The organism is Schaalia sp. lx-100, from assembly GCF_021083625.1.
GTDB lineage: Bacteria > Actinomycetota > Actinomycetes > Actinomycetales > Actinomycetaceae > Pauljensenia.
The window spans coordinates 1-57,671 of sequence record NZ_JAJNRP010000004.1; the positions used below are offsets into that span (position 1 = coordinate 1).

The 57,671-nt window shown below is 49.9% G+C and carries 42 protein-coding genes and 3 tRNA genes (1 of these 45 running past the window's edge); 23 read left to right on the forward strand and 22 right to left on the reverse strand.

Annotated elements, in window-relative coordinates; translation table 11 throughout:
* The 5 genes from LRP54_RS04100 to LRP54_RS04120 all read left to right on the forward strand — a co-directional run.
* On the forward strand, positions 1 to 1,196 hold a 1,196-nt coding region (locus tag LRP54_RS04100), incomplete at its 5' end, for an MSCRAMM family protein (protein WP_231235104.1).
* A gap of 399 nt (positions 1,197 to 1,595) precedes the next feature.
* Positions 1,596 to 2,603: a DNA-methyltransferase gene (locus LRP54_RS04105; protein WP_231235105.1), complete on the forward strand. Its 1,008-nt coding sequence runs from the start codon at positions 1,596 to 1,598 to the stop codon at positions 2,601 to 2,603.
* A gap of 48 nt (positions 2,604 to 2,651) precedes the next feature.
* Positions 2,652 to 3,815: a hypothetical protein gene (locus LRP54_RS04110; protein WP_231235107.1), complete on the forward strand. Its 1,164-nt coding sequence runs from the start codon at positions 2,652 to 2,654 to the stop codon at positions 3,813 to 3,815.
* A gap of 587 nt (positions 3,816 to 4,402) precedes the next feature.
* The gene (locus tag LRP54_RS04115; RefSeq protein ID WP_231235109.1) at positions 4,403 to 5,083 is read left to right on the forward strand and encodes an ATP-binding cassette domain-containing protein; all 681 of its coding nucleotides are present in this window, start codon (positions 4,403 to 4,405) and stop codon (positions 5,081 to 5,083) included.
* Between the two features lie 238 nt (positions 5,084 to 5,321).
* On the forward strand, positions 5,322 to 5,804 hold the full coding sequence (locus LRP54_RS04120; RefSeq protein WP_231235110.1) for a hypothetical protein: 483 nt from the start codon (positions 5,322 to 5,324) through the stop codon (positions 5,802 to 5,804).
* A 260-nt stretch (positions 5,805 to 6,064) separates the two neighbouring features.
* On the opposite strand, the gene LRP54_RS04125 is transcribed toward LRP54_RS04120, so the two are convergent.
* From LRP54_RS04125 to LRP54_RS04135, 3 genes are all read right to left on the reverse strand, one after another.
* Positions 6,065 to 6,138, reverse strand: a tRNA-Pro gene (locus LRP54_RS04125).
* 98 nt (positions 6,139 to 6,236) lie between these two features.
* Positions 6,237 to 7,367 (reverse strand): metallophosphoesterase, encoded by a 1,131-nt coding sequence (locus LRP54_RS04130; RefSeq protein ID WP_231235112.1) that lies wholly within the window; start codon positions 7,365 to 7,367, stop codon positions 6,237 to 6,239.
* A gap of 4 nt (positions 7,368 to 7,371) precedes the next feature.
* Complete coding sequence (locus LRP54_RS04135) at positions 7,372 to 9,504, reverse strand: transglycosylase domain-containing protein (protein WP_231235114.1); 2,133 nt, start codon at positions 9,502 to 9,504, stop codon at positions 7,372 to 7,374.
* 153 nt (positions 9,505 to 9,657) lie between these two features.
* On the opposite strand from LRP54_RS04135, the gene LRP54_RS04140 reads away from it, so the two are divergent.
* A complete protein-coding gene (locus LRP54_RS04140; RefSeq protein ID WP_231203848.1) occupies positions 9,658 to 9,993 on the forward strand; it encodes a WhiB family transcriptional regulator in 336 nt (111 codons plus the stop codon).
* Positions 9,994 to 10,042: 49 nt separating this feature from the next.
* Positions 10,043 to 10,207, forward strand: a complete 165-nt coding sequence (locus tag LRP54_RS04145; protein WP_231203849.1) for a DUF4177 domain-containing protein — start codon at positions 10,043 to 10,045, stop codon at positions 10,205 to 10,207.
* Positions 10,208 to 10,324: 117 nt separating this feature from the next.
* Here the strand turns inward: LRP54_RS04145 and LRP54_RS04150 are convergent, their stop codons facing one another.
* From LRP54_RS04150 to LRP54_RS04160, 3 genes are all read right to left on the reverse strand, one after another.
* Positions 10,325 to 11,008, reverse strand: coding sequence for a Crp/Fnr family transcriptional regulator (locus LRP54_RS04150; protein WP_231203851.1), 684 nt, complete (start codon positions 11,006 to 11,008; stop codon positions 10,325 to 10,327).
* Positions 11,009 to 11,161: 153 nt separating this feature from the next.
* Positions 11,162 to 12,607, reverse strand: coding sequence for a Yip1 family protein (locus LRP54_RS04155; protein ID WP_231235116.1), 1,446 nt, complete (start codon positions 12,605 to 12,607; stop codon positions 11,162 to 11,164).
* A gap of 98 nt (positions 12,608 to 12,705) precedes the next feature.
* On the reverse strand, positions 12,706 to 13,686 hold the full coding sequence (locus LRP54_RS04160) for a hypothetical protein (RefSeq protein WP_231235118.1): 981 nt from the start codon (positions 13,684 to 13,686) through the stop codon (positions 12,706 to 12,708).
* A 413-nt stretch (positions 13,687 to 14,099) separates the two neighbouring features.
* Between LRP54_RS04160 and LRP54_RS04165 the strand changes: the two genes are divergently transcribed.
* From LRP54_RS04165 to LRP54_RS04195, 7 genes are all read left to right on the forward strand, one after another.
* Positions 14,100 to 14,936: a hypothetical protein gene (locus LRP54_RS04165; protein ID WP_231235119.1), complete on the forward strand. Its 837-nt coding sequence runs from the start codon at positions 14,100 to 14,102 to the stop codon at positions 14,934 to 14,936.
* 182 nt (positions 14,937 to 15,118) lie between these two features.
* Positions 15,119 to 16,291, forward strand: coding sequence for a hypothetical protein (locus LRP54_RS04170; RefSeq protein WP_231235121.1), 1,173 nt, complete (start codon positions 15,119 to 15,121; stop codon positions 16,289 to 16,291).
* Entirely contained in the window at positions 16,288 to 17,607 is a 1,320-nt protein-coding gene (locus LRP54_RS04175; RefSeq protein ID WP_231203862.1) for a TadA family conjugal transfer-associated ATPase, read from the forward strand. The genes LRP54_RS04170 and LRP54_RS04175 overlap by 4 nt, the downstream gene beginning before the upstream one ends.
* 78 nt (positions 17,608 to 17,685) lie before the next feature.
* The gene (locus tag LRP54_RS04180; protein ID WP_231235123.1) at positions 17,686 to 19,053 is read left to right on the forward strand and encodes a hypothetical protein; all 1,368 of its coding nucleotides are present in this window, start codon (positions 17,686 to 17,688) and stop codon (positions 19,051 to 19,053) included.
* 179 nt (positions 19,054 to 19,232) lie between these two features.
* The gene (locus LRP54_RS04185; protein ID WP_231203866.1) at positions 19,233 to 19,427 is read left to right on the forward strand and encodes a DUF4244 domain-containing protein; all 195 of its coding nucleotides are present in this window, start codon (positions 19,233 to 19,235) and stop codon (positions 19,425 to 19,427) included.
* Positions 19,428 to 19,472: 45 nt separating this feature from the next.
* Complete coding sequence (locus LRP54_RS04190) at positions 19,473 to 19,844, forward strand: hypothetical protein (RefSeq protein ID WP_231203868.1); 372 nt, start codon at positions 19,473 to 19,475, stop codon at positions 19,842 to 19,844.
* A complete protein-coding gene (locus LRP54_RS04195; protein ID WP_231235125.1) occupies positions 19,841 to 20,311 on the forward strand; it encodes an Rv3654c family TadE-like protein in 471 nt (156 codons plus the stop codon). The genes LRP54_RS04190 and LRP54_RS04195 overlap by 4 nt, the downstream gene beginning before the upstream one ends.
* A gap of 65 nt (positions 20,312 to 20,376) precedes the next feature.
* On the opposite strand, the gene LRP54_RS04200 is transcribed toward LRP54_RS04195, so the two are convergent.
* The 3 genes from LRP54_RS04200 to LRP54_RS04210 are packed head-to-tail and all read right to left on the reverse strand — an operon-like array spanning position 20,377 to position 23,889.
* Positions 20,377 to 22,947, reverse strand: coding sequence for a DEAD/DEAH box helicase (locus LRP54_RS04200; protein ID WP_231235126.1), 2,571 nt, complete (start codon positions 22,945 to 22,947; stop codon positions 20,377 to 20,379).
* Positions 22,940 to 23,443, reverse strand: coding sequence for a YbjN domain-containing protein (locus LRP54_RS04205; protein ID WP_231235127.1), 504 nt, complete (start codon positions 23,441 to 23,443; stop codon positions 22,940 to 22,942). Before LRP54_RS04205 ends, LRP54_RS04200 begins: the two co-directional genes overlap by 8 nt.
* Positions 23,440 to 23,889, reverse strand: coding sequence for a YbjN domain-containing protein (locus LRP54_RS04210; RefSeq protein ID WP_231203876.1), 450 nt, complete (start codon positions 23,887 to 23,889; stop codon positions 23,440 to 23,442). Before LRP54_RS04210 ends, LRP54_RS04205 begins: the two co-directional genes overlap by 4 nt.
* A gap of 342 nt (positions 23,890 to 24,231) precedes the next feature.
* On the opposite strand from LRP54_RS04210, the gene LRP54_RS08470 reads away from it, so the two are divergent.
* A complete protein-coding gene (locus LRP54_RS08470; RefSeq protein ID WP_231203878.1) occupies positions 24,232 to 25,200 on the forward strand; it encodes a phosphatase PAP2 family protein in 969 nt (322 codons plus the stop codon).
* Here the strand turns inward: LRP54_RS08470 and LRP54_RS04220 are convergent.
* Positions 25,174 to 25,347, reverse strand: a complete 174-nt coding sequence (locus LRP54_RS04220; RefSeq protein ID WP_231203880.1) for a hypothetical protein — start codon at positions 25,345 to 25,347, stop codon at positions 25,174 to 25,176. The two genes, LRP54_RS08470 and LRP54_RS04220, sit on opposite strands and share 27 nt — an antisense overlap.
* A gap of 159 nt (positions 25,348 to 25,506) precedes the next feature.
* Between LRP54_RS04220 and LRP54_RS04225 the strand changes: the two genes are divergently transcribed.
* Together LRP54_RS04225 and LRP54_RS04230 are read left to right on the forward strand one after the other, a co-directional pair.
* Positions 25,507 to 27,429: a ribonucleoside triphosphate reductase gene (locus LRP54_RS04225; RefSeq protein WP_231235228.1), complete on the forward strand. Its 1,923-nt coding sequence runs from the start codon at positions 25,507 to 25,509 to the stop codon at positions 27,427 to 27,429.
* A complete protein-coding gene (locus LRP54_RS04230) occupies positions 27,419 to 28,285 on the forward strand; it encodes an anaerobic ribonucleoside-triphosphate reductase activating protein (protein WP_269212741.1) in 867 nt (288 codons plus the stop codon). Before LRP54_RS04225 ends, LRP54_RS04230 begins: the two co-directional genes overlap by 11 nt.
* A gap of 211 nt (positions 28,286 to 28,496) precedes the next feature.
* On the opposite strand, the gene LRP54_RS04235 is transcribed toward LRP54_RS04230, so the two are convergent.
* Positions 28,497 to 29,639, reverse strand: coding sequence for an acyl-CoA dehydrogenase family protein (locus LRP54_RS04235; RefSeq protein ID WP_231203881.1), 1,143 nt, complete (start codon positions 29,637 to 29,639; stop codon positions 28,497 to 28,499).
* A gap of 167 nt (positions 29,640 to 29,806) precedes the next feature.
* Here LRP54_RS04235 and LRP54_RS04240 point away from each other — a divergent pair, with 167 nt between their 5' ends.
* Positions 29,807 to 30,553, forward strand: coding sequence for a LytR C-terminal domain-containing protein (locus LRP54_RS04240; protein WP_231203883.1), 747 nt, complete (start codon positions 29,807 to 29,809; stop codon positions 30,551 to 30,553).
* A gap of 207 nt (positions 30,554 to 30,760) precedes the next feature.
* On the opposite strand, the gene LRP54_RS04245 is transcribed toward LRP54_RS04240, so the two are convergent.
* From LRP54_RS04245 to LRP54_RS04255, 3 genes are all read right to left on the reverse strand, one after another.
* Positions 30,761 to 30,845, reverse strand: a tRNA-Ser gene (locus LRP54_RS04245).
* Positions 30,846 to 31,222: 377 nt separating this feature from the next.
* Complete coding sequence (locus LRP54_RS04250; RefSeq protein WP_231203885.1) at positions 31,223 to 31,960, reverse strand: glutamine amidotransferase-related protein; 738 nt, start codon at positions 31,958 to 31,960, stop codon at positions 31,223 to 31,225.
* A 63-nt stretch (positions 31,961 to 32,023) separates the two neighbouring features.
* A complete protein-coding gene (locus LRP54_RS04255) occupies positions 32,024 to 32,512 on the reverse strand; it encodes a hypothetical protein (protein WP_231203887.1) in 489 nt (162 codons plus the stop codon).
* Between the two features lie 376 nt (positions 32,513 to 32,888).
* Between LRP54_RS04255 and LRP54_RS04260 the strand changes: the two genes are divergently transcribed.
* The 3 genes from LRP54_RS04260 (at position 32,889) to LRP54_RS04270 (ending at position 47,244) form a co-directional block, all read left to right on the forward strand.
* Positions 32,889 to 34,250, forward strand: coding sequence for a uracil-xanthine permease family protein (locus LRP54_RS04260; RefSeq protein ID WP_231203889.1), 1,362 nt, complete (start codon positions 32,889 to 32,891; stop codon positions 34,248 to 34,250).
* A gap of 412 nt (positions 34,251 to 34,662) precedes the next feature.
* Positions 34,663 to 40,746 carry an RCC1 domain-containing protein gene (locus tag LRP54_RS04265; protein ID WP_231203890.1) on the forward strand — a complete coding sequence of 2,028 codons (6,084 nt, stop codon included), beginning with the start codon at positions 34,663 to 34,665 and terminating at the stop codon, positions 40,744 to 40,746.
* 432 nt (positions 40,747 to 41,178) lie between these two features.
* Positions 41,179 to 47,244: an RCC1 domain-containing protein gene (locus LRP54_RS04270; protein WP_231235128.1), complete on the forward strand. Its 6,066-nt coding sequence runs from the start codon at positions 41,179 to 41,181 to the stop codon at positions 47,242 to 47,244.
* A gap of 42 nt (positions 47,245 to 47,286) precedes the next feature.
* Here LRP54_RS04270 and LRP54_RS04275 read toward each other — a convergent pair whose 3' ends face one another.
* From LRP54_RS04275 to LRP54_RS04285, 3 genes are all read right to left on the reverse strand, one after another.
* Positions 47,287 to 47,910 (reverse strand): 3'-5' exonuclease, encoded by a 624-nt coding sequence (locus LRP54_RS04275; RefSeq protein WP_231203894.1) that lies wholly within the window; start codon positions 47,908 to 47,910, stop codon positions 47,287 to 47,289.
* Positions 47,907 to 49,799, reverse strand: a complete 1,893-nt coding sequence (locus LRP54_RS04280) for a BCCT family transporter (protein ID WP_231235129.1) — start codon at positions 49,797 to 49,799, stop codon at positions 47,907 to 47,909. The genes LRP54_RS04275 and LRP54_RS04280 overlap by 4 nt, the downstream gene beginning before the upstream one ends.
* Positions 49,800 to 50,017: 218 nt before the next feature.
* Positions 50,018 to 50,107: transfer RNA gene (locus tag LRP54_RS04285), tRNA-Ser, on the reverse strand.
* Positions 50,108 to 50,279: 172 nt separating this feature from the next.
* Between LRP54_RS04285 and LRP54_RS04290 the strand changes: the two genes are divergently transcribed.
* Positions 50,280 to 50,639 (forward strand): sterol carrier family protein, encoded by a 360-nt coding sequence (locus LRP54_RS04290; protein ID WP_231203898.1) that lies wholly within the window; start codon positions 50,280 to 50,282, stop codon positions 50,637 to 50,639.
* Between the two features lie 192 nt (positions 50,640 to 50,831).
* On the opposite strand, the gene LRP54_RS04295 is transcribed toward LRP54_RS04290, so the two are convergent.
* Positions 50,832 to 51,095: a DUF4235 domain-containing protein gene (locus LRP54_RS04295; RefSeq protein WP_231235130.1), complete on the reverse strand. Its 264-nt coding sequence runs from the start codon at positions 51,093 to 51,095 to the stop codon at positions 50,832 to 50,834.
* A gap of 298 nt (positions 51,096 to 51,393) precedes the next feature.
* On the opposite strand from LRP54_RS04295, the gene LRP54_RS04300 reads away from it, so the two are divergent.
* Positions 51,394 to 52,587 (forward strand): substrate-binding domain-containing protein, encoded by a 1,194-nt coding sequence (locus LRP54_RS04300; protein ID WP_231235131.1) that lies wholly within the window; start codon positions 51,394 to 51,396, stop codon positions 52,585 to 52,587.
* 148 nt (positions 52,588 to 52,735) lie between these two features.
* Here the strand turns inward: LRP54_RS04300 and LRP54_RS04305 are convergent, their stop codons facing one another.
* From LRP54_RS04305 to LRP54_RS08475, 4 genes are all read right to left on the reverse strand, one after another.
* Positions 52,736 to 54,055: a DUF4921 family protein gene (locus tag LRP54_RS04305; RefSeq protein WP_231235132.1), complete on the reverse strand. Its 1,320-nt coding sequence runs from the start codon at positions 54,053 to 54,055 to the stop codon at positions 52,736 to 52,738.
* Between the two features lie 181 nt (positions 54,056 to 54,236).
* Positions 54,237 to 55,085 carry an aldo/keto reductase gene (locus LRP54_RS04310; protein WP_231235133.1) on the reverse strand — a complete coding sequence of 283 codons (849 nt, stop codon included), beginning with the start codon at positions 55,083 to 55,085 and terminating at the stop codon, positions 54,237 to 54,239.
* 115 nt (positions 55,086 to 55,200) lie between these two features.
* Positions 55,201 to 57,027: an ABC transporter ATP-binding protein gene (locus LRP54_RS04315; protein WP_231235134.1), complete on the reverse strand. Its 1,827-nt coding sequence runs from the start codon at positions 57,025 to 57,027 to the stop codon at positions 55,201 to 55,203.
* Positions 57,027 to 57,671, reverse strand: partial view of an ABC transporter ATP-binding protein gene (locus LRP54_RS08475; RefSeq protein ID WP_231235135.1) — the end only. It continues 1,161 nt past the right edge of the window; only the last 645 of its 1,806 coding nucleotides appear in the window; its start codon lies off the right edge, out of view; it ends in the stop codon at positions 57,027 to 57,029. The genes LRP54_RS04315 and LRP54_RS08475 overlap by 1 nt, the downstream gene beginning before the upstream one ends.

Consider the following 57,671-nt stretch of genomic DNA (forward strand, 5'->3'; position numbering starts at 1 on the left):
TTTCAGTTGGTAAGGTAGCTAATCAGTTGATCCGCGGCAGTATCACGCTGACCAAGGTGGACGCTGAAACGCGTGCTCGGCTTGCTGGCGCGGTCTTTGAGCTTGTGGATGCTCAAGGCGGCGTGGTTGATGAGCAAACCAGCAGGACTGATGGTGTGGTCTCGTTTGAGGGCGTGCCGTACGGTGAGTATGTGGTGCGTGAAAAGAGCGCGCCTGCATCGTTCTTGCCCAGTAGTGTGACACTGAAGGCGAGTATTACTCGTAATGAGCAGGTTGTTGCTTTGGGCGAGTATGTGAATACCGCGATGCGTGGCAGTATTTGGGTGCATAAGATTGACGCTGAAACAGGCCAGCCTTTACAAGGCGTGAAGTTTGGTGTGTATCAGCAGCCAGAAAACATGAACCTTCCTGCCCGTAGCACAGATAACGCGGGTGAGCAGCCACAAAATGGCGCCCACACAACAAACCCCGCCGACACAAACCCCGCGGCCAACACAAACCCTGCTGTTGAGGGCGCGATGAACGCTCCTGCGGGCAACACAAGCCCTGCTGCGGGCAACACGACTCCTGCTGCGGGTGAGGCAAGCCCTGCGGGGGGCGAGCTTGTTGCTGTGGGTGTGTCTGATGTGAATGGTGATGTGGTTTTTGCTGGTTTGCGTATGGGATCGTATGTGGTGCGTGAGCTGGTTGCTGCGCCCGGGTACAATCGTGCTTCCAGCCTGACGCGTATGGCGGTTCTTCAAAAAGACGGGCAGGTTGTGCAGGTAGAAGACGTGGAAAATACTCCGATACGTGCTGATATTGTCCTGCGTAAACAAGACAAGGCGGGTCATGGTCTTGCTGGCGCTGTTTTTGAAGCTGTCCATCAAGAAAGCGGGCAAACGCTGAGCGCGACCAGCGGCTCGGATGGTCTTGTGCGTTTTTCTGCTGCCCTGTACGGGCAGTGGGTGGTGCGTGAGGTTCACGCCCCGCATGGCTACCTGTTAAACCAAGAAACACGCACAGTCAACGTGAGCGAGCAGGGCGTGACAGTAGATGCCGGCGTGATAGTCAATGAGCCTGTCCCGGTCAAGATCGGTAAGAGCGCCCTGGCTATGACCGGCGCTATGCCGCTCATCTGGGTACTAGCCGCAAGCACAGCACTAGCCGGCCTGACACTCATAACCACCACCCGCACACGACGCACACGCTCGTAACATACGCAAGAGCACTAAGGCCTCACAGGGCCTAAGTGCCATGCAAAAGTAGAGGGTGTTCTTCTCAACCACAAACGAGAAGAACACCCTCCTGCTTTTTACTTCGCACACACGACACCCACGCATACACCCACTGTCCGCGTGGTGGCTGGGCGACCCAGACAAGCTCTGGCTATCGCCCACACATACCCACCGTCCAACGCCTAGTGACCCTCCACCACCTACTGTCCTTTACCTCCTCTAAGCTCACCCCATGCACAGTGTTCACCAGCTCTAGGATTAGCCTCACGTATCAAAAACGTAGGTTTTACAATAATCAAACTGTGAATGTGTGAGAGGACAGCTTGACTGACGTGCGACGAATTATTAATACCCCAACAGTGAATTAAGATGAATTGCATGAGTATTTCCCGAGCGCTTGAAACGGTTCAGCATGATTCTTCTGACAGGCCGACACCGAAACAACGATCAACGCGCAACCGCACTCTCACCATTTCACCCTCCGAAGAAATAGCATTACAGCAGACACTGATACACGTCAATGCCCCAATGTCTTTCGATGATGTCTGTAATCAGACAATTCACGGTGACACTTTTGAGACTCTCCCACATCTGCCGCGCGAATCAGTCGATTTACTCATCGTTGATCCACCGTACAATCTTTCAAAAGATTTCCACGGCACCGCTTTTAAGGCCCGATCAAATGAAGAATATGAGCTATTCACACGAAGATGGATTGAACTTTGTATTCCACTACTCAAACCAGAGGCATCAATTTACGTTTGTTGTGACTGGAATAGCAGCCTAATTATCGGAAAAGTATTGTCTGAATATTTCCACGTAAGAAACCGAATAACATGGCAAAGAGAAAAAGGGCGCGGAGCAAATTCAAACTGGAAAAATGCGCTGGAAGATATCTGGTACGCGACGGTTCACAAGAAAAAATATGTATTCAATCTTGACAGCGTTATGATGCGGCGAAAAGTAATTGCCCCCTACACAGTCGATGGGAAACCGAAAGACTGGGAGCAGACCCCAGAGGGAAACTTTAGAAATACTCGGCCCTCTAATTTCTGGGATGACATTACGATTCCTTTTTGGAGTATGCCTGAGAACACAGATCACCCGACACAAAAACCCGAGAAGCTCATTGCGAAACTCATTCTCGCAAGTAGTGATCCTGAGGCAGTTATTCTTGATCCTTTCTTAGGTTCTGGAACAACATCAGTGGTTGCAAAGAAATTAGGGCGAAGGTTTATCGGCATCGAATGGAACCCCACATATTGCGTTTGGGCAGCTAAAAGGCTTGAATTAGCTTCGACTGACACCAGTATTCAAGGCTATGCAGATGGGGTGTTCTGGGAAAGAAACATGCTTCAAAGACAAAGACGTGAATCATTCACATAAGATTTCTTGCTCTGCAACTGTGCAAGAAAAACTGTTTTAGGTGGGGAAATGAGACTCTTTAACAGTGAACTTATTAATTCGCTTATAAGCACAATCAATGCGGTTCCTGTCGGTCAAGATAAGCGCGTTTTAACGGCGATAGTGACGGGCCAGTTCAATCTGGTGAAAGACCGATCAATCTACTATTGTGACGATTTCGCAATAAGGTTTTCCAGTGCTGCAGGTAAGAGCTTTTCAAATACTGTTCTTTCGCTTTCTTCCCTCTTAAAGTTCGACGACCGGCCTTGCTTTGTTGCGATAGTACGTTCAGACGCAGTGGAACTCAGACTGATAAATTCCACTTTTTTACAGAAAGTAAGCCATTCTTCTCGGCAACTTCGGGAAGATAATATTCGAGGCTCTTTCAATGGGTCCGATATCTTGCTTGAACTTGATGGAGTTGTGAATCATCCAGATAATTTTGCTGTCTTATACGCAATGCATCAAGCATTTACTCAAAGTGAAAATATTGAACGACTTGTAGAAGCGACAAATGGAATAACGTCAAGCCGACGCAAGTTTATGCCTTCAACAGAGCAAGAGGCGAATATTCTTCACGCGCCAGAACGTACCGTGAGTTTTGTTCATTCTGAGTTCTTTGAGGTACTTGAATCAGATTTGAATAATCGAACTGCGAGAGTTGCTGGTGCGATTGCGATTGCCTCATTAATTGAAAATGTGAATTTGAGGGGGCGGATTGTCGAGGAATTAGTAACTTCGGATGATCCACAGCTCATTCAAGCCATAACCCATGACCTGAATAAGGGCAAGATTCTTACTCTCAATACTAATCAGGATCTAGGTGATTACGTTCGATTTTTTGATGGCTACAATACGGCGACCGACATTAAAACAAAAGTACTATTCCTGCAAAGCGCTCCGAAAGCATTCAATATCGATAAATTACTCAAGTTTTTAGCCATGCCTGAGAGCGTGTACTTGTTCTTTTTGATTGGAATAGGCGAACAAGGAAAAATAAAAACGAGGTTAGTCTCTATTTTTCAGTCCGATCTGTTACCAGAGTTAAGAGTTCAACACCATTGGGCGGGAAGAAATTCCCGTGGAGTCACACAAGTATCAGGTGTAACACTCGATAAAATCCTAGACAGTGCAAGTATTGAAATATCGGTAGGCGATTCAATTGCTGCTTTGAAGAATTGGCTAGAACTTTAGCAGCTCTTTGGTGGGGAATTTCGCCGCCACATCTTGCGCTGCGAGAAAACCCTCGGAAAAGCCGGGACTGCTTGTGAGGAGAAGGTAACGGTCGGGGTGACAGGATTTGAACCTGCGTATCTGCTTGGGCTAGATATTGTTGCTATCATGAATTATGAGGGTCTGATCTGATGTCAATTAAAATGGTCAGATTTAAGTAGCATGTGATCCTGTTTGAGATCAGAAAGAAGATCTCAGTCAGAAATTATAATATTTTATTTTTATTCTGTTAGAATAAAACTGTCTTGACTTGACTGCATGGTTGCAGTGTACCTGCGCTGAGCATAATGGGAAGGAAACGGTGTTTTCTGGCGAGCATCTGATATTAATGCATCATTAGAATTTGCTGTGATTACCTTAGCGGCGAATGCTATGCCAGCCTTAAGTTCTGACGGCTTTCGCGTACTATTAGCTTTACGAAAGACGAATGAATTTCGTAAGCATATGCAAAATCCACGGTGGATCCAGATTGTTCGCATACTGAGTTGGATACTAGTTGTGACGTATAGCGTATACATGGTGCTGTCGTTATATGTGGAGGTTCATGCATGACTGAAGTATTGGGCGCCTCGGGTCTTGTGGTGCGGCGTGGCTCTTTTTCGCTGACACCGATCTCTTTCTCCTTAGATGAAAACAGCGGCATTGTAGGACTATTCGGCCAAAACGGTGCAGGTAAAACAACGTTACTACGAGCTTTGGCAGGGTTAGCTCCTATAACGTCGGGTACGGTACGACGGCGGCACACTCAAGCGCGACGACCGGTATTTCTTCCGGATTCCCCGTACCTGTACGGGTTTTTACGTGTCCAGGAATGTGTTGATCTCATGGCACGGTATTTTTCTGACTTTTCTCGCCAGCGCGCTATCACCCTTATCGATGAGCTTGAGCTGGACAAACGTAAACCTGTGAATGCGCTGTCTAAAGGTATGGGTGAACAATTATCCATTGCCCTCATGCTGGCCCGTGATAATGATGTCTATCTCTTTGATGAACCACTGGCTGCGGTTGACCCAGTCACACGCGATGTGCTTGTACAAATCATTTGGGCAAATATACCGCCCAATGCTGTTGCACTGCTGAGCACTCATCTTATTTTTGGACTTCAGGATCTATTTGATTCCTACATGGTTATCCATGATGGTGCTCTCGTGCGCACTGAACAAATTAGCACTGCTCACGAGCGTGAGAATCTTGAAAGCATCGTGAAGGAGGCGATTCTTGGTGGTTGAATGGGGTGTAGAATTCCGAAAACATACGGCGTTTATAGTGACAACCTTACTTCTCACGGCTATCGCGCTACTCATGCACTTGTGTATTCATGGGTCAATTGCAGGAATCATATGGATTTTCGCCGTCATCTTGCTCTCAAGCGCTTGGGCTATATACGCCTGTGGTCACGTATTTTCCTATGTAACCCGTGGCAGTGACATGCTGTTGCATCTGTCAACTCAGAAGTCTCTAAAGAAAATGCTCCTCAAGACTATGCCCTTGGTAACCGGTTTTGCGCTGGTTGGTGTTGGCACAATATCTGGTTACCTGTGGGGATCTGAACGCGACACCTACCTTAGCCTTTCCCAAATCTTAGGTGCCTTAGGTTTGAAAGTCCTTTCCGTAGCAGCGCTCATTGCTTGGAGTTGGATACTGGCACGATGTGTCAGACCTATCCGTTCCTTTGCTGCTCAGCTCACTCTCTATGGCTTAGGGTGGATTGTTTCCATCACAGTACTTTGTATAGCCCTTATTATCGCCGCAAATACAAGTATGGATTCTTGGTTCATTGGGGTGAGTGACAATTACAGTGGCTTACCGCTATACGTCACCGCTATCCCTGTCCTTATCGACAAAGCTCCATCAATCGCCACAGCAACAACAATTGGCCTTAACGTTGCTGTTGTTCTTATTTCCCTAATAATCGAGGCCGTACACGACCGCAGATTTTATAACAGCTAGTATGCTGTGTGAGATATGTTCTGTGCTACCTGCTAGGTAAGGACATTACTTTTAGTCTGTAAGCATGAGTTTTTGTGCGAGTAATCAATGTGACAAATTTGTGTGAGAGGTAAACCCCGCCCAAACCCGAAGAGCCATATATCTAAAATGTGAATGGCTGTGTCGATACTTCACGCCTAAAAGTCACGAAGCCTACTAAATTCCAAAAAGGCGAAAAACCCTCGGAAAAACCGGGATTACTTCTGAGGAGAAGGTAACGGTCGGGGTGACAGGATTTGAACCTGCGGCCTCTTCGTCCCGAACGAAGCGCGCTACCAAGCTGCGCCACACCCCGTGCAACTCCACGAGTATAACCAGCTTGAGAACAGTCACCAAATACGACGACTCTTTCTGGCATGACGGATTCGTCACACACCCTATTTGTGCCCCTATTTACTGAGGACAAATCCGTAACAACGAGGCTTCTGGGCGCGTAGCAATCCGGAAAGGAACAAAAGGTGAAGTTCCTAAACCGGCTGACACATGTAACAGTGAACGTGCTTTCGGTGACACCCACTCATGAAGCCCTTTAGCCCACTGGCGCGGCACATCACAATTCGTCACCAATGCTCCCACGCCGGGTAAACCAAACTGGCCCCCATGCGTGTGCCCAGCCAGGATCAAGTCAGCACCCATATCAGTGAAAGCATCAAGGACCCGACGATACGGAGCATGAGCCACAGCAACACGGAAAACATCATCCCTATGCCACTCCTTGGGAGCAAGTGGAATCTGGTCACGATTCATATGAGGATCATCAACCCCAATCAAAGCAACCCGTTGCGCCCCAGAATAAGCCGCATAACGAGTAACACTATCCTCGTGAGCCTGCCAAGGTCGGGACTCAACACCTGCAAACGTATGATGATTTGCGGACGTCGCGCAGTTTTCAGTGCCACCATGCATTTGAGACGATAGGCCCCTAGGAGTTTCTGGTGAAAATACCTGCGCCACCGGCGGCCTACCCCCCTTATCAGCATCTAAACGAAGAACGCATAATGCAGACGCATTTGATAAATCATGCCAACCCGCATCAGTGAATGCGTGAACCAAATCCTGCCACGGCAAATCAGGTGTGCGGCCAGGAGCATCACATGTACGCGCATCAGAACGCAGATAACGTGACCAGCTCTTACGGCGCGCAGAAAAATAATCGTTCGAACCCAACACGAAAGCACCCGGCAGATCAAAAAACGGCCTGTGAGCAGCAAAAGCCAGTTCTAACCCCTGCGCAGAGCCAAAATTATCGCCGGTTGAAATCACCAGATCCACATTTTCACGCTCCGCCACAGCCTCAAGGAAATGCGCAAGAAAATCCTGCCCAGGATACATATGCAAATCCGATATGTGGAGTAACGTAAAAGGCCGTATCCCACGATAAGCCGGCACAGGAACGTCATAGCGACGAAGAACAGGGAAACGCCGCTCACACGCGCCCCAAGCCAACGACCCAGCGGCTAAAGCAGCCCCAGTGAACACAGTTCCTGCGGCATAACGTGCGACACGCGGTAAAGCGCGCCTCACAGACTCACTCCGCGTCACCATCATCATCTGAGGACGAACTTTCGTCAGAATCTTCAGACTTTTCCTTAGGCTGAGGTACCGGTGTCCCAATATAAACATTCGGCAGAGGCGTTCCCTGAGTACCTGCCAAAGACTTACTCATATACGGTGCCCAAATATCCGGACCTGCCAAAGAATCACCATAAAGCTCTTTATGGTACTTACCATTGACCGTCACACCAAGATTCGGTGTCGATGACGCTTTCGCATGTCCAACCCAAACGGAAGCAGACAAGTCAGGCGTGTAGCCAGTCATCCACGTATTCGCGCTGTCATCAGATGTCCCTGTTTTTCCAGCATAGCCCCGGCCATCAGCAATACGAATAGAGTAATACTGGCTAGTTGCCTTATTCAGAACGGTCGTAACTTTACGGGCAACCTCTGCGGGAATCACTTCCTTACAATCCGGTTGGAACTCTTTGAGCACATTCTCAGCGCTATCTTTAACAGAAGTCATTGCCTGAGGAACACAATACTTTCCGTTATTTCCTAACGCTGCGAAACCTGCTGCCATTTGCAGAGGAGACACGGTAGCAGCACCGATGATATTAGCGGGGTAGGGCGGAATGGTCTGCCCATTTTCTGTGATTCCCAGATCAGCGGCGGTCTGGAAAATCTGACAGAAATCCACACGCGACGCCATATTCACAAAAGCCTGGTTACCTGAGATCCCGACGGCGCGAATGGAATCCATCTGACCTAATTTGAGGCTGCCGAAAAGGTCATTCACTTTGTAATCATCGGTTTGAATAGGCTGTCCGTTACAACGGAAAGAACCATTCGGATAGTTGATGTCATTTCGGCCAACCAGTTCATAAGCATTGTGGCCTTCTTTGAACCATTGCAACAGTGTGAAAACTTTGAATGTAGAGCCTAACTGGAAATGCCCATTTGCAGCATAATTATTTGTCGTCTGAGCATCTTCGATGCCATAGGACGTATTTTGTGCCATAGCAACTATTTGACCCGTCGCAGGAACAACAGAAGCCAAAGCCGCATCCAACCCGGAAGGATCATCGTCAGGGACAGCAGTATTTACAGCCTCATCAGCATAGGATTGCTTATTCGGATCAAGAGTTGTGTAAATACTTAAACCACCTGTTTTTAAGAGGTGTTCACGTGCCGCCGTATTTTCACCAAAAGATTCATCAGCCAGGAACTGTTGTACAGCGTAGGTGCAAAAATACGACGCAGAATCACTGGCCCCTGCGCAACCCTCACGTAAAACCGTTGGATTAAGCTGATCTGCCACAGGGGTTTCAATAAATTGATCGTATTCTTCACGACCAATCAGTTCCTCTGTGAAAAGCACACCAAGGACCGTGTCACGACGCTCCTGTGCAGCTTCCGGGTAACGTAAAGGATCATATGTGACAGGCGATTGAACAAGGCCTGCCAGCAAAGCGGCCTCATTCCAATCCAATTCGGAAGCTGACTTTGAGAAATAACGTTGCGCCGCCGCTTCAATACCGTAAGTGATGGGACCAAAAGGCGCGATATTCAAATACCCGGTAAGGATTTCGTCTTTCGACATACGCTTTTCCAGAGCAATCGCGTACTTCATTTCACGCAATTTTCGTTCCGGTGTTTGTTCAGTTGCGGTCGAAATCAGCTCAACATCACCTTCAAGGTAACCGCGTTCTTGTAGGCTATTTCGGACAAACTGCTGGGTAATAGTTGACGCACCCTGAGTGGCACTGCCGATAAGGTTCTTGGCAATTGCTCGACCAATACCGGTCGCATCCACACCATGATGCTCATAGAAACGACGATCTTCAATGGCGACAATAGCTTTTTTCATCGTGTCGGCAATCTGATCAGAGGGCACAACAATTCGTTGCTTGTCGTAGAAACGCGCTAGGACATTACCGGCAGAGTCATACATGATGGACCCCTGAGCCGGTGTCACCATGTGTAAATCACCGGGAAGGTCATCAATGATCGACGGAATAGTTTTTGCAACCACTGCTGCTGAACCGGCAGCAGGAACCAGTAAACCTGCTCCAAGAACCCCTAAAAGTACTGAGATTCCAAGGAAAGTCAAGAGCAACGTCACGAGTTGCAGCGGTGTGACTGAGCGTGTACCAGAGTTCGCCATAATCTAAGGATACGTGGCATGAGGATTAATGCATCTTGTGATGGATATTTGTGTGTGTCACATCCAAAATGGGATGAGTTTGATGAAAATGGTCGAAAGTGTGTAAGGTCGCAGATGAAAGGTCAAAGGTGACCATCGCAAGGAGTCAAAATCATGCCGATACATACGGACGATCAAAGCTGGGTATCACGAGCCTTATGCGCACAGTACGAGCCTGACACTCTTTTCGTACAAGGAGCAAGCCAAAGACAAGTGCGCTTGCGGTGCATGGAATGTGAAGTGCGCTTAGAGTGCTTAGCTGATGCTTTACAGTCAGAGGCAAACTACGGAGTGTGGGGCGGATTAACGGAACGCGAACGCCGAGCAATCCTGCGACACTACTCTGACATTACAAACTGGGCCGAATGGATCAACGAATCAGACGACCCGTTAGCTGAAGAAATTCGTTCACCACAAGTCCCACGAGTTTTAGCGCATGTGAGGCACTAGGGTCTGTGTCACGTGGTGTCAGACCTGTCAGGCGCGTAGGATTCGTACTATGACTACTTGGGAATACGCAACCATTCCGTTGCTGACACACGCAACGAAAGCGATTTTAGATCAGTGGGGGGCTGATGGCTGGGAACTCGTTCAAGTGGTTCCAGGACCTACAGGCTCAGAAAACCTTGTCGCTTACCTGAAACGTCCCACAGGCGAAAAATAACATGATGTGACGATTCACTGTAGAGACAGTTTCACTGCATAAAGGGTGGTTCCAACGTGTAAGCGTTGAAACCACCCTTTATATATGCTCTGTATGAAGTTTTTAAGAGAAACTTCGTCAGCGTGCGCGACGAGCCAGACGGTCAACATCCAACAGTGTGACCGCGCGGCCTTCTAAACGAATCCACCCGCGAGAAACAAAGTCTGCAAGAGACTTATTCACGGTTTCACGTGAAGCGCCCACAAGCTGAGCAAGTTCTTCCTGAGTGAGATCGTGAGGTACATGCACGCCCTTATCAGTGGGGTTACCAAAACGGTCAGCAAGATCAAGTAATGCTTTAGCAACACGGCCAGGAACGTCAGAAAATACCAAATCAGACAAGGATTCATTGGTACGACGTAGACGCTGAGCCAATGCGCGGAGCATGTGCTTCGCTAAAGCAGGGTTCGTGTCAAGAATCTCCATGAGATCTTCGTGTTCAAGGAACAGCAAAGAAGCTGGTGACACTGCAGTAGCAGTTGTTGAACGCGGCCCCGGATCAAAAAGGGTGAGTTCACCGATGATTTCGCCTGGACCAAGTACGGCCAGCAAAGATTCACGTCCGTCAGAAGAAGTGTGACCGAGTTTTACTTTCCCTTCGGTCACAATGTACAGGCGATCACCAAGCTCGCCTTCGTCAAAAAGGGTTTCACCACGACGCAAAGTGGTATGACCCATTTTTTGCTGAAGTGAAACTTGTTGTGTCTCGTCCAAGCGTCCAAATAGAGGAACTTGACTGATAAAGTTTCCGTCGCCAATCATCTGTGGCTGATCTCCGTTCTAGTGGTCGGATCTGTGGAAACAAAGCCCACAGAAAGCGGAATAAACATGTGCCCTAGGACACTTTACATTGCATATGTAGTACTTGTCTGTACAAGTCGCCTTTTTCCTTGAATTTTCCTCAAGAAAATTTTATTACCGTACACCCGCAGCTTTTGCGGCCTTACGACGAGCACGAGCAGTGAAATAGGCGCCCGTCGGATTCAAAAGTGCCACTTCAGCGCGCAAAGCTTCCTCTTGACGACCAATACGACGAGCACGATGGGCCACAAAACCCACAATCACAAGCGCAAGACCATACAGCAAAATACGGCCCGAATAACCTGAGGCTTGCACATGATGAACGAAATTCGCTCCAATCACATGAGTGCCCGACAGCCAAGCGAAAAAGCCCGCAGTATGAGCATGAACAACACCCGGAACAATCACCCACGGCACGCCTAAAAGAATAAGCAAAATACCGCTCACCCATGCGCCTAACGAGGAACGCAAAGTCAAAACCAAAATGACAATGCCAAAGACAATGCTGATACCTAATTCGCCTAACGCAAGAAGATTCAAATTTCCTGTCACCGCTGGCCCCGCAGGATCAATAGCCATGCGCGCCCCCGCATCAGCAGCAAAGAACCACGTCAATGGAGCCAAGAAGAACATGAGAATCAAAGACAACCAGTGAGCGCCCGTACGTGAAGGCATCTCAGGAATGAGAGAAGCCCCCTCAAAAAGCGCGTTATCTAAGTTTTCCGGTGTTGTTTGCGGGACAAGGCGCTCAGAATCAGATTCACGAGGACGCCAAGAAGTCGCTTCCGCAGCATCTGGTGCCGGACTGGTTGGGGTGACAAGAGAGCGACGCTGTACCAGAGTGTCCTCAACCTCATGAATCTCTGGAACGCTGCCAGAATCCGGTGAACGGCGTTGCAGGACATCTTTCACATCGTCAAGGTCCCGCGAATAATCAGAGATTTCCTTACGTTCAACTGGCGCTGATGTGACGGGTGAAGCCATCACAGGAATCGTTGTCGTGTGAACCTCTGGTGAATCTTCAGAAGCAGTGGATGCCTGAGGCTCTGAAAAGTCGGGCGTAGACGTAGAATCCGGTGTCGATACAACAGGCGTAGAATCTGCAGCCAATGAAACAGGCATACTCTGAGAGGAACCCTCATGTACTGCGTCTTCAGGCAAGGAAGCCACGTGCGTTGAAGTATGCGTATCCTGCTGGTCGCGTTGAGCAGTAAAGGTATCCGTATGGGTTGGTTCATCACGCTGAGCAACAGGATCAGTATTCTCACCCTGATGGCTCACAGGTTCTGAATCCAACACGACAGCGGCAGGAGAGCCGATAATATCTTGAGTATCGCCTATTGAATTTTCTAAAGAAACTTCTTCCCCCGTTAAAACAGCATCACGGTCACGTACCGAAGCCCACATGGACTCAGATAATGCAGCGCCAGATTCTTCTGTTTGCGGCAAATCAGGTGCGGAAATATCCTGTTCAACGGCAGAATCTGTCGTTTCAATTTCTTCTTTACCATTACGAGGTGTTTCCTCGTGTGGCAGTACATCGTCTTGACGATCAGACATAAAGCCTCCTTATACACTACCCAGACCACACACTAGCTGTATCCGCCGTAAAATCAGTGTACAAAGAACGGCTTGCCGCAGAATTTTGTGTCAAAACACTAAAGCGCCTCGGCCGCATTCAGATAATCAACATATTCAGCAGGTGCGTCAGCCCCTTTTGAGGTTTTCGCATTTTCCATGAAAGAACGTAAATGCGTGATACGCGCCCAGTGAACTCCAAGTGTTGTTGTTCCCAGAACAAAACCAAGCGAAGCAATAATGGGAGCCACATGCCCATGAGTATTCAGCCCTAAATAACCGGGGGTTACCACATTTCCTGTGAGCGTGGACCATAAAGGCTCCAGAAAATACGCAGGAATGACAAGTAAAACCCATGCGCATATTTGTGGGCCGCCTAAAGACCACCGGCTCATTAACGCCACAGCGCCTAAACATGCGGCTGCTATCAGAGCCTCAATTGAGGAATAAAGCGTGATATGAGTGATGTCAAAGAAATGACCAGAAGCTAAAGGAGCAGTATCTAACGGTGTGATCTCAATAAGCAGCATCGTGGCAAGAATGGTGAGAGGAACAACGGCTATAGCAACTGCAATCCGTTTTTTCTGTCGATTATGACGATACTTTCCTTGATGATTCGACGCTATCCCTAAATGTGCGGCGTATGTGTGGTGGATAGAATAGGCGGCGCATGCAGAACCGAAAAGGATAGCTGTTACGGCTATCGGCTGAAAATTCCATGTCACTGCCGCAGAAAGTTCCGTACTTGTGACTGAAAAAGATAAAAATTTAGGGAAATACAGCAGGTTTGTGAGTTGAGCAATTCCGATAGGGATTGACCAGAATGCGGAAACAAAAAGACCGGCGGATGATTTATCACAGTTGAAAGCAATGAGGACAAAAATCAGTGCAGCAAGCCCCATGCCGAGCATACCTTCCACAGAGGCTAAAGGAAGCCCTACTGCAGTGCGCGTATAAATGTCAGCCATTGACACATTCATGATGATGAGCGCGAGGGGTGCGAATATGAAGGCAAATACGCCTGAACGGAATGTCAATGAGTTGAGGTCGATACGCCGCATACCTTAAGTGTGGCACTGACCTGGGAGTATTGCTATATAGCTGCCAGCAAAATAACGACGAGGTATATGAATGTTTGATTATTCACATGCTCTGATAATGAAACCTACGCAATAAATTGCGCAATAAATAATGAATCATGGCGAAACTCTGAGGTGCGTGTGGCGCGACTGGTACTGCGTGTAGGTCAGGCGGTACTACGCGCACGTGTCTGGTATTAGTGTCTGATATGCGTAGAGGATCCGGGTCCTGCTGAGCGCGCCTTCTGAGCGCACCCTGAGGCCGATTGAGCGTATGTTGTGTGTACATATTGGCCTTGTCGAGCTTTACTGAGCGCATCCGAAAGCGAAAACATGCTCACCAGGTGTGTGAATGCATATCGCCATGTACACGAGAATCAGATTATGGTGGGGCTGTGACAATTTGTGAACTGGTGGACCCGCCTGCCGCACTCCTAAGCGCGGCCGCTGAACGTGAAAGTGTGCGCTCTGCCATGAATGAAGCGCATGAAGCACTGGCACGATTACGATTCCATGAGGGACTTCGACACGGCTGGCAAGAAGCACGAGCAGAAGCATCCGTTCGTGAAGCAACAGCGTTAGCCGTAAGTGAAGGGCTACGAATAAGCGTTGATGATATTCGCGCATGGAGTATGCACCCTCCTCGCTCCTCAGAAATAGACCCAACGGCAGCCCTCGCCTTGGGAATATGGCGCTCGCAGTGGAATGTTGCGCGAACATTCACACCGTTAAATAGTCGCCACACTCTTGTTTCCCGCCGCGCGCCTGAGCCGCTACCTGCACGTTTGTCCGGTATTCATCGGGATATATGTTCAGCACTGGTTACCGGTGGCTGGCAGGAAGTCTCAACTGTAGCAAAGCCTGTACAGCCTCAACACATTGTCACTGTGAAAAACTATTGCCAAGCCCCAGTTCCTACCTTGATTCACGCCGCCGCGATTGTTGCGCATTTTCGTTTCCGTGAAGTGATGAGGCCAGCGTCAGCATGTGTGGGAGCAGCTTTTGCGCGCTCCATACTTGTTGAACATGGTGTAGATCCGACAGGTGTGGCCGTCTTATCGGCGCATGATGCGTATGATCCTGCTGCCGCTTCATCTGCGATCGCCGGATGGGTTCAAGCTGACGAGGACGGGGTAGCACGTTGGGTGGAACATTTCATGCGAAGCATTGTGACCGCTGCCCGCGTGGGTGAGGACGTAGCATTGCACATTCAAGGCAGGTCGCTAGGATAAAACGCTGCTCGTGCGCCTCGGGAGCGTATTCATGAGGTCATAGCAGCATTCTGGTATCACAGGGACTTATCCACAGAAAAGAAACATGAAGAAGCCTGCATCCACAATCTGAAGCTACCGGAAAGACAGGCGAAACATAAACCGCTGGAATAAAGCCATTGGCAAACGGCGGGAAGTGAAAAGTGAGCGGAAAATTCCTTTACCCAGGCATTTTTGCAGATGAAGTAGAAGCCGGCGATTACGCGGCTTTGCAACACCTCCTTGATGTCATGCGCCTCGATAATACGCAAGAGGACATACAGGACGAGCACATTGACCTTGTATTCGCCGGAACGCACACAGCCTACGACAAATGGCGTAAACGCGGCAGGGCAACTATTCACCTCGCCCACGATGGAACCTTTCACCTGCCCCGTGACCAAGAAAATATTGCGGCACTTATACAACACACAGTCAGTAGCAGGCGTAGGGGCGTGCGACTCCTTGTTGCTCGTTGGAATCGTTCTGCCGATGAACAGCACGCTGCCTGTCGCTTGGCACATTCACTTCACGCACATGTGCTAGATATGCGTGGACGCGGCCCAGGTCATGTGCCTTTCACTGAAACATCAGGTATTCGATGGGCTGATCTGCGCACAGAAGAACCTGCTTTTCCGCGTGGGATTGATACTCAATTTCCCAACGTTGGGCGTACGCGCGTTCTAGGAGCCGACGGCCGAGGCGGTGTTTTTGCTGACTCTGCGTTACTACCACGGGTTCTTGACGCATTATCGGAAGGACAAACAGCTGTAGTAAATGTGGGGCAATGGGATGATCGCGCGCAAATTGCAAGCAGCTATGCAGATATGGTGATTTTTGTGGGGCGTAGTCGAATAACAGATATACATGACCTATGTGCCGCGATCTGTCAATGGGAACCACAATGCGCATACGGATGTTTATTCCACGGACGAATAAGCGCGCTCACGTATACGGCATTATCGGAAATAAAAAACCACGCCTTTTATGACTTTCAGCAGCTCCACCCACGGCGATATCCACGCACACAACACGGATGGAAAGCACTCAGCCAAGAAATACTCACCACCGTGACCGCTTCACGGATGAAACACATGAGCAACAACCTTGCAGATCATCCGCTGAATGATAAAGGAGAAACAGAACAGCACCACCATGCGCGCGCCTGGAGCCTTCATCGTCTTTGTCGAGTTTCACATGAACGCAGCAAAGGAGAGGAACCTCAGTGTATTCCCCGTGAATCACCCGTGAGCACTCATGAATACAGCGATACAGATGTGGCGCATAGCAATATGCCGCGAACTTACCGTGGGCGGCATCGGAAGGACCCCTCATGAAAACACGTTCCGATGTGCAGCAGCATGAGGGCGGCGTAAGGCGCTTAAACAGAGCTGAGTCTGAAACACCGGCTGAGACTGAACAAAATACTCCTTCGCACAAAAATCGCATGTACGCTCAGATCTCCTCTTACAGTGAATCGCAACATGAAGTCTTACGAGCATATGCGTCAGGACAATCACGCACCCATGCGATTCTCACTGCAAGTAGGCCTGGCGCAGGAATTGCCGAGTACATCAGTACAGAACGCGAAATTCGCGCTCTCACAGAAGGGGTAGGCCCGGAACTTGCCCCATTTCTCACAGACACCGCTGTGACAGACCTACTGGTTGTAGGCGGGAAAATTTGGATTGATCGTGGGGATGGCCTCCACGATTGCAATGCGGAGCTTGGAAGTGAATATGCTGTGCGTGCGCTTGCTGTCCGGATGGCTGCAGCATGTGGTCGTCGTTTAGATGATGCTTGCCCTGTTGTGGATGGGACCTTACCAAATGGGATGAGGCTTCATGCGGTTCTTCCACCCGTATCTGCCGGGGGCACAACTATTTCAATACGTGCTTTTGGCGCGGTTCCTTTAAGCCTCGATGATATGGAAAAAAGCGGGAGCGTCCATCCTGAGGTGGCGGATCTTTTACGCAAGTTAGTTCACGTTCGAGCTAATGTGGTGATTTCAGGGGCAACAGGTTCAGGTAAAAGCACATTACTGGGGGCTTTACTTTCTTTGGTTCCACATAATCAACGAATTGTCTGTATTGAAGAAGTCTCTGAACTGCGCCCTCAACATCCCCATGTGGTGTCATTACAAGAACGACGAGCAAATATTCAAGGAACCGGCGAAGTCACACTGTCAGACCTTGTGCGAGCAGCCATGCGAATGCGTCCTGATCGCATTGTTTTAGGTGAATGTCGAGGTCCAGAAGTGCGTGATGTCTTAACTGCGCTGAATACGGGACATAGTGGCGGGTGGGTCACGCTCCATGCGAATGCTGTTGAAGATGTCCCCGCGCGCCTATCAGCTTTAGGAGCATTAGCGCATATGAGTATGCGAGCGATATCAGCGCAGGTAAATGCTGGTTTAGATGCGGTTATTCATATGCAAAGACATACGGGGGAAAGCCCAAAAAATTTGGCATCTGTGAGGGCGCAAAGTCCAGGTCCGCGCAGGTGGGTCAGTCAAATAGGTGTTTTTCGTGCAGGACATGAAGCAACTATGCAGTGTGTCCCTGCACTTGAAATACGCGCTCACGGGCAGATATATCACCGTGAAGGATGGGAGGAACTACGCACACGCATAAAAAATTTGACACACATGTAAATACAACCCATGACACGACATATTCAATGTCACTGGTGTATTCATTTGTGCTCACAAAGGAGCACATAAGGAGTATTTATGGGAATTTTCGGTATCGTCTGTTTCCTCGCAGGAATATGTGGGAGCATCATATACCTCGGTGATCTCAGTTGGCATGGTACGCATATACGAAAATGGTTGAGGGATTCACAGCATCGACAGGAAAATTCTGCGCACTATCGTGCGCATATTCAGAATGCGCCTGTGTTGTCTGAGAAAAATAGGGGAGCAAGAAACAAGAAAAGCGCGACAGCATCCCACAATCCACATGTGCTGTATGCGCATGTTCTGAGGAAAAGAAACACTTTTAACGAAAACGATATTGCGCTTTTATGCAGTGAAGTGGCAGCACGCTTATATTCGGGGGCTTGCCTTGTGGATGCATGGAAATTATCTTGGCAACGTTTGTACCCGATGCTGAAAGAAATAACGATTGATGAGGATGGAGTCCCGTCAATCATGAATATCTGTGCCGGTATTGATGTGCACGTGCCGGCAAGAAAAAGAATTTTTCAGCACCTACTTCCTGTGCAGAGCACAGGGTTTTTCGGTCGCTTTTTACCTTCGGCGCGTGCGGGGCCTCATGACATTTCACTACGTATTCCGTTGCGTCGCCGCCAAAATATTCGCGCAGCAGCACGCACAGTTCGAGCAGCATGCCGTTACACCACATATGTAGGAGCACCTGTCGCCCAAGTCCTTGAAATGATTGCCTCAGGAATTGATGACGCGCAGGTGGCACATGATGCCCGAGCGATAGCATGTGCAGGGGCAACGACATCTATACGGATTATGACGGCCTTACCTTGTATCGGCATGAGCCTGGCCTACATGATCGGAGCTGACCCTGTGGCATCTTTTGCTGACGGGGGTGCGGGAACAATAAGCGCATGTGCGGGCATATTTTTCTTAGCTGCCGGGTGGAAACTTTTCCATTTCCTTATGAAACGAAATGACAAATCCTTCACACAAAATATTGATATTCCTATTGTTTGTGACCTCGCAGTAGCAGGATTACAATCCGGTGCTTCCGTGCCGCGTGTGCTTGAAGCGTTGGGATACGCCTTAGAAGATGAAGCTTTGCGATGCTGCGGAAAATCACTTCGCTTAGGCCTGCCCTGGTGGAAAGCATGGGAAGGGGCTGACACTTATGCGCAATCTTTAGGGAAATCTTTAGAGATCGCGTGGTGTGATGGGGCTTCACCGGTATCACTTGTTCAGCGCTGTGCAGAACATATCCGTTCGCGTCGCTTGGTCAATAGTCGATTAGAAGCAGAACGTATAGGCGTGCGAGTGGTAGTACCTGTGGCCGCTTTACTTTTACCTGCTTTTATTGCTCTCGGTGTTATGCCAATTGTGCTTTTCTTGATGAAATCAGGATTTGAAGATCTTTCATTTTCGTTGTGACAGCACTCAATGATGAGAAATCGTATGAAGCGAAAAACTCTGAATCCACAGACTTTACGGATGACATACACGTTATCCACAGTCGCCATATGAAGGATCGCGTTGCAGTGCCGAAAGAGGACATGATGAATCCACAACTTACACAGACACCATGAAAGGAATAAATAATGAACAAGGACATGAGTCGAAACCTTAAGGCCAATCAAAAAGAAGAACTCACCGATAATGGTTCAGAATCAGGATCAACAACTGTTGAATATGCAATCGGTGCTCTTGCGGCAGCTGGTTTCGCCATGCTGCTGATGGTGGTGTTGAAATCAGGTTTTGTGCAGCACCTTTTAGAGGGAATCATCGAAAAAGCACTCACGCTATAACTGGTATACGAGTATTTCGTGCGCAAAGAACACGAGGAAAGCATCATGATTGAGGATGAGCGCACACAAAGACTCTCCGATCAAACAACGGGTAAGGATGCCCCGCCTTGCGACCACAAACAAGCAGGATCAAGCACAGTTGAGTTATCTATCGGTATAGCTGTGCTTGTCCTCATCGTTGCTATTGCCTGTGGGGTCATTCACGCTTCTATTGAACGAGCTGAAACATGCCGTTTAGCCCGCGAAAGCGCAAGAGAAGCATCCGTCGGTGCCCACATAGATGATCCAGGAACGCATGTGACATATGAAAACCAGTGGATCACAGTTTCTGTGCAGCGTCCGGTTTCTTTTCTGATTTTCCGTGGAAAAACAGTGTCATGTGCTGTGAAAACTATGAAAGAAGATGGATACCAATGAAAAGTAATACTAAGGAGGAGCCTGAGAAAGTCAAAAGAAAAGTTACTGACAGTAGATTTTCAGAACAAGGCTCAGCAACGGTTGTCATTATTGGAGTATGCGTCGCTGTATTTATCGTTGCGGGAATTATTCCTTTCATGTCAGCAGTGCATACGCGCAAAGTTCTTGCTGGTGCAATAGCTGATCTGGCGGCACTCGCAGCTGCGGATATTGCCAGCATGTCACCTTATACGGATGTGGGAAACCAACCATGTGATCGGGCTAAAGAAATAGTCCGTGCAAATATGGCAATTCTTCAGCGTTGCGAAACAAAAGATGCAGATGTACGTCTGCAAGTTGCTATAGATACTGATATTCCCGCATACGGATTTTTAGGGTCGATTGTCGTTACAGAGAAGGCGCATGCAGGCCCGCCCCGCCACGATGAAACTGCCATGAGGACGCTCCATATCACAGACTCATGTTAAGTGGCATGGGCGTGTGCAGGAGAGGGCAAATGGGAGGAAAACCCGCTGAAAACCGCGCTTCAGTGTCACATAGGTGGACAATGATCGACAAGAAAAGAAAGAACAGCAATAGCCCCACTCTTTGATAGCGGCTCATTCCCATTCCCACACTTTGGTGACTGCACACACCGAGGACACCCATCCTCACACGGACATGCTCGAACTGTTTCTACAGTGGTACGCAGCCATTCATGAAGGCGATCATAACCACACTGCGCATGACCAGCTCCACCCCTATAAGCATCATGAACAAAAACAGTAGGCAAACCCGTGTCATCATGACATGTCGTTGACAAGCCTCCCAAATCCCAACGGTCACACGTTGCCAACAGAGGCAAAAGAGCAATCGACGCATGTTCAGCAGCATGTAAAGCCCCAGGAGCATCCGCTTCATCCACGCCGATACGTTTCAAAGTGCCCGCAGACAAGGTGTACCACACGGCCTGCGTCGGCAAATAATGCGTAGGCAACGACAACTCTTTATTACGTATAAACTCCAAGCCAGGCAGCCGTAAAAGATCAAAATCAGTGACACGTGTTGACACAATCACTCGGCCATAATGCCACGTGAGAGCACCATCAGGACTCGTCCAAGATCTGTCGATACTTTCAATTTCCACATGCGTGTGCTGTTGAGCGCGAGTCCTCAAAGCGGTACTGACTTCTTCCACCACGGCCACACGGGCATGCTCATCACCATCACGCACACCAGCACCAGCGAACACTGGGTCCAAAGACAACACATGGAAAGTACGTCCCTGATGCACATAAATCGCATCAGGAAACACCTGAGTATCTGCCGAAGCATTATCAACCGTGCCAATGACCGCACCAGAACGAATATCCACCACCTGCACATCGTCACCAGCGCCACGTAAATCAGTGAGAGACGTAGGACGCTCAGGCCTGGTCGCATCCCACACCCATCCGGCACTACGGCGACGCAAAAACCCGTCACGCACTAAAGAATCCACAAGCGGCAGCACATCAGCACCAAAAAAAGAAAGATCCCTGCCCCCATCACTTGCAGGATCACACAGAGGAAACTCCGCAGCGGCCGCACATAAATGCGGCGCCACAACCCACGGATTCGACGGATCAATAACAGAGGCTTCCACCTCAGAAAAAACTTCCTCAGGATGATGAACAATATACGAATCCAACGGGTTTTCTGAAGCAATCAGAACAGAAACCACATCATGACCTGCACGCCCAGCCCGCCCAATCTGCTGCCACAGGGAAGCACGAGTTCCCGGCCACCCAGCAGTCACAGTCGCATCCAAGCCTGAAATATCCAAACCAAGCTCTAAAGCCGAAGTCGTAGATAAAGCCCGCAACGTCCCCTCACGCAACGAAACTTCCAAAGCACGACGCTCATTCGGCAAATATCCACCCCGATAAGCGGCCACTCGATCAACATATTCTGGGCGACGCGCTCGCAGACGATCTTTCACCTGCGCGGCCACACTTTCCGCCCCTGAACGAGAACGAACAAATGTGAGCATACGCGCCCCTGATTCCACTAAAGCCGCAGTCACCACAGCAGCTTCCGTAGAGGCGGATACTCGTCGCATAGACGTTTCAACGCTGGCTGGCACAGAAGCAGGAATATTCGGATTCTCAGCAGACTCAACCGCACGCAGGTACGCATCAATATCCACATCATCATCTGTGACAGTATGCCCCTGCCATAAAACAATGTGATGCTGACCGGCGGGCGAACCATCCTGATCGGATACACAGCAAGGGCGGCCAGTCATCATTTGCCCGACAATATGAGGATCACGAACCGTTGCTGACAACATAATGACCTGAGGATTTACCCCCAACCGATGAGCAATTCGCAGTAACCGACGAATAACCATCGCAATGTGACTGCCGGTAATCCCCCTCCAATAATGCAGCTCGTCAATCACGATATACCGTAAGGAAGCAAAGAAACGTCTCCACCGTTCATGCTGAGGCAACATGACGTGATGCAGAAAATCCGGATTTGTGAGCAGTAAATCCGCGTGCGCACGTGCCCACTCTTTTGCTTCACGAGGCGTATCACCGTCGGCTGTGGAAAAACGGGGAAGATCTTCAGATCTACGCGCTGGCCTGTCGGATGAAGAACGAGGGTGGGTGTGAGAACCCTCAGTGAAAGAAGTGTCATCAGCAGTAATTTCACGAATAATACGGTCAAGTGCAGCACACTGATCGGCTGCCAAAGCCTTCGTCGGGGCAATATATAAGCAGGTAGGGCGACTGTGAATATCTGAAAGACGTCCACTGTGATGCGCATACATGAGGTCGCTGAGGATAGGTGTCCACGCAACCAGAGATTTCCCTGACCCCGTGCCTGTGGCTACGACAACATCATGACCTTCGTGGAGGGCGTCTAAAGCGTCTCTTTGATGCGACCATATGTCGCGGGCGCCGCGGCGCTGCCACGCTGCCACGACACTGCTATGTACCCACTGTGGCCATGAAGCGTAGCGTGCCTGACGTTGCGGCACTGTGTGAAAATGTACGAAACGGTCATCTGCGGCAGATAAAGACCGTAAAACATCAAGTAAAGGGTGTGTATGTGGTGGGATTTCTGAGCGCTTACTCACCGGTTAATGCACCATCGTCAGTTACGTCGGGTAGTGACAGGGTGTGGTCAGCAGCATGTTGCATGTACTGGATAGCGCTAATTCCTGTGGACAGTCCCGCATTCACATTCTCTTTTAACTGGATATTTGATAATCCAGCGGAAGTGTTCACAGTGAAATCTGCGCAGATGTGAACAGTGTCGTCTTCGGAAGTCATCCAGTAGATCGTGGGGAAATATTTTTCCCGATTCCAACTATCTGACGCTGCGAAAACCCACGGACCTACTTCGTGCGGTCGGATTCCTGTTTCCCAGAGCGCGCGGATTGAAAAGAAACGCCCGTTGGTATCAACAGAGAAAAGGAAAGGGATACGGTCAAATACTGCTCCCGCTGCCTTGTCGGGGACGAGAATATCTACGGCATAGTCCATGTCATGTAAGGCGGATATGAGTCGCGTAAAATCGACGGGCCACGGCGTGAGGTCGTCATTGGGCACACTAAAAGGAGCTGTGCTCATTGGTTTTCCTTTTCTGTCCACGTCACAAAATTGGGGCAGGTTTCTTCAAGGTCAGCAAAAAAGCACATAATCATGGACATTGCTGACTCGAAAAAAGAATCAAGCTGTCCGGGAGTTAGCCCCGCGGAAGTGACGGCATTGACTTCTGCGATCAGGCCGAAAGTTTCTCCGTCTTCAAAGGGAGCTAAGTAGGCCTTAGGGCCTGTGCGTGTGGCATTGCAGTGAGCTACTTGCTCTGCAAGGGCTGTGAAATCTGGACCTGTGGAGGCGATTCCGCGCCACTGGCCGCGCAGTTGCAAAATCTGCGGATTTGATGTGTTGATATGAAAAACAGCGTTGTGTGTGGGGACAAGGAGTTCAGTGTCAGAGGTAGAGCCAAAATGTAATTCTCGCCCGGAGAGCATTTTTTCGATGCGCTCCGTATTTACGGGCGTCGGTGCTGACACGGATCCTCCTACAAGTCAATGGACATATCAACTGTAGTGGAGGTCATCAAAAGTGGCGCGGGCAGGCAAATTTGTGCAGTGCGTGTTCCATCCTGCGTTGCGCAAAGCAGTGATGATATGCACAGAAACAGGTCTGCCTGTGACTTGTTCTGAGAGTGTGAGATGAAGCCGTTAAAGTGGGATCATCGTAAGAACTCAATACAGCAGCACTCACGTTTAACTCAGTGTTCACGTTTAACTCAGGGTGTGTGCTGTTGTGCGAGTATGAATTATGGCGCACGATAACGAACGAATAGACGAATAGGCCGGGTGGGGTCCGTGAATCTCAGGAAGGGGGAGGCAGTGAAATCTTCGCCGATTTCAATGGAATCAACGCAAACAATGCCTCCCGCCTCCGCAGCGCGTCAAGGTAAATCTGTCGCATCTGTTGTGAAGCCTCGTTCCTATCGGCCAAAAGCTCGTTCGTACACGTATCGTTTACGTTTGCGTATTCTCGCTGCCGTGGTTTATGTGCTTGCGGCGGTCATTCTTACTTTTCTTTCTGTTGCAACCGTGTGGGGGCAAAGCCTTGATACGGTGATGATGGAATCAGTGATGCGATGGTCAGCGCATTTAGGTGGCGCGCATCGTGTGGTCACGCATATGGTGACTCATCCCGTTATTGTGTGTGTCGCTATTTTTGTTTCAGTGGTGGCTCTTTTACGTCGTCGTGTGACTTTAGCGGGACGCGCGTTGGTTATGGTGGCGGGTGCGAATATCAGCACGCAGATCTTGAAAATGCTGGTTGAGCGCCCACATTTAGGTGTGACAACGGAGACCGTGAATTCGCTGCCATCAGGTCATGTGACGGTGGCTGTGTCATTGTGTATCGCTTTAATTATGGTTGCCCCTGAGTGGTTGCGAGGCCCTTCTGCGTGGCTTGGTTGGGTGTGGACCTGTGCGATGGGTGTTTCTGTAATGCTTTCTGCGTGGCATCGTTTAGCAGATGTTTTAGTTGCGGTTTTGCTGACAGGGGCTTGGGCTTTGCTGCTTACCCCGTTGGAGAGCCGAAAACGTCATGGTGTTCTTATGCAGAAAGTCATGTGGCTGCTTGTGTGCGTGTGCCTTGTTTTGGCGTTGTTCTCGCTAGTGTTTGCCGTGTGGAATGTGGATATTGTGGGGGCTGCTCAACCTGGATCGGGTTTTGGTTTTGCTGATTTCCTTTCTGTTCAGCCTATGCGTGCGAATTTGTTGGCTTTGTCGGCGCTGCTGTGGATGGTTGCCGTGGTGGGCAGTGTGATTTATTCAGTTGATCGTCTTGCGGGTGAGTGAGCGCGACTTGTCTTTGTGTGTTGCTGAATAATCGGCAAGCTGCTGGGAAGTGTTGTCAGTGTTTTCTTGTAGATATATGAGGTTCATGCGGTCTTTTCCTGTGCGATGAGGCTGAGTGTGGCGTGTCGTAAAGACAAATAAAAACACTATATATAGTGTTATCTGGTCGCCTCAGACACTACATGTAGTTGTTTAGGCATATGAACCGCACCTACGCTGCCCTGTTCCTCACGAAAACATCGACGCAAAGATGCGAACACGCACAACAAACACAAGGTGAAGAAAAACATGGAATCGCGCACCCCTATGCACACTCACCCTCGCTACGATATTGACGCAATCAGCACCATTGACGAATACCTTGACCGCTCCGATTGGCGCGTCAATGCCAACGCCAACCAAGGCTACTCCCTAGGCGGAATGATCCTTAATACCAGTGGAAAAATCGTTGCAAACTACTGGATGGAACGCATTTACACGCCAGAAGCCGCAGCCGCACACCGCAGCGGAGCCTTCCACATACACGACCTCGACATGTTCGCAGGATACTGCGCCGGATGGTCCCTGAAACGACTCCTACACGAAGGATTCAACGGAGTACCCGGAGCCATTGCCTCGGCCCCGCCCCGACACTTCTCATCCGCATGCGGCCAGATTGTGAACTTCCTTGGCACGCTGCAAAACGAATGGGCAGGCGCTCAAGCATTCAGCTCATTCGACACATACATGGCACCATTCGTGCGCCTAGACAATATGACCTACGAGGACGTATTTCAATGTATGCAAGAAATGGTGTACAACCTGAATGTGCCGAGTCGTTGGGGCAGTCAATGCCCATTCACAAATCTGACATTCGACTGGACATGCCCCCAAGACCTCGCCAGCGAATACCCTCTTATCGGTGGCGAAGTCATGGACTTTACTTACGGGGACCTGCAAAAAGAAATGGACCTCATTAACCGCGCCTTCATTGAAGTCATGAGCGCCGGAGATGCAGATGGCCGCGTCTTTACCTTCCCTATCCCTACCTACAACATCACACCGGACTTCAACTGGGAGGCACCAAATGTGGACCGCCTCTTTGAAATGACCGCAAAATACGGGCTCCCGTACTTCCAGAACTTCATTAACTCAGACCTCGACCCCCACATGATCCGCTCTATGTGCTGCCGCCTGCAACTGGACCTACGCGAACTACTGAAACGAGGGAACGGGCTCTTTGGTTCCGCTGAACTGACAGGTTCCATTGGCGTAGTCACCTTAAATATGGCACGACTGGGATATGTACATACAGGTGACATGGCCGGACTCTACGCTGAAATGGACCACCTTATTGACATCGCAAGCGGCACACTCGAAACCAAACGCGCACTCATCCAACACCACATGGACACGGGACTATTCCCCTATTCTCAACGCTATCTCGGGCACCTTGATAATCACTTCTCCACAATCGGTGTCAATGGCATAAACGAAATGATCCGTAACTACAGTAACGATGCCTACGACATCACCGACCCGCGCGGTTTCGCCATAGCTCACGATCTGCTGGACCACATACGTGAGCGAATGGTGCAATTACAAGAAAACACAGGTCACATGTACAATCTTGAAGCCACTCCCGCAGAAGGCGCTACCTACCGCATGGCAAAAGAGGACCGCAGACGATACCCAGACATCCTGCAAGCTGGCACAGACGAACAGCCCTACTACACAAATTCGTCACAATTACCCGTTGGCTGGACCGATGATCCCTTTGAAGCCCTTGAAAAACAGGAAATACTCCAAGGAAAATACACAGGAGGAACCGTGCTCCACCTGTACATGGGGCAAGCAATGAGCAGCGCAGACGCCTGCAAAGAAATGGTCAGGCGCTCGCTGACTGCTTTTAAGGTTCCTTACATTACGATCACGCCGACATTCTCGATCTGTCCGGTTCACGGGTATTTGTCTGGCGAACACTTCACATGCGATCTGTGCGCGCAGGCTCATCCTGAACGTGAAGCTGTGGAATGTGAAGTGTGGACTCGCGTGATGGGGTATTTCCGCCCGGTTCAGTCATTCAATATTGGGAAGAAAGGCGAGTACGCTGAACGGCAGATGTTCTCAGAAAAAGCGGCAGCATCCCACGGTCAGTTGGTGAGTGCTTTTCCTGCGGTCAGCTCAGAGGCTCTGCTGCCGGCAGAGTCTGCAGTTTTGCTAGCGGCAGGCCCAGCATATGAAGGATGAGGAATCGTATGGCGGAGGCGCTTTCCCTCCTCACTCAGGAGAGGCTTCTTCGCTTGAGCGCACAGAATCGCTTGAACGCATAAAATCATGTGAGCACGGTGAACAGCAGCGGCCTTACATAGTGCGTCCCAACGCTGATAATCCCCGTGACTTACAGATTGCGGGACTTGTCCCCATGTCAGCGGTTGACTGGCCAAGCAAACTTGTTGCCACTGTTTTTTGTCAAGGATGCCCGTGGCTATGCCCGTACTGTCATAATCACGCCATTATTGATCCACGTATTCCTGGAGTCGTGGACTGGGAGCGCGTAGAAGCTCTTTTGAAAAAACGGCACGACTTACTTGATGGAGTCGTTTTTTCTGGAGGGGAGGCCACGCGGCAGATCAGTCTTGGTGCGGCAATGCGACGGGTTCATGAGATGGGTTTTAGCGTGGGCCTGCACACGGCTGGCCCGTATCCGTCACGCTTAAAGGACCTGCTTGCTGCGGGGCTTGTTGACTGGGTGGGTATGGATATTAAAGCTATGCCGGGTGCCGCATATGAACAAGTGGCTCAACGTCCTCAGGCTGGTGTGAAAGCGTGGGAATCTTTGCAAGTGCTTTTGCAATATGAGGATGTGGTGGATTATGAGGTGCGTGTCACCGTTTACCCGCAGGGGCCTCGTGATGTTTTAGAGGTCGCGCGTGCTGTGCGAGATATGGGAGTGCATACCTTTGCGCTGCAACAAGCTCGATCAACGGGTGCTCCTAGTGATTTTCTTGCGACAACGGATGGATGGGATGAACGTGTTATCCGCTGGGCGCAAGAAATTAAGCACATGGGTTTTCGCCAGTTTATTTTTCGACCAGCGGTGTGAGTTTTGTAAGCGGTACTCGATTGTGCGGCGGGGAAGTAGTCGATCATACATCCCCGCCACATACGCAAGGTCAGTGAAGCCCACCTTGCGTATAACCTTGCGTATAACAGTTCGCTACTTGCCTTATCATGCTGTACTTGCAGTCAATAAGACTCAGAACTGCTGCACCTCATAGCAGGTAAAAGCGAAAGAAAGATCCGTACTATTCGAGCTATTCGATAGGGCCTAATAACATTTGCGCCCATGCGCCATGCAAAGATTCCTGATCGGAAGGCTGGAATAATCCCGCCAGAACATCACGATATAAGCGTGACAACTCATGACGATTAAAATACGAGGCTCCACCACAGGCGCGCACGCATTGTTCCGTGGCCCGTAAAGAAGCCTCAGCAGCAGCATTTTTCACAGCCGAAAGACGAGGCATTGCTAGCATAGGCGAGGCAAGGTCCTCGTCTACTTCAGTAGCCAGTTCACGAATTTGAGGGCCGACCGCGTTCATTGTCAGCGCTGCCTCAGCTAAACGCCAACGAATAGCAGGATCTTGTGAATACATCGCTTGATTTTTCACGGAGCGACGATTTTTCACGTGCTCAACCGCTACTTCAATGGCACGCTCACCGATGCCCATATAAGTAGCTGCAAGCAAAATTTCAAAATGCGCGAAAATGCCAAAAATCACCGGATCGGCAGAAGGACCAGGTTCGCAGCGAGTGAGGATACGTGATTCCTCAGCGTAAGCACCCTCTAAAAGGGTTGTCTGAGACTGGGTAGCGCGCATCCCTAACGTATCCCAGTCATCTTTCATTGAAAAACCGCCACCGTCACGTGTCAGGACAGCGAAAACTGAATGAGGGCCATCTGGACCACTGCTATCAAGTCCGAAAGTGAGCAGGCGTGTCCATGCAGGAGCTAAAGATGTGAAAATCTTGGTGCCGGTAAATGTGTAGCCGCCTTTTTCGCTGGGGGTTGCCGTGGTTGTTGAACCAAAAAGGACAAGATCATTTGCCGGTTCTGAAATGCCGAAACCAAAGAGTTCTCCTTGTGCTGCCTCACGGAGGATAAGCTCACCGCGCTCATTTCCGTGACGGACAAGGTATCGGCCAAGACCCACGATGATTTGATGCATGTTGATACCTAATGCTGTGGCAGGAGCAGCCTTTGATAAGCGTGTTTGTTCGGCGGCGATTTCTTTTAATGTCAGCCCAGCGCCCCCGTATTCTTTGGGAACAAAAGCGGAAAAATATCCGGATTCTTTCAGATCGGCATAATCTTGCTCAGGGAACACATTGCGTGCGTCAATATCGCTGGCGCGATTGTGGATGCTTTCTAGGACATCATCAGACAGGAATGACATATGTGGTTTTCCTTTCCGTTGGGTTGTATTGCCCTTTGTGGGTGTAGGTCTGTACGCAGGCTATGTGCGTTATATTGCCGTGGGCAATAGTATGAGGAGACGAGTTCCACGGTACATGTGAATCCGTAGAGGTGCCGTTTGAGGGAAATGTCTTGTAGGTTTATCTTGTGACTAGTCCTATGCCAAATGAAATGCAGGCTTTAACGCCGCGTCAACGTTTCCGTTTGGAACGTCAACGTCGCCAAAATTACATTTACACCGTCACTATTGCTTCAATGGCTGTGGCGCTGGTTCTGAGTTTTCTGGTGCTTAAAGGGTGGATTCCTCTGCCATTTGGACAGTCTTTCCATGCGAAAGTGAAGTATGCGTCCGTAGGTGATGTGCCATGTCTTGCTGAGGATGTGCAGCCACTGGCACCCGAACAAGTGTATGTTCAAGTTCTGAACACTACGGCGCGTCCCGGTATTGCTGGTGAAGCAACAGAGATGCTGAAGTCGGCTGGGTACACTACGGAGGATCCAGCGAACTCTAATGTGGAATTCCCTGGAAAAGTCCGAATTTCAGCAGGACCTCGGGGGATTGAAGCTGCGTATACGGTGGCTCGCTATTTTACTGACGCGCATGTGGTTCTTTCTGGGCGTGCCGATAATCTTGTGCTTGTCGAGTTAGGGACTTTTTACAGCGGTCGCCTCAGTGAAAGTGATTTTGCCGTGGTGAAAGAAAGTCAAAGTCCACTGAAAGCCCCTAAAGGGTGTTTACCTGTAGATAAGAAAGCGATTGAGAAGGCGCAAAGCGAATTAGCTGGGCAATCGGAACAGGAATCTGGTGCCGCTCAGTCGGGTGAAACAGGTGAAAATGAGTCTGCTGAGGGGCAGCCTGCTGAAGGGGAAACTGGCGCAGAAGCCGGGGAGTGAGTAATCGCCTGCTGAGTAGGGCGTGCGGTTGTGTGAGTCGGATGGCATTGTGAAGGTAACTGAAGGATCCTTTGGGGGCTTTTGCGTCACATTGCGTAATCAGAACAGTGTCTTGTCGTACCCCTAGTCGCATAGTTGAACTGGCCCCGAAGCTGGGGTTCTCAAACGAAAGACCCCGTGATCTCAACGAAATCACGGGGTGCGCTGCGGAGGATGGGGGATTCGAACCCCCGAGGGCTTGCACCCAACACGCTTTCCAAGCGTGCGCCATAGGCCACTAGGCGAATCCTCCATACGTTACGTATTTCTGAACGAAATGTAACGTGCCGAACTAGCCTACACTCTGATAGCCCTAAAATGCGAACTCAACTATCACCTATTGCGGTGGTATCCCTCACGGCGCGCGCTCTGGCCTGATTTTTCAGGCATTTCGCTACGGATTTTACGGAGTTTGCAACGGCTTTTATTGCCGTGAAATGCAGCCAAGGCTCTATCATGTGCGTTTTTGTTATTTAACCCCAAATAGCAGGCAATAATGGCAGACATTGTGTGACTATTACTTGCGGCGCAAATCAGCACTTATGACTTGTAACGTAAATTCACATTTGCTGCCTGCGACACTTATCAACATACTTTGCCGTGCGCCAACTAATGCTCACCACTTAATACTTAGCGCTTGCGGCATAAATCAATGAAGCGACGAATGAGAACGGCCCCTTGGTGAGTTCCCGTTCCGTTACGCCCTATCCACACTAAAGATTCAATGTCATCAGTTCCGGGGTATCCTGCGTCGAGGAAACTTTGCAGGCGTGCAGATATGGCATCCGAGTCAAGTTCAGGGTTGAATTGTGTGGCCCAGAAAAATTCTCCTAAACGCATCATCTGCACGGGACAATCTAAAGATTTTGCTAGGACTACCGCATTTTCTGGTATGTGTTCAACAGCTTCACGATGGTCCACATAGGTGGGAAATTCGCAGGGGAACCCCTGAAGTAAAGGATCATGCTGCCCTGCCTCGGTCAAGAAAATATCTGTGATCTGCGGGTGCTCGCCCCATTTTTTCGTTACAACCCCACCGCGAAGGACAGCGGCCACTTCTGTTCCAAAACCTGTGGTAAGGCATGGGATGTTATGAGTGAAAATTTCAGTAAAAATACGGGTGAGTTCGGTTTCTGTGCGTTTTTGAGTGGGCGTTTTCCGCTCATCGGGAGTGGTAGTGCCATAGGGTGATCCGGCTACGATAATTCCTGCGTACTGGTGTACATCAATATCTGGCAAGCCCACCATGTCTAAGCGCACTTGTTCAAGTTGTCCGGTTTCTAAACCTGTTACCCGCATGAAACAGCGGTACTCGCTTTCAACGGCTTCATCCTCGGGGCGCGTAGACACTAAAAGAAAGGGCAGCATGAGTCAAGCATAGGCAAAGAAAAAAGAAAAATCATCTTTACTTTGTAATATTAAGCATAAATTTTAGAAAAGAATGAATAAGAGTAGCCATAACAGCAGGGTAAGCGTAGAAGTAATAATCGCGGCAATACTACGATTCTTCCCATAACCTTGTTGGCCTTGCGCGACAATAACCCCCACAATCCCAAGAATCAAAACGATAACAGCTAAAGGAAAAAGTACAATCGCTGGCGGCGCTAACCATAACGCGACGGTTGCCACACCATTTGCAGGAAGTGGCATAGATGTGTACCCAGGGCCAGCGAAAACGATTGCGGGGTCTGTTCTCTCATTCTCAGGGAAAATGGGTAACTGGGCTGAACTTTGAGCAGGCGCAGGGGTTCCAAAATGTCCGTGAGAAAGGTCAGGCCAGGTGGCGATCTGTCCTTCAGGATCTAATGCTCCGCCCCTAGGGTTTGGGCGCATTTCTTCAGAGCGAACAAAACCCTGCGTTTTGCTTCTGTGAGGTGGAGGCATATGCTCTGCACGTGAGCGTGGGTCATATTCGCTCATCGAACCTCCTTTATCTATCTTTATCTATGTTGTGAATATCTGTTTGGGTACCACATGTGCGAGATAGGCGCTAAACCCTCAGAATATCTGCACATGATGTCGCGTTAATGACGACCCTACCGCATGTAGAGCCTGTTTATCCGTGCAAGATCTGACTCCTTGGCAAGGAGCACATATTTTCTTTCTGTCGGGAGCGTATGCGGTGCCGCTTATTATTGCTTCCGCGTGGCACAAGCTTTTATGAACGTGACTGATCGCACTGGATGAACTCGTCACTTACTGGCAAAACTAAGGCAATGAAGGTGCTCCTACGCGCTATTGTGGTGTTCCGACCGGTTTCACGGCTATGCCAATCAACTGATCGGAGCGCTCACTTATGAGTAACGCATCTAGTGGACTTTTTCGTTGGAAACTACATGGCAACGGCAGGAATATTGCTCCTGGTGAGGTTGTTGCCGCACATGAACGTCTTTCGTGGCCACGCACTATAGGAATTGGTGCGCAGCATGTTGTTGCGATGTTCGGTGCTACATTCCTTGTGCCCCTCTTGACAGGCTTCCCGCCAGCAACAACCTTGTTCTTCAGTGCAATAGGTACGTTGCTTTTCTTCCTTATTACTGCAGGTAAATTACCCTCCTACTTAGGGTCCTCTTTCGCCCTTATTGCCCCCATTGGAGCGGTATCAAAAACGTTGGGCATGAGTTACGCGCAAGGCGGCGTAATTGCGACAGGTGCTACTTTGCTTCTTGTCGGTGTTATTGTGCACTTTGCTGGTGTCCGTTGGATTGACGCTTTAATGCCACCGATTGTGACCGGCGCAATCGTTGCCCTCATTGGCTTGAACTTGGCTCCCGCCGCATGGAATAACGTGCAAAACGGCCCGCTGACGGCTGTTATCACAATCGTTTCGATTTGCTTGATTACGGTGCTTTTCAAAGGAATCATTGGTCGTCTTTCGATTCTCTTTGGTGTAATCATTGGCTATATCGCCGCTGTTATTCAAGGTGAGGTTGTTTTCGACGCGATTAACGAAGCCGCATGGTTTGGTTTACCGACTTTCCAAGCTCCTGCTTTTGATCCATCCACACTGGGACTTTTCGTTCCGGTTGTTTTCGTTCTCGTAGCTGAAAATGTTGGTCACGTGAAATCTGTGGCTGCTATGACGGGTGAAAATCTTGATGGTGTGACAGGTCGCGCACTTGTTGCCGATGGTTTAGCTACTGTTCTGGCAGGTTCTGGTGGTGGTTCTGGTACGACCACTTATGCGGAAAATATCGGTGTAATGGCAGCGACCCGCGTGTACTCTACTGCAGCCTATGTTGTGGCTGCATGTGTGGCATTCGGTTTGTCGCTCCTGCCGAAGTTTGGTGCTGCTATCGCAACGATTCCGCCCGGTGTTCTTGGCGGTGCAGGAACTGTTCTTTACGGCATGATCGGTATGTTGGGTGTGCGTATCTGGGTGCAAAATCGAGTTGATTTCTCGAATCCAGTGAACTTGAATACCGCAGCTGTTGCCCTTGTTGTGGCGATTGCAAACTTCACATGGTCACCTTTCGGTATGAAGTTTGAAGGTATTGCTTTGGGTACAGCGACAGCGCTGATTGTGTATCACGTGATGCGCATGATTTCACGTGTGCGTGGGACGAATCTTGAACAAGCTTCTCCGGCATCGGCCCCTGCTGGTACGGAACTTGAAGGTGAAGCATATGCTTCACGGCATCGCATGAAAACTCAGTGACTTTGTGACATGAGTATCACGTGTAACGTGTGAGATGGTGGCGGTTTCCTTGAGTAAAGGAGGCCGCCACTGCTTTGTTGCTGTTGTTTTGTTGTCGCTGTTTGTCACCGCTGTGTGCCCACTGCCTTGTTGTCCCGGCTTTGCTTCCGCTGTTTTGCTCTCCTCCTTGTTACCGCTGCGCTAAGTGCTTGCACTCAGGGGAAATAGAGGTCATTTATCTTCATGTTTTGGATATTTTCTGCTATCCTCATCTATGCATCTATGCATCTATGCATCTATGCATCTATGCATCTATGCATCTTATTATGCGGTTTTCTTATTGTCGGTGGGTTTTTGCGTTTACGTAAAGGCTCTGTGCTTTTGTGTGCTTCGGCGGTGAGTAAATAAATGAACGAATAAGGTGGGGTTTTGGATGTCCGTTCGGCATATCTACGCGCGTCGCATAGCCTGTGCTTTAACAGCGGCAACACTTGGCCTCACACTCATCACCGCTATACCAACGCTTGCTGATACACCGACTAATCCATACGCTTCCGCAACACTTTCCTCAGATTACGATGGCACCGGTCATGACGTGAGGACCCCATCAGGCGGTTCTGCACAGACCTTTATTAACGCCAAGAACGGTTTTGAACCCGGCGATAACACGAAAGACGATGGCGTAGTTGCTTCGGGTGACTTTGTCGGACTGATCTCACATCTTCGTGTCGAACCTGGACCTGAGCGTCTGATTCAGGTGCGATACACACTTCCTGAGTGGCTGGATTTTGATGCCAGATTAAATCCCGTACTTTCCGCTGGAAATAGTACATTAATTACGCATGTCGGGGAGCCGACCTGGGATGAGGCCTCGCGGGTTGTAACCGTCACTTACAAGACGAAACGCGGTGTTCCGGTAGCTCTATCTGTTCCGTTTGTACTTACCGCCAAAGACACGGCTGGCGAAGTCAAAGACAATCAGGTTGTCAAAGTTGAAGTTGCTGCTGGCGATCAACGCGCTTACTCGTCGTTTTCCTCAAAGGGATACACGGTTGTCTCTGTTCCGCGCGCTGACATCATGGTGCGCCCAGATAACTACGTGAAGTCAGAGGACGGCGCTCCTTCGTATCCGCGGGCACTTTATTCTCGCAACCAAAAATTCATTGATGTGGAGGTGTACCCTCGCCCAGTTTCAGACAATAAATGGTCCTCCAAAGGTTCTTCCACCCTTACTCCTTGGTCAGGTTATTTAGACGTATCAGGCTTGCCAGAAGGAACAACAGCGCAAATCGGTGGCGAAGATGTTCCAATCACGAACGGTAAAATCCGGTTACCTCAGACACGCGGCAGCCTCACTGTGCGTTTCTTCAGTAATAACAATTGGGGTATTCCTCTTGAGAAGATGGGCAGCTACGAATACCCACTTCACGTCGAGTTAGATAAGGGTGCATTCTCTACACCGGACTACCTCAATAACGGTGACGATTGGCAGCCTGGGCAAGGCGAAAAAGATTACGTAACTACCGATGGTGCGCGAAAGACCACGGCAGTTCGAGGTTTCTACTCAAAAAATAACGACTACACCGAGTTGCGTTTCTACCATGAGATTGTCACGCAGCAGAAATTCGTGAAAGAGGTACTTCGTCCTTCCGCTAGGGGTGCAACCTACTGGGAAGCCGGTATGAAAGACTTTGACTACGGTCCTGAGGTACGGGCAAGATATAGTGGAGATGAATATGTTGCAGAGGGTACTCAGCTCAAGGTCTACCTATCCGTCGATACCGATAGGGTGAGTGCGCAAGATGGCTCCACGACCGCTCATTTTACTTTCACTGACCAGTGGAACCCTCGTGAACAAATAGCAGCCGGCCCAATTCAAGTCCTCATGCCTAATGGCGAAAATTATGAGGGTGAACGCACCGTCGAATGGTACGTGGGTGAACGTCCTGGAGGCGGAAAATTCCAAGACCACTCAATCATTACCTCAAACGATGCTGGGTGGGTGACTTCCGATACTCCACCTGCGGGAGCAAGTGCACTGCGCGTGAAAGTTCCCCATTTGCCTATTGGTGAAGGTAATGGCGGAAAATACAAAGTGTATTTCCCTGCTCGGGTGACTGATGACTTCGCTCAGTTGAAGCCACTACCAGCATCGTTCACAGATCGACTCATTGGTGCAGTGAACAATGTTGCTGAGGGCTCGCCATATGACTGGAGTATCTTCCCGATAGAAAAGACCATCCCCACGGGTAGTCTGACTATGAAAGTGGATGCTGAGACGCTCAACTTGGACAATCCCACCTTGACTTACACCGTCAAACCCGTTGTACGTAGCTTAATTAGCACCACAGAGCCAGTGGCAACCCGTCTAGATGTCACTTTAGATCCGTGTGTAACAGGGATATCGAAAGTAGGCGAAGGGTGGAGCCTACTGGACGGTTCTCTTGAAACCGGCGATTGTATAAAGAAAAAGCCTGGCAAAGCCACTTTCCTTGTCGGCAAAGACGGGTCATGGGTGCCCACAAACTATGTGCGCGGAGAACGCGGAGGATCTGAAGTCACACCGCTGACCTTTGAGGCTCGGGTATCCTCTGTGGCTTTAGGTGACGTGACTACGTGGGCTACTTGGGTGTTGACCGACTATGAGCAGGAGGGGCGCGCCTACTTAGCGTCAGCAACTACCACCGCCTTACCTGTGGACGTGACCTCCAGTAACATAACTACCGCTGACCCTAAGGTGGAAAAAGGTCAGCCAATGCGTTTTACCGCAGTTGTAAGCGCTGCGACGCAGGGGCAAGGTTTGGGCGGTGAAGCCATTATTGAACTGCCCTCTGCTCGGGTAAAGAACTCGCTGCCAGCTAACTATGATGGTGCTGACAAGTCTGCTTATCACGGTGGCTACACGCTGACTGATGTCGTGGTTGACCAGAGTAGTTCGGTACCTGGTACCACGATTCAATTTGAGATCGCGGGTGCCGAAGGAACGTGGGTGGACTCTATTCCTGAGGGTAAAGCCGATCAGGTCAGGCGAATCAAGGTTATTCAGCCTGTCGGTGGACAGCAAGGTATCTCTACCATTAGGTACACCCTGCGTCCTACCGATAATGCGGTGGGTGATACGTATGTGACGTGGCTTTCTGGCACAACTGTTCCTGGTACAGATAACTCCAGCCCAGACCCGTGGCCGACTTTCAATGAGGTCGTGGCATCTCAGGTCACAGGTTACGTGTACTGGGATGAGGGCGGGAACGGTCGAGATCGGCAGGAAAATTCCAAGGGGATTGAGGGAGTGACCCTTGGTTTATTCAGAGGTGATGAGAAACTCGCTGAAGCAACGACAAATGCCGAGGGTTACTACGCTTTCGCACGTGACTTCACGCATGGTGACTACAAGGTGAAGATTCTTGAGGGTGTGCCAGAGACGGTGCGATCGCAGTTCAATGCGGATACGGATCCATCTGTCACACAAACCTACTCGTACAGGTATAAACGTTTTGGAGCCTCTCAGAAAGTTTCTGACACTGTTAATCTTGGCATTGACGAAGTTTTTGAAAATGTGAACTTTGGTTTTTATGTGCCTGAACCGCATGTCGATATCCAGAAAAAACCGGCCACGGCCAACTGTAAAGATAACGAATGTACAGTGGACTGGGGTATTACCATCAAGAACGACGGTAATACTCGCCAGACCGGTGTTCAGTTCACCGATGTTCTAGCTGGTAACGCTACCGGAGTGTCCGTCAGCTACGGGAAACCTGCAGAAGACAGGGTGATGAGTAGCTTCGATGCTGGTGTGGCTGTCGATCAAGGTGGTGGACTGTGGACTTGGGGCCAACATTGGTGTGGGATACGTGGTTTGCCAGCAGATGATCCACGAATAAAGGATGTCAGGCCAAGTCTGGTAGCTACGCCCGGTGTCCTCTTTAGCCAAGCATCTGGTAGTACTGAACATCGTTTGGCACTGGACCGTGAAGGACATATCTGGTCTTGGGGGTATAACGCCCAGGGGCAATTAGGCCTCGAAACAACTGACACTCCGATAAAACCGAATATTCCTACATATTGTGATCCGGCAACGGTCATTCATGCGCCGGTGCCAACAAAGATTCAGACCGACACAGTCTTTACCCAGATTGCAGCGGGTAAAAATCACAGTTTGGCCCTAGATGCTGAGGGCAATGTCTGGGCTTGGGGTATGAACAATGGTGGGCAGCTTGGTATTGGTAGTACGGATAGTGACCCGCATCCAACTCCGCAGAAGCTGAATATTCCAGTGCCAATTGTGAAGATTTTTGCCACTAACTACAGTGCGTCTGATTCTACTTCGTTCGCCATTGATGTGAATGGGCAGATCTGGCTATGGGGTCAAAATGCCACATATGTTGATGGTTCAGCAACTAGGCGTCAGCGTAGCGAACACATAACAACGCCGAGGAAGATAGATACTGGAGACACAAAATTTATTGATATTGCAAGTAATGGCTACACAGCTATGGCTATTGATTCTGACAATAACTTGTGGGGATGGGGAGCTAACTACTCTTACCAGTGGGGTGTCGCCGACCCGAAACATAGTTACACACCTGTGCGTATTCACAAGTCAATGAAGTTTAAGCGGATTGTGCACGGTGGTTATTACGGTGGAACCTACGCCATTGACACTGAAGGAAAGCTGTGGGGATGGGGCCAGCAACAAAGTAGACTACTGATGTCTGAGGGAACCGAAAATCAAAAGCCAAAAATCCTCATGCCAGATAAAAAGTTTTCCAATATCTTTATATCGACTGATGGCTATATGCAAGATACTGATGGGGTTATCTACAGTGTTGGCTGGCGTTATAGTTACAATTTAGGGTATCGCGTTAACAATGGCGAAAACGCAATTATGCCTCGTGCCATTGAGTTCTATGTCCCTGCGGCGAAAGAACAAGTGATTGCTCCGACAGGTACTCGTAAGGACGGAAACGTCTTCACTCGGTCGTATTCCTTACCTGATATGTCGCCAGGTACAGAAACACAACTGCTGGTTTCCGCTAAAGTTCCCTACGCTAAGGTCAAGCAAGTGCTGGCAAACCAAGCAATTGTTTCTACGAAAGAGAACCCGCGTACCGGCGTGACCCCGCCAGAACTACGTTCACCTGATGTCGCTCAGACGGGTAAACTACGCACCAACGCGACCTGTTCATCAGATGTCACGTGGGACAGATGGAATATGCCGGGTGACCAGTGTGATCAGGTTGAGACACTTGTTCCTGCGAATGACAGGGCACAGGAGCCTGTCGTAGTGTCCGGCCGCGTATGGGTAGATGAAGACCGTCAAGGGAATAAGCGACAAGACAGTGACCGTAATGTGTCCGGTATCGATGTGTACCTGCTGGACTGGAAAGGCGACACTGCCGCCACGACGGTGACCGCCGCTGACGGTACTTTCCGTTTTGAGGGTATGGCACCTGGAAGCTACTCCATCCAGTATGCAATCTCTGACCAAACTACCGTTCCTGACCCCGACAAACCGGGTGCTACCCTCAAAGCACTTGACTATGGTGCAGCATTCGTTCCTCGGGCGGCGAGTTCCTTTACTACTGATACCGTTGCCCCACGTACTAGCGGATCTTTGAGTCGGACTAACACCCAATACGCCAGAAGTGGTACTGAAATAGCGAATTTCAACACTGCGATTGAAATGTGGGTGCCTAATATATCGGTTACTAAGACCACTACTGTTGAAGATACGGACAATCCTGGGCGAACAAAAGAAGTGAACAAGGTTGAGGTGAAGCCAACAGTTCCTACGGTCATTAATTTCACCGTTAAAAATGGTGGCGCAGAGGACTTAGTGGACCCTCAACTGAAAGACACGACAACGCAAGGCAATGTGAATGTCGGTGACATCGCGTGTGAATGGGAGAAAATCACAATTGAAGGCACAGAGCATAATGTGCTTCCTGCAGGAAAATCAGTGACATGTGCGGCGACACTTCCTGCACTTGGGCGATCAGCAGTCCATGAGGATGAAGTTCGCGTGTGGGCTGTCGGCTCAAAGTCTGGCAAACTCGTGGAAGATAAAGACACGTTCACTGCAACCACGCCTGATGCTTTTGAGATTCACCTTGAAAAGAAAGACGGCTATACCGATAAGGAACTTGAGGGAGCAACATTTAACCTCAAAGGCCCCGGTTTACCTGAGCAAGGTAAAGAACTTAAAGGCGGTCCGAAGTGGACTTTTGACCTTGCTCCCGGTGACTATGAGCTGCGTGAACTGGTAGCACCGGCGGGGTTTGCTCGCCTGCCAACGCCGTGGAAGTTCACTGTCACTAAGAGCGGTATCGTCACTCGTAGCGCTCCGCTTGGTGAGGACGGTGTCGTGGTCAGTGGTGCTACGGTCACAGTGAAGAACTGGGAGGAAGGCAAACTTCCAGCGGCGGGCCGTGGACAGATGTTCGTCACTATCGGTGGGGGCGTGTTGCTCATGATTGTGGGTGCTGCGCTCGTGTTGCGACGCAAAACCCTGCGCTGAGGAAGTACCGAGAAAGCACGTGTGACTCATAGTCGGTTGGCTATGAGTCACATACTTTTCAAGCCCATCTATGAGTGGGGCGAAAGCGGGCTTGCTGTGCTTAGTGCGGATACCACGGGTTACTGTGATTAGTGTCAAGGTGGCTGTGGTGCGGGCGCTTAAAGTGGCGAAAATTAGCTATTCGACCTGCATGCGAGGTATTACTCACCTGAGAAAATCGTGCGCGCTGAGTTTATTCCCTGTAGCGTGGAGTATTGGATGGAAATGGATCTGCTTATGTTCATATTTTGAATATATGCGGATTGTTTCCTTAAATTCACCTACTATGGTTTCTCATTGTCGGCAAGTTTTTGCATCTGTCGTAAGGGCCGTGTACTTTCTTGCACTTCGACGATGAGCAAGTGAATCGACGATCAAGATGAGGGATTTTCGATGGGCTCTCGACGTTTCTTTGCGCGGCGCTTAGTTTGCTCACTCGCAGTGGCAACGCTTAGCCTCACGCTTGTCACTGATGCGTCAACTGCTACCACAGTGCCTAACCCATACGCCTCCGCCACACTTACCTCTGACTACGATGGCACCGGTCATGACGTGAGGACCCCATCAGGCGGTTCTGCACAGACTTTTATTAACGCCGCAAACGGTTTTGAACCCGGCGATAACACGAAAGACGACGGTGTAGTTGCTTCAGGTGACTTCGTTGGACTGACCTCATATATTCGTGTCGAACCAGGGCCTGAGCGTCTGATTCAGGTGCGATACACAATCCCTGAATGGCTTGATTTTGATGCTAAAGCAAACCCCACACTTGCCGGTGGAGGTAACACCTTTATTACGCAGGTAGGCGCGCCAAAATGGGATCCTACCTCACGGGTTGTCACAGTCACCTACAGGACGAAACGCGGTGTCCCGGTAGCTTTATCCGCTCCACTTGTACTTACCGCTAAAGACACGGCCGGTGAAGCCAAAAGCGATCAGGTCGTCAAAGTTGAAGTTGCGAACGACGATAATCCCGCCTACTCATCATTTTCCTCAAAAGGATACACAGTCGTATCTGCTCCGCGCGCTGACATCATGGTGCGCCCCTCTAACTATGACAAGTCAGAGGATGGTGCTCCTTACTTTTTGCGGGCACCATATACTCGCGATGAAAGATTCGTTGAGGTAGAGGTATATCCGCGCCCAGTCGTGGATACGCAATGGTCCCCCAAGGGCGCTTCTACTCTTACTTCCTGGTCCGGTTATTTAGACGTATCAGGCTTGCCAGAAGGAACAACAGCGCAAATCGGTGGCGCAGATGTTCCAATCGTGAACGGTAAAATCCGGTTACCTAAAACAAGTGGAAGCCTCACTGTGCGTTTCTTCAATAATGACGGTTGGGGTATTCCTGTCGATCAGATGGGTAGCTACGAATACCCACTTCATGTTGAACTGGATAAAGACGCATTTTCCACGCCTGACTACCTTAACAACGGTGATGGTTGGCAGCCTGGCTCAGATCAAAAAGAGTATGTGAGCACCGCTGGCGCTCGAAATACCACAGCAGTTCGAGGTTTTTACTCGGAAAATAACGACTACACCCGGTTGCGTTTCTATCACGAGCAGATCAAATTTCACCAGAAATTCGTTAAAGAGGTACTTCGCCCTTCCACTAATGGTGCAACCTACTGGGAAGCCGGCATGAAAGACTTCGATCACGGCTATGCAGCACGAGCAAAATACAGTGGCAACGAGTACGTCACAGAAGATACGCAACTCAAGGTCTACCTGTATGCCTACACCAATAGGGTGATCCTGCAGGACGGATCAACGACCGCTCATTTTACTTTCACTGACCAGTGGAACCCTCGTGAACAGGTAGCAACCGGTCCAATTCAAGTCCTTATGCCCAATGGCAAGGAATACGAAGGTGAACGCACCGTTGAATGGTACGTAGGTGAACGTCCTGGAGGCGGAAAATTCCAAGACGAATCAATCACTACGTCAAATGATGCCGGTTGGGTTACTTCCGATACTCCACCTGCGGGAGCAAGTGCACTGCGCGTAAAAGTTCCCAATCTGCCTATCGGTGAAGACGCTGGTGGTGACTACAAGGTTTATTTTCCTGCTCGGATTACCGATGACTTTGCCAAACTGAAACCCTTGCCCGTCTCCTTCACAGATCGACTCATTGGTGCAGTAAACGGAGTTGTCGACGATCCGCCGTACGACTGGGACGTTTTCCCACTGGAAAAGGCGATACCCACGGGTAGGTTGAATATGACAGTGGATGACAAGACACTGAACTTCGATGATCCCACATTGACCTACACCATCACACCTACTGTGCGTAGCTTGATTAGCTCCACACAGTCAGTGTCAACACGCCTCGACGTCACTTTGGATCCATGCGTGACGGATGTAACTAACGTAGGTGAAGGGTGGAGCCTTCTGGAAGGCTCTCTTGAAATTGGTGATTGTGCCACCAAAAAGCCCGGTAAAGCCACTTTCCTCGTAGGAAAGGACGGGTCATGGGTGCCCACAAACTATAGTCGTGGAGAATCTGAAGTCACGCCACTGACCTTTGATGCTCGAGTATCCACTTTAGCTTTAGGTGATATTAGTACGAAGGCTAACTGGGTGCTGAATGACTATGAGCAAGAGGGACGCATCTACCCAGCGTCAGCAAGCACCGTTGCCTTACCTTTGGATGTGAAGTCCACCAGTATAACCACCGACGATCCTCGGGTGGAAAAAGGGCAGCCAATGCGTTTCACCGCAGTTGTCGCTGTCGCATCTCAAGGTCAAGGTTTGGGCGGCGAAGCCATTATTGAACTTCCTTCTGTGCGAGCAAAGGACCCTTTGCCAGCCAACTATGAAGGTGCTGATAAGTCTGCTTATCACGGAGGTTACACACTAAGTGATGTTTCGGTTGATCCCAAGAGATCGGTGCCTGGTACCACAATTCAATTTGAGATTGCGGGTGCTGAAGGAACCTGGGTGGACTCCATTCCTGAAGGTAAAGCAGACCAAGTAACACGAATCAAAATCATTCAGCCTACCGGCGGACAGCAAGGTATTTCGACTATTAAGTACACTCTCCGTTCTTCCGATCATGAACTGGGTGACACTTACGTGACATGGATTTCTGGTGCAACCGTTCCTGGCACAGATCATCCCAGCCCAGACCCGTGGCCGGCTTTCAATGAGGTTGTGGCATCTCAAGTCACGGGCTACGTGTACTGGGATGAAGGCGGTAATGGTCGTGACCGTCAGAAAAACTCTAAAGGGATTGAGGGAGTGACCCTCGGTTTGTTCAGAGGCGATGAGAAGCTTGCTGAAACAACGACGAATGCTGAGGGCTACTATGCTTTCCCGCGTGACTTCATCCACGGCGACTACAAGGTAAAAATCCTTGAGGGTGTGCCGGAAACGGTGAGATCACAATTCAATGCAAGTACAGATCCATCTGTCACACAAACCTACTCGTACAAGTACAGGCGCTTTGGGGCCTCTCAGAAGGTTTCCGATACGGTTAATCTTGGCATTGACGAGGTGTTTGAAAATGTGAACTTTGGTTTTTATGCGCGTGAACCGCACGTCGATATCCAGAAAAAACCAGCCGAAGCTAACTGTCGTGACACTGAATGTACAGTGGAGTGGGCCGTTACCATTAAGAATGACGGTAATACCCGCCAAAGTGCAGTCCAGTTCAACGATGTCTTGGCCGGTAATGCTACCGATGTGACCGTTAGCTACGGAACACCCGAACAAAACAGGTCAATGAGCACTTTCGCTGAGGGCGTCTCTGTCGATCAAGGCGGCGAGTTGTGGACTTGGGGTCCCGAAGCATGTGGGATACGTGGTTTGCCAGCAGATGATCCACGAATAAAGGATGTCAGGCCAAGTTTGGTAGCTACCCCCGGTGTCCTTTTTAACCAAGTAGCCAGTGGGCACAAACATCGTTTAGCGCTGGATCGTGAAGGACATATCTGGGTCTGGGGATATAACGCTTTAGGGCAATTAGGACTTGCAGCAACTGATACCCCAAACCTTCCAAAGCAGCCTGAAATCTGTGACTATCGATCGACCATCAATACGCGGATACCAACAAAGATTCAGCCTGATACTGTTTTTACTCATATTGCAGCTGGTCCTATGCACAGTCTAGCAGTGGATGCTGAAGGTAATGTCTGGACCTGGGGTGAGAACCGGTACGGTGAGCTTGGTATCGGCACCCAAGATCGTGACGCGCATCCAATTCCGCAAAAGCTAGATATACCAGTGCCAATTGCACGAGTCTTCGCGTCTGGCACTCCGGGGCTTGCTGCTGTTTCATTTGCCCTCGACGTAAATGGGCAGATTTGGGCCTGGGGCTCAAACGAATATCGTAATCTTGGTTTAGGCAATACAGTTTCCGGTCGAGTCGTATCGACACCAACAAAAATTACAAGTACAGGAGAGATAAAATTCGTTGATCTCGCACCTTATTACAGCTCAGTGATGGCTATTGATTCTAACAATAACCTGTGGGGCTGGGGGAATAACGGTGGTCGTTGGGGTACTGCCTATTATCCGTACTCTAGTAATGTGCCTAGGCGCGTTCAAGAATCAATGAAATTCACACGAGTTGTGACAGGGGGTTCGTGGGCTGCAACATACGCTCTCGATACCGAAGGAAACCTGTGGGGCTGGGGTGAAAAACGAAGTGGATTGCTGACGGTGGATGGAGATGGCCATCAACCGCCAAAAATCCTTGTGCCAGATAAGAAGTTTTCCAACATCTTTATGTCGAGTACTGGCTACATGCAAGATACTGATGGGACTATCTACAGTGTTGGCTACGCGAGTAGTGGATTATTAGGATATCCCGGTGGAGCTATTCAGTTTTCTCCCCGTGAAATTAACTTCCGTGTCCCTGCGGCGAAAGAACAAGTGATTGCTCCGACAGGTACTCGTAAGGACGGAAACATCCTTACCAGGTCCTACTCTTTACCTGATATGTTGCCAGGTACAGAAACACAACTGCTGGTTTCCGCTAAAGTCCCTTACACCAATGTCAAACAAGTGTTAGCAAACCAAGCAATTGTTTCCAGCAAAGAGAACCCGCGTACCGGCGTGACCCCACCAGAGTTACGTTCACCCGATGTTGCCCAGACGGATAAGTTACGCACCAACACAACCTGTTCGTCGGATGTCACGTGGAATAAATGGGAGATGCCAGGTGACCAGTGCGATCAAGTTGAGACGCTTATTCCTGCAAATACCAGGGCAATAGAGCCTGCCGCGGTATCCGGCCGCGTATGGGTGGATGAAGACCGTGAAGGGATTGAACGACAAAACAGCGATCGTCACGTTTCCGGTGTTGATGTCTACCTGTTAGATGGGACGGGTAATACTGTTGCCACGACGGTGACCGCCACCGATGGTACTTTCCGTTTTGACGGTGTAGCACCTGGGACCTACTCCATCCAGTACGCGATCTCTGACCAAACTACCGTTCCTGACCCCGACAAACCGGGTGCTACCCTCAAAGTGCTCGACTATGGCGCAGCCTTCATTTCTCGGGCAGGAGAATCCTTTAGCGTCGATGTTGTTGCCCCACGTGCTGACGGGTCAATTACTCACACTCGCGTCCAAAATGCGCCAAGCGGCGGCGAAGCCCCGAACTTTAACACTGCGATTGAAATGTGGGTGCCCAACATATCGGTCACTAAGACAACAACTGTAAACGATGAGGACAACCCTGGTCATACAAAAGAAGTCAATAAAATCCAAGTGGGGCCGACAGAATCCACGGTCATCAATTTCACCATTAAAAATAATGGCGCAGAGGACTTAGTGGACCCTCAACTGGAAGATACAACAACGCAAGGTAACGTGAACGTTGGCGAAATCACGTGCGAATGGGAGAAAACCACAATCGACGGCACAGAGCATAATGTGCTTCCTGTTGGAAAGTCTCTTACGTGTACGGCGACACTTCCTGCACTTGGCCGCTCAGCGGTCCATGAGGATGAAGTTCGTGTCTGGGCTGTGGGCCTGAAGTCCGGCAAACTCGTGGAAGACAAAGACACATTCACTGAAACTACGCCAGATGCTTTCGAGATTCACCTTGAAAAGAAAGACGGCTATACCGATAAGGAACTTGAGGGAGCAACCTTTAACCTCAAAGGCCCCGGTTTGCCTGAGCAAGGTAAAGAACTTAAAGGCGGTCCGAAGTGGACTTTTGACCTCGCTCCCGGTGACTATGAGCTGCGTGAACTGGTTGCGCCGGCTGGGTTTGCTCGCCTGCCCGCACCCTGGAAATTCACCGTCACCAAGGAAGGCATTGTTACTCGTAGTGCTCCGCTTGGTGAAGATGGTGTCGTTGTGAACGGTGCTGTAGTCACAGTGAAAAACTGGGAAGAAGGGAAACTTCCTACAGCAGGTCGCGGCCAGATGATCGCCATTATCGGTGGAGGACTACTACTGACAATCGCAGGCATCATGATCGCGCTGCGACGCAAAGAAGGATGATAGGAAGCTGAGCTGAATCAATAGGACACAGGGAGAAAAGGTCTACAAAAACCGAATCTCAGTTGTACGGATACGGTTTTGGAGTGCCAGCACAATCATCGCGCATGCCTGAGCATCTGACGTAGCATCATGATGTTTCAACCGAAAGGCAGGGGCCAGCGCTTTTGTGACGGTAGGTAGCTTGTAATTTTGTAAACCACTCACCATTTTGCGTGCGGTCCTATACGTGCAATAAAAATCGGCGGGATAAGTACGAACACCAAAATACTCATCAAGTTCGCGCCACACCTTTGAATCAAAGGTCGCATTATGCGCATATGCCGGCAAACCAGCAACGAAAACCGACACTTCCTGAGCGATCTGCTCCCATGAAGGCGCGTGACGCACATGATGACCAGTGATTCCGTGAATGTCGCTGAACACAAAATAATTCAATTCACGAGGCGGTTTAAGTAACGTCGAAAAAGTATCGATAATTTGACCATCAACCACTTTCACAAGCGCAATTTGACAAGCAGAAGCTCCACTTCGTGAATTTGCAGTTTCAAAGTCAACAGCAACAAATGAAGAAGCTAACAGGACTTCAACGGAGGGTACCCACCGTGACGACGCGCGTCCTAAACTTCGCTGATACGCGCCCTCAAAGTGAAACGGATTGCTCCTCATCCTCGCTCACTTTGCGCCCGTAACTGAAGGTCCTCACGCCGTGGTTCATGCGCGCGAATCTCTTTGACCAAGCACACGGCAACAGCAACCACAACCACAGCAAAAGGCAAAGCCATGACAACCGTTGCACTTTGCAGAATCGGGATACCTCCGGCAAGCAACATAGCAACAGTGAGCGCCCCCGTTGCCACAGCCCAGAAAACACGCATCCACGGTGGCCCATCTACCGTATCTGAAGGATCATCAGCAGAGGCATGCGTTTCTGCCGTGCTTCCATTAGCCTCAACACAGGTATGAAGCGGCATTTTTACCTGTTCCTCTATGCTTTCAGTGTGAGCCGGGGAAAGAGCAGGGTAAGGCGCTGCTGCGGCCTCAGACTCGCTCAAAAGACCTGCTGTGCAGGTATCCGTACTTTCAGAGACTGTTGATTCCACGTAGGCCCCAGTTTTACGTCGAACACGTACATGCGGTTCAATCACAGGGTGACGCATTGATAACTCGCTCATCACCAAAGCCCCAGAATCAGCGCTGGTCACGTAGAACAGTAAGCCCACAATAACCGCTAAAATCACTGCTACAGCACCCAAAGGACGGCTGGACAATAAGCTGAATAGCCCTTCCTCGGGGCTTGCAACAACTTGGCGAGCAAATTCCGCGCCATAGGCTCCTAAAGTGCCGTAAGGGGTCGCCTCACTACCATTACGCGCCAAATCAAGAGCAGAATTCCCGAAAATCCCAACCCACATGACGACATAAGTAAAAGGAATCGTCAAAGTACCAATAACAAATTCACGTAAAGTACGGCCTCGGGAAATACGCGCAAGGAATAAACCAACGAACGCCGCCCAAGTAATCCACCACGCCCAGAAGAACAAGGTCCACCCATTAAGCCACTCATCTGGACGATCCCACGCATATGTTTCCAGCGATAAGCCAGGTAATGCGGAAAAGAAATCACCAACATTACCAATGACCGCATCAACGAGGAATGTGAAACGCCCCGTGACCAGCACGAAAACAGCAAGAACACCAGCAAGAACCACATTCGCCATCGACAGGAATTTCACGCCTTTATCAACACCCGATATCGCAGACCAGCACGCAGTCGTGACCCCTAAGACCAGTAAGCCAATTTGCAAACCAAGGCCTCGTGGAATACCGAAAACCATTTCAAGACCGACATTGAGTTGGACAATCCCGACCCCCAGCGATGTTGCAATGCCGAACATTCCGCCGACCAGTGCCGCAGCATCGACGATATGGCCTAACCAGCCGTTCACGTGCTTACCGAGCAAGGGACGTAGTGTCGCACGTAAAGATAAAGGGAAACCGCGTCGATACGTGAAGTAAGCCAAGGCAAGGCCAAGGATTGTGTACAAACCCCAGCCGTGTAAACCGTAGTGGAAAATTGTGAGGACAGCGGCTTGACGGGCTGCCTCTATGCTTTGACCTTCCCCGACAGGAGGATGCATGTACTGCGTGATTGGCTCTGCGACGGCAAAAAACATGATGTCAGTGCTGATACCTGCAGCAAAAAGCATAGAAGCCCACGAAAAAGTGGAAAATTGGGGACGTGAGTCATCGGGACCCAACCTGACCCGACCGAAACGGCTCCAAGCAAGTGCGATCACGAGGACGAGGACGGCTGTTGCTAAAGCAATGTAGAAACTGCCGAAATGACGGCCTGTCCAGGTGACTGCATTGTTAAAAAAGTTACTTACTTGTGTGGGTGCGTAGATTGCAGCGATCGCAATGCCTGTGATGAGGGCGGCGGCGATCAGGAAAACAGGAAGGTTGATTTCGTTTCTTTTACGTATCACAGTGGGAGGCAGGCCTGCTGGTTCGGGGGTGTGAGTGGTACTGGTGGATGCGGAACCAGGGAAGGACATATCGCCTCCGAAAGTTGGGGACAAGGCACTCAGTTGTTGCAGCCGCTTCACGTGAAGCGAGTAGCAATTCGACTTTGTCTACTCTGGTTCTTCAAAGCAGGGATAGCAAGTATGTGGCCGGTGTGTTACTAAAAAGCCGATGCGCTGGTTGTGCTGGTGTGGGTACGACAAAACAAAACCCCGAGACTTAACTTTTGTTGAAATCTCGGGGATTCTGGTGGCGGTAGCGCTGGGATTTGAACCCAGGGTGGCTGTTACACCACACAGCATTTCGAGTGCTGCACCTTCGGCCGCTCGGACACGCTACCTCAACACGCAATCATACATGAGGAGCGCGTGTACACGCTATTCGGCTGTTAGATTGCCAAAAAGCAGCCCGACCATGCTGAAGCCTGTCATGTGACATGAGGCCACGAAAGCGCTTCATCATGTTGTAGCTGCCGAATACAGACACCTGAGCTGCGCGTTACGATAAAACACATGGCACGACGACGAATAAGTGAGGACGCTGGCAAGCGCGCCCTCGCCCTATGGAAACAAGAGCAAGAAGGAACCTTGCGTGAGGATCTTTATACGGCAGTCCGATGGGCACTTGAAGAATTGAATCTTTTGTATCCGGGGCGAGCCGTTGAAATTCGAGTCCCACCAGCAGGAGCAGTTCAAGCTTTTGAGGGAACAGTGCATCGTCGTGGAACTCCGCCATCTGTTATAGAAATGGACCCACACACGTGGCTCAGGTTAGCCACTGGAAGTCTGGAATGGAACGAAGCATGTGCCACCGGACGGGCACAAGCCTCCGGTGAACGTACAGACTTAAGTAACTACCTTCCGTTCATCTGAACTTCACGAAAAGCTGAGGCGATTTTAGGCAGGACGCACCCGCAACAAGTACCAGCCAGCCGCGCTCACGCGCCTATGTGAACGCGAAGATCGTGTAATCCTCAAAGGCGCATCCGACTTGGGGATGATTACCTATGCGAGTAAGGGGTACGCCATTTCGCTTTCAACGGCAGGGAATAACCCGATAAGTAATCAGAGAATCAGTGAATCAGTCGTATCTGTCACACGCGAAGCGTACAGTTTCCGTGTGCCTTGCGACGTGTAGTACTGAGCGATTGCGACAACGGCTGCCGACGCTGCAGCAAAAGCAACCACTGTGGCCAAACTCGCGTTCTCATCATCACTAGGCACATCTAAACCAGTAACCGCACGCCACCCTATTTCGGCAACTTTACCCGCAGCAATAGCTGTTAACGCCATCGCTCCTGCAGACATGAGTTTCCATCCAAGATCCACAGGCTCTCCTTACTCGATGAAATAACCAAATACGACTGAACGCAAAATCGCTTTGACACAATCATGCCCTACTTACGTGCTGCGTGCAGGAATCCCGTATGCCATGACGAAAATCAACGAAGGCTACAAAACACCACATAGTTCAAAGGCGCGGAAAACGTTCCCTAATCATGATCCACGTGGCACTGAATGCAAACAACCGTGCGCTACGAAGCTCACATGCGATGAACCCATAAAATGAACATGAGACGTAGAATGACACTGACGATCAGTGGAACACAGCATTGTGAAAGGTCGGATGATGCGAAAAAATATGCGGCAACTCAGCTGCGCGACACTCATTCTTGCAGCATGTAGCTTAGCAGCATGTTCATCTGCCACCGGTGGGCTGACATTTCCCGCTGACTCTTTCGGATATTCCACCCCTACACAATCCGGTGAGCAAATGCCACAGGCTCGAAATGCCAGTGACGACTTAAATACACTCCTACGACACGGCACAGGTACCGTGACCGTTGCCTACATGTCAGGTCAGCCACTTCCGGAAGCCCTTGTGAAATTTTTTGAGGAAAACAGTGGTTTTACCCTAGTTCAACATCACGCTGATTCCACTGCGGACCTACCAGAACATGTGGATGTCATCGTGGGCGTAGACGATACCGATGCGCAGAAAATTTCCGCTGCCACGAATGTGAAAATATTTTCCGCACAAAGCGCAACAATCGCCGCCAACTCAACGAATACTCACGTGCCAGATGCGCTTGCCTACGGACGTGATGATGTGTGTGTTCATGCTGACACATCTTGGTATTCTGCAAATCGCATCGACATTCCCTCAGGAATTGACTCCTTAACAGATACTGCATACAGTGGTCGCCTTGTAATTCCTGACCCTCACAGCAGCGCCGAAGGACGCTCATTTGCTCAACTGATCGCGCAAATGAAAGGCACAGATGCCCTCACATGGATATCAGCACTCCGAGGGAATGGCGTAACGATTGCATCCGATATGCCGCACGTACTTTCCGCGTGGAGCGCAGCAGATGTGATTGCAGAATCCTCCTCCACAGCGAATAAACCGCAATCAACAGAAGAACACAGTGCTGCTGCCCCTACTACTTCATCCGAGGACGCAGATAGGAAGCCGTTAATCGTTGCTGCGCAGTCAGTTGCTGCTGTGAGCCGCGATAACACGGGCACACAAACAGCAGCCCAGGTAGTTTCAGGAACATGCGTGCAGCGGATCGTGCGTGCCTTAGGTGTTGTCACCGATCAGCGGGAAACATTATCCGAAGGAACAGAATCTTTCATGGCTTTTCTGACTTCCCCCGCGGGACAGCGGCTGATCGCTCAAACAGGATGGGTACGTCCCATTGAAGAAGGCCATGTGGAAGCAACACCAGCTCAATGGTTTTTCCCAATTCAAGAGGATGCCGCAGTGCTGAGTGAAGAATTACTGGCTGACCCGGTTGCAGCGGTCAAAAACTGGTAAGCACACAAGCATCCGTTACTCATCTGGTTTCTGTTAAGCAGGTGAGTAACGAGGACGGTGCTGAAGGTAAAGTACGCCCACCTATGGTACGCGCAAAGGGAAAGAAAACAAGGAAACGCCAAGCGCCCTTAAAACCCAGCCCTCAACCTTAGTTGCGCAGTAAATCCGGTGATACTCGACATTCCTCACCAATACGCATAGGAGCAATCACACCGGAATCACGCATCTCTAACAGTCGCGGAATAACACGGTCAGCAACCGTCCACGGATCAAGCGTATTTAAGTAAATACGTGTCCCACCTTCAAAACCGGCTACAGTGGATAGCCGCCACTTCAAAAGTATGCGCCAACGCAAAGGAACATCAACATCTGGAGGCCGATGGTACCACTCCTCATTGCAGGCAACCTCAGCCCCTGTCGCAGCGTGTACGGCATGTAACAGATCCGAAACAGCGCGTATGACCTTATCATCACACTCCCACGGATTACGTGGCGCGTGAAGCGGCCACACAGCTAAACCAGGGAAACGGTGACCGAAACCGACAATTGCGACCGCATGATCGTTTTGAGCAACCAGTAACTTACGTGTAGCAGCGACTTTCAAAATCTCATCGTAAATAAGTGGGTCGTGACGTAAACGATCAGCCTCTGCTTGGGTTTGCACAGCATGATCGTCAATCGCCACAAGCTGCTTATGCAGATGATCGAAAGAAGCCCCCGCAGGTTTCAACCAGTTTTGAAAAGCTGCAACATAGCGGACATTCGAGTTCAAATGGTACAGATCCTGCATGGCACGGATTGTGAAATCTGTGTACTGGTAATGTTCCTCCGGCGTGAGAGTCCCCGAAGAAGCCAATTGTGACGTGTCATCCGCACCGTCAATGTAATGCCGCCGACCAATAATTAAATCGTGGCCGCCAGAGAAAAACCCATTTGCTTGACGCAGCAAATCTGAATCCGTAAGTAGAGCCAAATCCTCATCAGACATGCCGGTTGCTTTCATGCGTGCTCCGACAACCTGCATCACATGATCGTATCCGCGTGACGACGCTAAATACTGTGCCATCCGACGATGCTGCTCCTCTGAAGGAACATGACCGTAGTTCATATGCCAGTAGTTATACGACACGATCTCAAAAAGATTCGGGATACGTCGAAATTCAGCGGTTGTTGTAGCTAATTCTTCCGCAGGCAGACCAGCGAGTTCTTGCCACGTTCCGTCAGCAAGGCGGATGCGCCGTGATTTTTCTGGTGGAGTCTCTAGGTAGCGTTCACTGCAAAAAGCGCAATGGTGCCCATCTGACGAATGATCGATAGGATCAGGCTTCGATGAGGCGGTGCTCAACGGACGATTTCCTCGTCCTGGAACAGTCCAAACCTCAGTGCCCGTTAAAAGGTTTCTTTGCTTCACCGTGCCATCAGGTAAACGCTGAATAGCAGAATCGGTTGAAGGATGCGGCGTTGCCATGTCTCTAGTTTATCCACCAAATCCGGAAGTTACCTGAGAAATATCATGAATATACGCACGGAACGCACGAAGCCAAAAGGTCAAGAAATGACAGGGCGTACCTCTTTTGCCTTGCAACAATAAAAACACAAACAGGTGAAAACAGTAACGTACCGATGCGATTAACCCTGAAAAAGACTGGTTATAAACGATTCATCGTGTCAGGATGTGAACCGGTCCGGCCAGCCTCGCCCTCATCTAATGCGCTGATACTTTCCATATCCTGTTCAGAAAGCTCGTAATCAAAAATCATGAAGTTTTCCTGTTGACGTTGAACACTCAACGACTTAGGGAAAACGACATCACCGCGCATCGTCGCCCACCGTAAAGCCACTTGAGAAGCCGAAGCACCATACTTTTCACCGATACTGGCAAGCAACGGGTCATGAGCAGCACGTCCTCGCGCTAAAGGTGACCATGCTTGCGTCACCATACCCGCATGACGTGCCATATCCCGAACAGCATTATTTGGCAAGTAAGGATGAGCCTCCACTTGACTGACCATCGGCTGAATCTCCGCATGATTAAAAAGAACCTTCAGATGATCTGGCTGAAAATTTGAAACCCCGATAGCTCGCGCCCGACCCTGGTCAAAAAATTCCTCTAAAACTCGCCACGGCATCATGAGGTCACCGTCATACAGTGAGGGAAGGGGCCAGTGAATAAGGAAAAGATCCACATAGTCCGTCCGCAGATCATCGAGGGTCTGCGCAAATGAATCACGAGCACGCTCTGGCTGATGATTCCCGTTATTTAATTTTGACGTGAGGAACACTTGATCTCGGCTCAGCCCTGACTGTTCCCATGCCTGCCCAACCTGAGCTTCATTCGCATACATTTGGGCCGTATCAATATGACGATAACCCAGCTCAATAGCTTGAGAAACCACATCGAATGTGACCTCCGGATCCACTTTATATGTCCCAAAGCCGAGCTGAGGCATCGCAGCACCTGTCGGTAAAAGCACGTGAGGGATAGGGCAGGCCAGCATGAAAAATCCTTTCGCAGGTGGCAACAATTCACCCGTATGCACCCTACCAGCTGAATCTGACAGGTCGCATATGACGGCCCGCGGGGAAGGTGACAGGCCGCCTCACACCGTATCCCTACAGACTTGCCCGATACAGCTGAGCATACGTGCCCTCAGCGTCAAGAAGCTCTTGATGGCGACCCATTTCTACCACGTCACCGTCACGCATCACCAAAATAATGTCAGCATCACGAATAGTGGACAGACGGTGAGCAATCACAAAAGCTGTTCGCCCTTGACGAAGCCTGTCCATTGCTTGTTGCACTAAAACCTCTGTACGTGTATCGACAGAAGAAGTAGCTTCATCCAAAATGAGTAAATCCGGCTGAGAAACAAATGCGCGTGCAATCGTCAAAAGCTGACGTTCCCCCGATGACAAGGCATCCGACTCATCTGTGACGTGAGTGTTATACCCATCAGGTAGGTGACGCACCACATGATCGACAGCGGTAGCCCGGGCAGCCTCCACCACATCATCATGCGAAGCATCTGCACGGCCAAAGGCAATATTTTCAGCCAACGTGCCATCAAAAAGCCACGTATCTTGCAAAACCATACCGACATGGCGACGTAAATCATCACGTGAAATATCACGGATATCCACGCCGTCAATGGTGATGCGACCAGAATCTACATCGTAAAAACGCATAAGTAAGTTCACGAGCGTGGTTTTACCTGCTCCGGTGGGGCCAATAATAGCCACCATATGTCCTGGCTCCACACTAAAAGACAGGTCTTTAATAACAGGCTCACCTGGTACGTAGCTGAAAGACACATGATCGAAAACAATGCTTCCGCGGACACGCTGAGGTAAATGTGCGCGAGGAGTATCTGCGCTCATCTCATCTGCGTCTAAAAACTCAAATATGCGCTCAGCACTGGCAATGCCTGACTGCACACTGCTGGCCATTGTCGCCAAAGTCCCCAGAGGATGCATGAACTGGCGTGAATACTGAATGAAAGCCTGCACTCCACCTAAACTCATAGAACCGGCTGTCACCATCAGTCCACCACCGACAGCGATCACCACATACACGCCCGTTGAAATAAGATTCATCAGCGGCATGACAAGGCTCGACACAAACTGAGCGCGCATAGAGGAACGACACAAACTCGCATTAGCCTGCGAAAATTCCTCAGCGAAACGTTCCTCTAAACCGTAAAGCACGGCTACCTCATGTCCGGTAAATGTTTCTTCAACAATTCCCGATAAATCACCGGTAGATTTCCATTGAGAACGGAAATACGGCTGCGCCCTTCGCATAATGAGCGACACAATGAACATCCCCACGGGCAACACAACAAGAGAAGCCACTGTGAGTTTCCATGACATAATGAACATCATGACGATAATGCCGATTACTAACAGGACAGACTGAATAAACTGCGACAAAGTTTGTGACATGACCTGCGTAATATTGTCAATATCATTAGAGACACGCGACATCACATCCCCGCGAGGAGTCCGATCTAAATAGGACAGTGACAGCACCTCAATTTTCTTTTGCACCTTGTCGCGTAAGCGCCATCCAGCATTGTGAATAGCGCGAGTAAGAATGACCTGCACCAACCAGCTACTTAAAGCAGACAGCGTGTACACAACGAGGACGAAAAATAAAACATAGGCAAGCCCTGTGAAATCAAAAGTGCTGACGAAATCCTCGTTCTTTTGTGTAGCGCCATCCGTAGCAGCAGCTATCCCTGAAAAAAGGATATCGGTTCCTTTACCGAGGAGACTGGGAGCAGCAACTGAAGATATCACCGACACCAACGTGAAGAACACGACTCCGTACAATCGCCATTTTTCTGGAGCAAGTTCGGAACCTAAACGACGTAAAGCAACAGAAGGATGAGCGGCCTGAGAGGGCAAAGCAGAACCGTGTGAATCTTTTTGAGGAGCCATCACTTATCCTCCTGCCCACTTTGAGAAGCAACGATTTCTTGATATGTCACACATGTGCGTAATAAATCCTCATGCCTTCCCTGGCCCACAATGCGCCCGGCATCAAGAACAACAATTGTGTCGGCATCTTTCACAGAAGCCACACGTTGAGCAACATGCACAATGGCTGCGTCGTGAGTATATTGCGGTAAAGACGCGCGTAACTGAGTATCCGTTGCCGCATCTAGCGCAGAGGATGAATCATCGAAAATATACAGGTCGCTCTGACGATACAGTGCCCGCGCAATAGAAAGTCTCTGCCTTTGACCGCCAGAAAAATTCTTACCACCCGGTTCAACAATCGCATCAATACCCTCGTCCATACGTGAAACAAATTCGTCAGCACAGGCACCGCGAAGCGCCCAGAGCACACGTTCACGTTGCGCATTATCAGGCTGGGTCACTCCCGAAACAGTGGAAGCGATAGTGCCACTAAATAAGTACGCCCGTTGAGGAACAACAGAGATATGTTGACGTAGGAGCGTCAGCTCAATATCTGTTGTTGCGACCCCATTGACCTTGACCTGCCCTCGGGTAGGATCAATCAGGCGAGGAAGCAGCTGAATCAATGTGGTTTTCCCCGAACCGGTAGCACCGATAATGGC

Excerpts from the sequence above, each read along its gene's own strand:
- LRP54_RS04105 (WP_231235105.1), top strand. The coding sequence starts at position 1,596 with ATGAGTATTTCCCGAGCGCTTGAAACGGTTCAGCATGATTCTTCTGAC.
- LRP54_RS04110 (WP_231235107.1), top strand. The coding sequence starts at position 2,652 with ATGAGACTCTTTAACAGTGAACTTATTAATTCGCTTATAAGCACAATC.
- LRP54_RS04115 (WP_231235109.1), top strand. The coding sequence starts at position 4,403 with ATGACTGAAGTATTGGGCGCCTCGGGTCTTGTGGTGCGGCGTGGCTCT.
- LRP54_RS04120 (WP_231235110.1), top strand. The coding sequence starts at position 5,322 with ATGCTCCTCAAGACTATGCCCTTGGTAACCGGTTTTGCGCTGGTTGGT.
- LRP54_RS04135 (WP_231235114.1), bottom strand. The coding sequence starts at position 9,504 with ATGGCGAACTCTGGTACACGCTCAGTCACACCGCTGCAACTCGTGACG.
- LRP54_RS04140 (WP_231203848.1), top strand. The coding sequence starts at position 9,658 with ATGCCGATACATACGGACGATCAAAGCTGGGTATCACGAGCCTTATGC.
- LRP54_RS04145 (WP_231203849.1), top strand. The coding sequence starts at position 10,043 with ATGACTACTTGGGAATACGCAACCATTCCGTTGCTGACACACGCAACG.
- LRP54_RS04150 (WP_231203851.1), bottom strand. The coding sequence starts at position 11,008 with ATGATTGGCGACGGAAACTTTATCAGTCAAGTTCCTCTATTTGGACGC.
- LRP54_RS04155 (WP_231235116.1), bottom strand. The coding sequence starts at position 12,607 with ATGTCTGATCGTCAAGACGATGTACTGCCACACGAGGAAACACCTCGT.
- LRP54_RS04160 (WP_231235118.1), bottom strand. The coding sequence starts at position 13,686 with ATGCGGCGTATCGACCTCAACTCATTGACATTCCGTTCAGGCGTATTT.
- LRP54_RS04175 (WP_231203862.1), top strand. The coding sequence starts at position 16,288 with ATGAAAACACGTTCCGATGTGCAGCAGCATGAGGGCGGCGTAAGGCGC.
- LRP54_RS04180 (WP_231235123.1), top strand. The coding sequence starts at position 17,686 with ATGGGAATTTTCGGTATCGTCTGTTTCCTCGCAGGAATATGTGGGAGC.
- LRP54_RS04185 (WP_231203866.1), top strand. The coding sequence starts at position 19,233 with ATGAGTCGAAACCTTAAGGCCAATCAAAAAGAAGAACTCACCGATAAT.
- LRP54_RS04190 (WP_231203868.1), top strand. The coding sequence starts at position 19,473 with ATGATTGAGGATGAGCGCACACAAAGACTCTCCGATCAAACAACGGGT.
- LRP54_RS04195 (WP_231235125.1), top strand. The coding sequence starts at position 19,841 with ATGAAAAGTAATACTAAGGAGGAGCCTGAGAAAGTCAAAAGAAAAGTT.
- LRP54_RS04205 (WP_231235127.1), bottom strand. The coding sequence starts at position 23,443 with ATGAGCACAGCTCCTTTTAGTGTGCCCAATGACGACCTCACGCCGTGG.
- LRP54_RS04225 (WP_231235228.1), top strand. The coding sequence starts at position 25,507 with ATGCACACTCACCCTCGCTACGATATTGACGCAATCAGCACCATTGAC.
- LRP54_RS04230 (WP_269212741.1), top strand. The coding sequence starts at position 27,419 with ATGAAGGATGAGGAATCGTATGGCGGAGGCGCTTTCCCTCCTCACTCA.
- LRP54_RS04235 (WP_231203881.1), bottom strand. The coding sequence starts at position 29,639 with ATGTCATTCCTGTCTGATGATGTCCTAGAAAGCATCCACAATCGCGCC.
- LRP54_RS04250 (WP_231203885.1), bottom strand. The coding sequence starts at position 31,960 with ATGCTGCCCTTTCTTTTAGTGTCTACGCGCCCCGAGGATGAAGCCGTT.
- LRP54_RS04255 (WP_231203887.1), bottom strand. The coding sequence starts at position 32,512 with ATGAGCGAATATGACCCACGCTCACGTGCAGAGCATATGCCTCCACCT.
- LRP54_RS04260 (WP_231203889.1), top strand. The coding sequence starts at position 32,889 with ATGAGTAACGCATCTAGTGGACTTTTTCGTTGGAAACTACATGGCAAC.
- LRP54_RS04265 (WP_231203890.1), top strand. The coding sequence starts at position 34,663 with ATGTCCGTTCGGCATATCTACGCGCGTCGCATAGCCTGTGCTTTAACA.
- LRP54_RS04270 (WP_231235128.1), top strand. The coding sequence starts at position 41,179 with ATGGGCTCTCGACGTTTCTTTGCGCGGCGCTTAGTTTGCTCACTCGCA.
- LRP54_RS04275 (WP_231203894.1), bottom strand. The coding sequence starts at position 47,910 with ATGAGGAGCAATCCGTTTCACTTTGAGGGCGCGTATCAGCGAAGTTTA.
- LRP54_RS04280 (WP_231235129.1), bottom strand. The coding sequence starts at position 49,799 with ATGTCCTTCCCTGGTTCCGCATCCACCAGTACCACTCACACCCCCGAA.
- LRP54_RS04290 (WP_231203898.1), top strand. The coding sequence starts at position 50,280 with ATGGCACGACGACGAATAAGTGAGGACGCTGGCAAGCGCGCCCTCGCC.
- LRP54_RS04300 (WP_231235131.1), top strand. The coding sequence starts at position 51,394 with ATGATGCGAAAAAATATGCGGCAACTCAGCTGCGCGACACTCATTCTT.
- LRP54_RS04305 (WP_231235132.1), bottom strand. The coding sequence starts at position 54,055 with ATGGCAACGCCGCATCCTTCAACCGATTCTGCTATTCAGCGTTTACCT.
- LRP54_RS04310 (WP_231235133.1), bottom strand. The coding sequence starts at position 55,085 with ATGCTGGCCTGCCCTATCCCTCACGTGCTTTTACCGACAGGTGCTGCG.
- LRP54_RS04315 (WP_231235134.1), bottom strand. The coding sequence starts at position 57,027 with ATGGCTCCTCAAAAAGATTCACACGGTTCTGCTTTGCCCTCTCAGGCC.